We start from the raw sequence: 56748 nt of genomic DNA, 5'->3' as shown, positions 1-56748 counted from the left end.
AAGGCGTGCTGGTGCATACTTTCGACCTGGACCAACTCGAACACATCCGCAGCGCCTGGGGCAGCTTCCGTGATCGTCGGCCGAACCTGTACGGTCCGATCAAAACCCTCGACGGTGCGCTCGAATCCTGACACCTACCTGTAGGAGCGGCTTTAGCCGCGATGCTTTTCTCCACCAACAGCATCGCGGCTAAAGCCGCTCCTACAAGTACCCAACAAGGTATTTGCAATGACCACACTGACCTCCACCCCCCGCGCCGACGGCTTCTTCATGCCAGCCGAGTGGGCGCCCCACAGCCAAACCTGGATGGTGTGGCCGCAGCGCCCCGACAACTGGCGCCTGGGCGGCAAGCCGGCACAAGCGGCGTTTACTGCCGTGGCCAAAGCCATTGCCCGCTTTGAACCGGTGACCGTCTGCGTGAACGCCGACCAATACGAAAACGCCCGCGCGCGCCTGGATGCCGACAATATCCGCGTGGTGGAAATCAGCACCGACGACGCCTGGGTGCGCGACACCGGGCCGACCTTTGTGCGCAACGCCAGCGGCGAAATTCGCGGCGTGGACTGGACCTTCAACGCCTGGGGCGGCTTCGACGGCGGGCTGTATTCGCCCTGGACTCGCGACGATCAGGTGGCCAGCAAAATCCTCGAAATCGAACGCCGCGACCGCTACCGCACCGAAGGGTTTGTGCTGGAAGGCGGCTCGATTCACGTCGACGGCGAAGGCACGGTGATCACCACCGAAGAATGCCTGCTCAACCGCAACCGCAACCCGCACCTAAGCCGCGAAGACATCGAAGCGGTGTTGCGCGATCACCTGGCCATCGACACCGTGATCTGGCTGCCCGACGGCCTGTTCAACGACGAAACCGACGGCCACGTCGACAACTTCTGCTGCTACGTGCGCCCCGGCGAAGTGCTCCTGGCCTGGACCGACGACACGCAAAACCCCAACTACGAGCGCTGCCAGGCCGCCATGCGCGTGCTGGAAAGCGTGAAAGACGCTAAAGGTCGCCAGTTGATCGTGCACAAAATGCCGATTCCCGGCCCGCTGTACGCCACCGATGAAGAATGCGCAGGCGTGGATTTGGTGGCGGGTACGCAAGAGCGCGACCCGTCGATTCGCCTGGCCGGTTCGTACGTGAACTTCCTCATCGTCAACGGCGGCATCATCGCCCCCAGCTTCGACGACCCGAAAGACGCCGAAGCCAAAGCGATCTTGCAGCGGCTGTTTCCAGAGCATGAAGTGGTGATGGTGCCGGGGCGGGAAATTTTGCTGGGTGGTGGGAATATTCACTGCATTACGCAGCAGCAGCCGGCTTAACAAAAAAGCATCGCGGCTGAAGCCGCTCCTACAGATTGCACATTCCTGTAGGAGCGGCTTTAGCCGCGATGCTCTTGTTTACTAAGCCCGAATAATCCGGTTTTTCCCCTGCCGCTTGGCGTTGTACATCGCCGCGTCGGCGCGGGCGAACAGGGTGTCGAGGGTGACGTCGGCATCGGTCAGGCTGGTCAGCCCCTGGCTCACCGTCACACCAAAGGTGACGCCGTTGCAGCTGAACACCAGCCGCTGAATTTCCCGCTGCAAGCGCTCGGCAATTTGCAGAGCCAGCTCCTCGGTGCAGCAGGGAAATAGCGCGGCAAACTCTTCCCCACCGATACGCCCGAACAAGTCGCCACGACGCAACGCCGCGCTGCCGCACTGGGCGATCCGTTGCAGCACCACGTCGCCCATCTGATGGCCGTAGGTGTCGTTGATCTGTTTGAAGTTATCCACGTCCAGTAACAGGAACGCCAACGGCGCGTCTTCCTGGGTGGCTTGCTGGAATTCGGTGTGGGCGCATTCGAAGAAGTAGCGGCGGTTGCTGCTTTGCGTCAGCACGTCGGTCGTGGCCAGACGGTGCAGCTCGCCTTCCAGGTGTTTCTTCTCGGTGATGTCTTCGGCAATGCCGACCACAATCAGCGGCTTGCCGGCTTCGGCCTGGCGGCTGATAAAGCATTTGTCGCTCAGCCACCGCAATTGGCCGTCGGCCCGGAGAATGCGGTATTCGCGGTCTTCAACGGCGCCTTTGACCAGCACCTCGGCGAAGGTAGCGGCGGCGTGCTCAACGTCGTCGGGGTAGATGCTGTTCAGCCATTCCCCGTAATCGGCCATCAACAAGCCTGCGTTACGGCCGAACACGCGCTCGTAGGCGGGGCTGACGTAGAGAATGCGCTGGGCATCCCAGTCGAACGCCCATAGCACGATGTTTACGCTGTCCAGCAGCGAGCTGAACATCTGCTCACGCTCGCGCAAACGCTCCACTTCGCCGCGGCTATGCAGCAGCGCCAGAGTCAGTTCTTCCAACTCGGGGGAAAGTGGCAGTGTTAATGGGGGATGTTCGTCCATTAGATGTCCTTTTCTATCAACGAAACTACGACCATCGACGCGGCATAAGGTGCCAATCCCTGACACAGAAAAAAGCCCGCCAATCGGCGGGCTTTGACGCTTTATGGCGCAGTTATAGCCTGTTTACAGCGCGTTTGCCGGACGCAACGAGTAGGTTTTGAGGTGTTCCGCAAAATCACGCAACGACTGAATGCCGCTGGCTTCCGCTTCGCTCACCCAAAGCTTCATCGCCTCGAGCATGTCGTGGCCATTGCTGCTGGTTTTCACCCAGATATGCTGCAGGGCCAGACGCTTTTCATAGATCACTTTCAGCGCCTGGCTTTGCTCCAGCATGGCTTGAATGCGCTGGTGATGACGCTCTTCCAGCAGGCTGGTTTCTCGCGACAGCAAGCGCTTGGCGCGGTGGAATTTAGCCCGAACCGAGGCGTCGGCTTTGGCCAGTTCCAGTTTCACCAGCGGCGCGATAACGGCGCGGCGGTACTGGGCCATGATCTGGAAGCGGTTGTTGAGAATGGCCATGGCGGTGTCCATGTCCAAGTAGCCTTTGCCCGTCACCCGATGAGCAATCGGCGCCACACGCTGCACCTTGGCCAGGCGCAAAAAGCTGAACAGTTGAATCCAGGCCCAGCCCATGTCGAATTCCCACTTGCGAACCGACAACTTCGCCGAGTTCGGGTAGGTGTGGTGGTTGTTATGCAGCTCTTCGCCGCCGATCAAAATGCCCCACGGCACCAGGTTGGTGGCGGCATCACGGCATTCGAAGTTGCGGTAGCCGACGGCATGGCCCAAGCCGTTGATAACACCGGCAGCCCACACGGGAATCCACATCATCTGCACGGCCCACACGGTGATACCCAGCGCGCCGAACAGGGCCAGGTCGATCACCGCCATGATCGCGATACCGCCCAACGGGAAGCGCGAGTACACCTTGCGCTCGATCCAGTCTTCGGGGCAGTTCTTGCCATAAATCCGCAGGGTTTCGGGGTTTTCCGCTTCAGCGCGGTACAGTTCCGCGCCTTTGCGCAGCACGGTCGACAAACCTTTAATAACCGGGCTGTGCGGGTCGTCAGCGGTTTCACATTTGGCGTGGTGTTTACGGTGAATGGCAGTCCATTCACGGGTGTTCTGGCCGGTGGTCATCCACAGCCAGAAACGGAAAAAGTGCTTGAGCGCAGGGTGCAGTTCCAACGAGCGGTGCGCGGAGTAGCGATGCAAATAAACCGTCACCGACACAATGGTCACGTGGGTCATCAGCAAGGTAACCGCCAGAACCTGCCAGGCCGACAGGTCGAGAAAACCGTTGTACCACATAGATGGAGCTACCTCGGAAAAGTGAACGCCGGCTGGATCAACCTGGCGTGGGCATTATCTCTAAGCAGTGTGAGAAAACCACCCTGCACTTAGATCAAAATATGTTCAATTTCTGGGTGCTCTGTTCGGCTGGCGATCAATTTCGAGGAAGACGCTTGGCGGTTGCGGCCAAAATGCGCATCGCTAGCGCTCGCCGGCATGACCGATTGCGCACCTGAGGAATAATCGGCTGTTGAGCGGGAATGCTTAGGCCCGCTCGTCATGACGGCGCGGTGTAGCACGATGGAGCAAGCCAAACGGTGGCGCTCTTCGGCGCGCCTTAAAAGCATCGAGGCTAAAGCCTCTCCCACAACAAGCGCGAACGCGGTCGCTGTGGGAGAGGCTTCAGCCTCGATTTCCTGGAAACATCGGTGCCGGCAACTTACAGCTTGGCAATCGACACTTCAGTGGATTTCACGAACGCAATCACTTCGCTGCCCACGCCCAATTCCAGCTCTTTGACCGAGCGGGTGGTGATGACGGAGGTGACGATGCCGGAAGCGGTTTGTACGTCGATTTCCGACAACACGTCGCCTAGCACGATTTCCTTGATAGTGCCTTTGAATTGGTTACGGACGTTGATCGCTTTAATGGTCATGGTGTTTCTCCTGGTACGTGGGTAGTTGGTTCGAGTCAGTGAGTTACAAGGCCCAGCGCAGTTGCGTGGGCAGGGGTGAAACCGGTTCTGGTGGTGGTGGGCCCGGTGGAATTTCGAGAACACGGTTGAGCACTTCGGCTTCCAGCGCGGCCAAGCGCGCCGAGCCCCGTTGCCGTGGACGAGCCAGGTTTACCGGCAGGTCGAGGCCGATGTGGCCGTCTTCAATCAGAATCACGCGGTCGGCAATCGCCACCGCTTCGCTGACGTCGTGGGTCACCAGCAGCACGGTGAAGCCGTGTTTCTGCCAGAGGCTTTCGATCAGTTGCTGCATTTCAATGCGAGTTAACGCGTCGAGGGCGCCCAAGGGTTCGTCGAGCAGCAGCAAACGCGGTTGGTGAATCAGCGCGCGCGCCAGTGCAACGCGCTGCTTCTGTCCGCCCGACAATGCCGCGGGCCATTCGTGAGCACGTTCTGCCAGCCCAACGGCCTGCAACGCTTCCAGCGCACGGGGGCGCCAGTCGCCGCTAAGGCCCAGGCCGACGTTGTCGATGACTCGCTTCCACGGCAGCAGCCGCGAGTCTTGGAACATCAGGCGCGTGTCTTCGCGGGCTTCGCTGAGCGGCGCCGAACCGGCGAGCAAGGCGCCGCGGGTGGGCGTGTCCAGGCCGGCCAACAGGCGCAGCAAGGTGCTTTTGCCACAGCCGCTACGGCCAACCACGGCAACGAACTGCCCGGCCGGAATCAGCAGCTCAATGTTGTGCAACACCTCGCGCTCGCCGAAGGCTTTATGCAGGCCGCGCACCGCCAGCGGAATGCCGCCCTTTAGGTGCTGCGGCGCCACATGATTTGCGTTGAATGCGTTCATGCGGCACCGCCTTTCTTAACTTGGTAAGCCGGGTGCCAGCGCAGCCACACGCGCTCCAGGCCACGCGCCGTGGTGTCGGCCAGTTTGCCCAGCAAGGCGTAGAGCAGAATCGCCACCACCACGACATCGGTCTGCAGGAATTCACGGGCGTTCATGGCCAGGTAGCCGATGCCGGAGCTGGCCGAAATGGTCTCGGCCACGATCAGAGTCAGCCACATAAAGCCCAGGGCAAAACGCACGCCGACCAGAATCGAGGGCAAGGCGCCCGGCAGAATCACCTGACGGAACAGGCCGAAGCCCGACAACCCGTAGCTGCGCGCCATCTCCACCAGCGCCGGGTCGACGTTGCGAATGCCGTGGTAGGTGTTGAGGTAAATGGGGAACACGGTGCCGAGGGCGACGAGAAAAATCTTCGCTGACTCGTCGATGCCGAACCACAGGATCACCAGCGGAATCAGCGCCAGGTGCGGCACGTTACGAATCATCTGCACCGTGCTGTCGAGGAAGCGTTCGCCCCATTTCGACAGCCCGGTGATAAAGCCCAGCGTCAGGCCAATGCTGCCGCCAATTAGAAAGCCGATGCCGGCGCGCCAGCCGCTAATGGCCAGGTGGTGCCAGATATCGCCGCTGCTGACCAGCGCCACTGCCGCGTCGAAGACCGCACTCGGCGCCGGCAGAATGCGCGTCGACAGCCAACCGGCGACCACCGCCAATTGCCAGATCGCCAACAGCGCCACCGGCAGCACGAACGGTGCAAGGCGGTTAAGGATGTTATGCCCGGCTTTCATTTCAAGCCCCCGTAGGAGCGAGCTTGCTCGCCAAGCTCTTGGCGTCGCTGGCCGATTTCGGCAGCACGTCGTTGGCAATCATCTCGCCGAATGGGCTGACGTAACTGGCGCCTTCCGGGCGTTGCGGGCGCGCCACGTCCAGGTGCGGGAACAGCAGCTCGGCGACGCGGTACGACTCCTCCAGGTGTGGATAACCAGAGAAAATAAAGGTGTCGATGCCCAGGTCGGCATATTCCTTCACCCGTGCCGCCACGGTCTGGCCATCGCCCACCAGCGCCGTGCCGGCACCGCCGCGCACCAGGCCAACGCCGGCCCACAGGTTGGGGCTGACTTCGAGGTTGTCTTTGCTGCCTTTGTGCAACGCGGCCATGCGCTGCTGGCCAACGGAGTCGAAGCGCGCGAGCGAGGCCTGAGCGCGCTTGATGGTGTCGTCGTCCAGGTGGGAGATCAGGCGATCTGCGGCGGCCCATGCCTCTTCGTTGGTTTCACGCACAATCACATGCAGGCGAATACCAAAGCGCACGGTGCGGCCATGCTTGGCGGCTTTCTCGCGCACCTGGGCAATTTTCTCGGCGACGGCGGCTGGCGGCTCGCCCCAGGTCAGAACCATTTCCACCTGCTCGGCGGCGAGGTCTTGGGCGGCGCCTGACGAGCCACCGAAGTACAGCGGCGGACGCGGTTGTTGCAGCGGCGGATAGAGCAACTTGGCGCCCTTCACGCTGATGTGTTTGCCGTCGTAGTCCACGGTTTCGCCTTCCAGCACGCGGCGCCAGATGCGGGTGAATTCAACCGAGGCTTCGTAGCGTTCTTCGTGGCTCAGAAACAGACCGTCGCCGGCCAGTTCGTCGGGGTCGCCGCCGGTCACCAGATTGAACAAGGCGCGGCCGTTGGAAAGACGATCCAAGGTCGCCGCCTGACGCGCCGCCACGGTGGGCGAAATAATGCCGGGGCGCAGCGCAACGAGAAATTTGAGTTGGGTGGTGACGGGAATCAACGAAGCGGCCACCAGCCAGGAGTCTTCGCAGGACCGCCCCGTCGGAATCAACACGCCACCAAAACCGAGGCGGTCTGCCGCCTGGGCAATCTGTTGCAGGTAGCCGTGATCGACCGCGCGAGCGCCCTCAGCGGTGCCAAGGTAATGACCGTCGCCGTGGGTGGGAAGAAACCAGAAAATGTTCAAGCTCATGGGAGTTGTCTCCTTAGTGCCCTCCCCAACCGGGGAGGGATGCTGCAAATGGGGTTTGGTAAGCGCTGTAATTACTGGGCGGTGGCCACGCTGGCGGGCGGCGTCCAGATCACGTCCTTGATGCTCAAGGGCTTGGGAATCAGCTTGAGTTGGTAAAAGGTGTCGGCGATTTTCTGCTGCGCGGTGACCACTTCCGGGGTGATGAAATGCGCGCCGTAGCCTTGGCGTTTCACTGCGGTGAGGGTGATTTCCTTCGACAGGCCCAGCAGCGGCGCGACCTGATCGGTGACGGCCTGCGGGTCGGCTTTGGAGTCTTCGCCCACGGCACGCACTTCATCGATGAGGGCGGCGATTACTTTCGGGTTTTTCTGCGCGTAGGGTTTGGTGGCCAGGTAGAACTGGTGGTTATCCACCAGGCCCTGACCGTCACGCAGGGTGCGAGCGCCCAGCTGATTTTCGGCGGCGGCCTGGAAGGGATCCCAGATAACCCAGGCGTCGACACTGCCGCGCTCGAAAGCGGCACGGGCGTCGGCGGGCGCCAGGAAGGCAACGTCGATATCGCTGTATTTCAGGCCGGCATCTTCCAGCGCACGCACCAACAGGTAATGCACGTTGGAGCCCTTGTTGAGCACCACTTTCTTGCCCTTGAGTTCTTTCACCGATTTGATCGGCGAATCTTTGGATACCAGAATCGCTTCGCTCAGCGGTGCGGGCGGCTCGTAGGCGACATAGGTCAGATCGGCGCCGGCGGCTTGGGCAAACACCGGCGGGGTTTCACCGGTTACGCCGAAGTCGACCGAGCCGACGTTCAGGCCTTCAAGCAGTTGCGGGCCGCCGGGGAACTCGGTCCATTTAACGTCGACGCCTTGCACGGCGAGACGTTTCTCCAAGGTGCCCTTGGCTTTGAGCAGCACCAGGGTGCCGTACTTCTGATAACCGATTCGCAGGGTTTCGGCTTGTGCTTGGCTGATGGCGCCGAAAGCGGTGGCCGCGACAAACAGGGCGACCAGACTCCGACGCAAAGTAACTGGGCGCATGGCGCTCTCCTTTGCTGTTCAAGTGGTGGCGCCTGCTTGCCCGTTGGCGGGTGAGTAAGGCTGATCATTTTTGGTTTAAAGCCCCCTCTCCCTGAGGGAGAGGGCTGGGGTGAGGGGGAAATTTCAAAGGCCCCTCACCCCCCGCCCCTCTCGCCTACCCGGCCGGCCTAGCGGGAGAGGGGAGTCAAAGCGTCAAATACTCCAATTCGCCGCCAGCAACCGCTGGTTCAGCACGTTCGGGTCCAGGGGTTTTGGCCGGCGGGCCAAGGCACTGTGGAATTGTTCCAGCGCTTCGTCCAACCGTTGCTCCAGGCTGGCCGCCAGCTGCGCGGGCGCGCCGTTTTCGCCATAGGCGATCTGGCTGTCGTCGGCGAACACACCGTGCTGCACCTCCTGCGCTTTCAGTGCGGTGAGCACCGGACGCAGGGCGTAATCCACCGCGAGCATGTGCGCTTTGCTGCCGCCAGTTGAAAACGGCAGCAGCACTTTGTGTTCAAGGGCGCGTTCGGGCAGTAGGTCCAGCAGCACCTTCAACGCACCGGAAAACGAGGCCTTGTACACCGGCGTCGCAATCAACAAACCGTCCGCCGCCGCCACGTGGGCTTGCAGGGTTTGAATCTGCGGGCTGTCGAACCGGGCGTGCAGTAATTCTTCGGCGTTGAAGTCCTGAATGCGATAGCTCACCACTTCCACGCCATGCTGTTGCAGCCAACGCTGCGAGCGCTCCAACAAGATTCCACTACGGGATCTCTGGCTAGGACTGCCGCTCAACGAAACCACTAACATTGCTTACTCCTTGCCTTGCCGACTTGTTGCTGGAGGCCGCTGCCTCGAGGCTCAGGCGCGCTCAGGTAGTAACTGCTGCTCGGTATCAGCGATTGGGTTGAGGGGTCAGGCGCAGGTACGGTTTCACCGCGCGGTAGCCTTTGGGGAAGCGCTGCTTGATTTCGTCTTCGTCACGCAGCGACGGCACGATCACCACTTCATCACCGTCCTGCCAGTTGGCCGGGGTGGCGACTTTGTAGTTGTCGGTGAGTTGCAGCGAGTCGATCACGCGCAGAATTTCGTTGAAATTGCGGCCGGTGCTGGCGGGGTAGGTAATGGTCAGGCGCACCTTTTTGTTCGGGTCGATCACGAACAGCGAACGCACGGTGAGGGTGTCGTTGGCGTTGGGGTGAATCAGGTCGTACAGGCCCGACACCTTACGATCGGCGTCGGCAATGATCGGGAAGCCGACGAGCGTGCTCTGGGTTTCGTTGATGTCGTCGATCCACTTCAGGTGCGAATCAACCGGGTCTACCGACAGGGCGATTACTTTCACGCCGCGCTCGGCGAACTGGTCTTTGAGCTTGGCGGTAAAGCCCAACTCAGTGGTGCAAACCGGGGTGAAGTCAGCGGGGTGAGAAAACAAAACGCCCCAACTATTGCCCAGCCACTCGTGAAAACGAATGCGGCCTTGGCTAGAGTCTTGTTCGAAGTCGGGGGCGATGTCGCCGAGTCTTAGGCTCATGGTGCAGCTCCTGGTGCATGTCGATGCGTGGGGCTCACTATGCTCAGGCGCTGATCAAATTAAAAAGAATAAATAACAATTTATTTATATGTTTATGGAATATGAGACCCGACCGACTCGTCTGACGTATGGCATAAGCAAGGAAGCAATTATTCTTTATCAGAATAAACCGATGCTTTTATCATCCGCCGGTTGGCTCATTTGCCCATGGACTCAGGACTTAGGAATTACTCGATGAAGCGATTGCTCACCACCTCCCTGCTCGCCGCCGGCCTGGCCCTGGCGTCCAGCGTGCAGGCCGCCACGCTGCTGAACGTTTCGTATGACGTGATGCGCGACTTCTACAAGGACTACAACGCAGCGTTCCAGAAGCACTGGCAAGCCGAAGGCAACCCGGCGCTGACGTTGCAGATGTCCCACGGTGGTTCGAGCAAACAGGCGCGCGCCGTCATTGATGGCCTGCAGGCCGACGTGATCACCATGAACATGGCCACCGACATCAACGCATTGCACGACAACGGCAACCTGATTCCGGAAAACTGGGCCACGCGCCTGCCGGACAACAGCGCGCCCTTCACCTCCGCCACCGTATTCATCGTGCGCAAAGGCAACCCGAAAGCCCTGAAAGACTGGCCAGACCTGCTCAAAGACGGCGTAGAAGTGGTAGTGCCGAACCCGAAAACCTCGGGCAACGGCCGCTACACCTACCTGTCCGCGTGGGGTTATGTGCTCAAGCAAGGCGGCGATGAAAAAGCCGCGCGCGAATTCGTCGGCAAGCTGTTCAAACAAGCCCCGGTACTCGACACCGGCGGCCGTGCCGCAACCACCACGTTCATGCAAAACAACATTGGCGACGTGCTGGTGACCTTCGAAAACGAAGCGGAAATGATCGCCCGTGAGTTCGGCCGTGGCAGCTTCGAAGTGGTGTACCCAAGCGTATCGGCTGAAGCCGAGCCGCCGGTGGCCGTGGTCGACAAAGTGGTCGACAAGAAAGGCACCCGCAAAGAGGCCGAGGCGTACCTGAACTACTTGTGGTCCGAGGAAGGCCAGCGCATCGCCGCCAACAACTACCTGCGCCCACGCAACGCCAAGGTTCTTGCAGAGTTCTCCGACCGGTTCCCGAAGGTGGATTTCTTGCCGGTGGTGAAAACGTTTGGCGAGTGGCCAGTGATTCAGAAGACTCACTTTAATGATGGTGGGGTGTTTGATCAGGTTTACAGCGGGCAGTAAGTGCGGTTCGCGTAATGAAAAAGCCCGGCATTGCGCCGGGCTTTTTTGTGGTGCGGAAGTTTTCGAAATTCGAAACGCATCACGAGGAGCGAAGCGGTCGCCACGGACCGGGAGGAACTAAAACGCCGCCTTCCCTAAGGGAGGCGGCGTTGTTCTAGCAGGTCAAGCGTGATGGTTATTGGCTATTAGCGGTATAACACATTGGTATAACCCGTAGCATCCTGGCCAGAGGCCTTCGGAGTTGTCGATAGGAGTTGGGACCAACCCGCAACGGTCGGACTCGTAAAGACCACCGTGGCCACGCCGTTTGCGTCAGTGGTTGACGTAACAGTGGACAGAGTACCGGGTGCGCCTGAAAAGCTACTCACAGACCATGTCACGATATGGCCAGCGCCCACAGCGTTTCTGGCAGCGTCCGTGACTTGAACGCTGACAGTTGAAGTACTTACCCCGTCGTGCAATATGGTTTCCGGCGAGGCAGTGCCGGTCAAGATTGAAGGCTCCCCGGCAGTAAACTCCACGGTCAGCGATTCGGTGGCTGCGCCGCTCTGCGCCGTTACCGTCGCAGTGCCGACTAACAAACCACTCCTTAATGTCACTGTCGCAACACTATTTTGGTCGGTGGTAGAAGTCGCTACAGTCGAAGTGAGTCCATTCAGAGTTCCGAAGCTGGTCGCCCAAGATACAGTCACCCCTGGGCCTACTAAATTGCCGCCAGCGTCGGTAACCGTGGCGCTAACAGTCGTTGAGCTCCGGTTCGCCACAATTGAGTCTGGCGAGGCAATCACATCGATTACGGCTGGCGCACCGGGAGTGAAATCAACCTCAGCGGTATCAGTCACCGAACCAATTGCGGCTGTCACAGTGGCTGTGCCAAGCGTAGTGGAACTGGTCAGTTCAATTGTCGCTATACCGCTTGCATTAGTAGTGGACGAATTGCCCGCCAACGTACCTGCGCTGGTGCTCCAACTTACGGTCTCGCCTGCGACCAGGTTGCCGTTAGCGTCTTTAACCGTGGCGCTAAGGGTCGACGTGCTGATGCCGTTCGCTTCAATCGAAGCAGGCGAAGCGGTTACATCCATTGCAGTGGCTGCACCGGCAGTGAAATCAACCTCAGCGGTATCACTCACCGAACCAATTGCGGCTGTCACAGTAGCTTGGCCGGAAGTGGTTGCGCTGGTGAGGGTATTCGTCGCTACACCGCTTGCATTGGTGGTAGACGATGTGCCCGACAACACGCCAGCGCTGCTAGCCCAGGTAACGCTCACACCAGCACCGACAGCGTTGCCGTTGGCATCTACCACAGCGGCGCTGATAAACGATGTGCTTGCGCCGTCGGCGACAATCGCAGTCGGCAAAGCAGTGACGGTCATTGTTGCGGCTGCACCGGCGGTGAAATCAACCTCGGCGGTGTTGCTCGCCGAACCGCTTGTGGCAGTCACAGTGGCTTGACCGGAAGTGGTTGCGCTGGTGAGGGTAATCGTCGCTACACCGCTTGCATTGGTGGTAGACGATGTACCCGACAACACGCCAGCGCTGGTGCCCCAAGTAACGCTCACACCGGCACCGACAGCGTTGCCGTTGGCATCTACCACAGTCGCGCTGACAGACGATGTGCTTGCGCCGTCCGCGACAATCGCAGTAGGCAAAGCAGTGACGGTCATTGTTGCGGCTGCACCGGCGGTGAAATCAACCTCAGCGGTATCGGTCACCAAACCAATTGCGCCGGTCACGGTGGCTTGGCCAGCAGTTGTGGAGCTGGTCAGTTCAACCGTTGCCACACCGTTTGCGTCAGTAGTGGATGAAGTGCTCGCCAACGTACCGGCGCTGGTGCTCCAGCTTACGGTTTGGCCGGCTACCAAGTTGCCGTTAGCGTCTTTAACTGTGGCGCTAAGGGTCGACTTGCTGGTGCCGTTCGCTTCAATCGAAGCAGGCGAAGCGGTTACATCCATTGCAGTGGCTGCACCGGCAGTGAAATCAACCTCAGCGGTATCAGTCACCGAACCAATTGCGGCTGTCACAGTAGCTTGGCCGGAAGTGGTTGCGCTGGTGAGGGTAATCGTCGCTACACCGCTCGCATTGGTGGCAGACGATGTGCCCGACAACGTGCCAGCGCTGGTGCCCCAGGTAACGCTCACACCGGCGCCTACGGCGTTGCCGTTGGCATCTACTACAGCGGCGCTGATAGACGATGTGCTCGCGCCGTCGGCGACAATCGCAGTAGGCAAAGCAGTGACGGTCATTGTTGCGGCTGCACCGGCGGTGAAATCAACCTCGGCGGTGTTACTCGCCGAACCGCTTGTGGCAGTCACAGTAGCTGGGCCGGAAGTGGTAGTGCTGGTGAGGGTAATCGTCGCTACACCGCTTGCATTGGTGGTAGACGATGTGCCCGACAACGTGCCAGCGCTGGTGCCCCAAGTAACGCTCACACCGGCGCCTACGGCGTTGCCGTTGGCATCGGTCACAGCGGCGCTGATAGACGATGTGCTTGTGCCGTCGGCGACAATCGCAGTAGGCAAAGCAGTGACAGTCATTGTTGCGGCTGCACCGGCGGTGAAATCAACCTCGGCGGTATCAGTCACCGAACCAATTGCGCCGGTCACCGTGGCTTGGCCAACAGTTGTGGAACTGGTCAGCTCAACCGTCGCTACACCGTTTGCGTCAGTAGTGGATGAAGTGCTCGCCAATGTACCGGCGCTGGTGCTCCAGCTTACGGTTTTGCCCGCTGCCAGGTTGCCGTTAGCGTCTTTAACTGTGGCGCTAAGGGTCGACTTGCTGGTGCCGTTCGCTTCAATCGAAGCAGGCGAAGCGGTTACATCCATTGCAGTTGCTGCACCGGCGGTGAAATCAACCTCGGCGGTGTTGCTCGCCGAACCGCTTGTGGCAGTCACAGTGGCTTGACCGGACGTGGTTGCGCTGGTGAGGGTAATCGTCGCTACACCGCTTGCATTGGTGGTAGACGATGTGCCCGACAACACGCCAGCGCTGGTACCCCAGGTAACGCTCACACCAGCACCGACGGCGTTGCCGTTGGCATCTACCACAGCGGCGCTGATAGACGATGTGCTTGTGCCGTCGGCGACAATCGCAGTAGGCAAAGCAGTGACGGTCATTGTTGCGGCTGCACCGGCGGTGAAATCAACCTCAGCGGTATCAGTCATCGAACCAATTGCGCCGGTCACGGTGGCTTGGCCAGCAGTTGTGGAACTGGTCAGTTCAACCGTCGCTACACCGTTTGCGTCAGTAGTGGAGGAAGTGCTCGCCAATGTACCGGCGCTGGTGCTCCAGCTTACGGTTTGGCCTGCTGCCAGGTTGCCGTTAGCGTCTTTAACTGTGGCGCTAAGGGTCGACTTGCTGGTGCCGTTCGCTTCAATCGAAGCAGGCGAAGCGGTGACATCCATTGCAGTTGCTGCACCGGCGGTGAAATCAACCTCGGCGGTGTTGCTCGCCGAACCGCTTGTGGCAGTCACAGTGGCTTGACCGGACGTGGTTGCGCTGGTGAGGGTAATCGTCGCTACACCGCTTGCATTGGTGGTAGACGATGTGCCCGACAACACGCCAGCGCTGGTACCCCAGGTAACGCTCACACCAGCACCTACGGCGTTGCCGTTGGCATCCACCACAGTCGCGCTGATAGACGATGTGCTTGTGCCGTCGGCGACAATCGCAGTAGGCAAAGCAGTGACGGTCATTGTTGCGGCTGCACCGGCGGTGAAATCAACTTCGGCAGTGTTACTCGCCGAACCGCTTGTGGCAGTCACAGTAGCTTGGCCGGAAGTGGTTGCGCTGGTGAGGGTAATCGTCGCTACACCGCTTGCATTGGTGGTAGACGATGTGCCCGACAACGTGCCAGCGCTGGTGCCCCAGGTAACGCTCACGCCAGCACCTACGGCGTTGCCGTTGGCATCCACCACAGCGGCGCTGATAGACGATGTGCTTGTGCCGTCCGCGACAATCGCAGTAGGCAAAGCAGTGACGGTCATTGTTGCGGCTGCACCGGCAGTGAAATCAACCTCAGCGGTATCCGTCATCGAACCCATTGCGGCTGTCACGGTGGCTTGGCCAGCAGTTGTGGAACTGGTCAGTTCAACCGTCGCCACACCGTTTGCGTCAGTAGTGGACGAAGTGCTTGCCAACGTACCGGCGCTGGTGCTCCAACTTACGGTTTGGCCGGCTACCAGATTGCCGTTAGCGTCTTTAACTGTGGCGCTAAGGGTCGACTTGCTGGTGCCGTTCGCTTCAATCGAAGCAGGCGAAGCGGTGACATCCATTGCAGTGGCTGCACCGGCGATGAAATCAACCTCGGCGGTATCAGTCATCGAACCAATTGCGGCTGTCACGGTGGTTTGGCCGGCAGTTGTGGAACTGGTCAGTTCAACCGTCGCCACACCGTTTGCGTCAGTAGTGGACGAAGTGCTCGCCAATGTACCGGCGCTAGTACTCCAGTTTACGGTTTTGCCCGCTGCCAGGTTGCCGTTAGCGTCTTTAACTGTGGCGCTAAGGGTCGACTTGCTGGTGCCGTTCGCTTCAATCGAAGCAGGCGAAGCGGTCACATCCATTGCAGTGGCTGCACCGGCAGTGAAATCAACCTCAGCGCTATCAGTCATCGAACCAATTGCGGCTGTCACGGTGGCTTGGCCAGCAGTAGTGGAACTGGTCAGTTCAACCGTCGCTACACCGTTTGCGTCAGTAGTGGACGAAGTGCTTGCCAACGTACCGGCGCTGGTGCTCCAGCTTACGGTTTTGCCCGCTGCCAGGTTGCCGTTAGCGTCTTTAACTGTGGCGCTAAGGGTCGACTTGCTGGTGCCGTTCGCTTCAATCGAAGCAGGCGAAGCGGTTACATCCATTGCAGTGGCTGCACCGGCAGTGAAATCAACCTCAGCGGTATCAGTCATCGAACCAATTGCGCCGGTCACCGTGGCTTGGCCAGCAGTTGTGGAACTGGTCAGTTCAACCGTCGCCACACCGTTTGCGTCAGTAGTGGACGAAGTGCTCGCCAATGTACCGGCGCTGGTGCTCCAGCTCACGGTTTTGCCCGCTGCCAGGTTGCCGTTAGCGTCTTTAACTGTGGCGCTAAGGGTCGACTTGCTGGTGCCGTTCGCTTCAATCGAAGCAGGCGAAGCGGTCACATCCATCGCAGTGGCTGCACCGGCGGTGAAATCAACCGCGGCGGTGTTACTCGCCGAACCGCTTGTGGCAGTCACAGTGGCTTGACCGGAAGTGGTTGCGCTAGTGAGGGTAATAGTCGCTACACCGCTTGCATTGGTGGTCGACGATGTGCCCGACAACGTGCCAGCGCTGGTGCCCCAGATAACGCTCACACCGGTGCCTACGGCGTTGCCGTTGGCATCTTTCACAGCGGCGGTGATAGACGATGTGCTCGCGCCATCGGCAACAATCGCAGTTGGCGATGCTGTGACGGTCACGCCCGCGGCAGCACCAGCGGTGAAATCAACCTCGGCCGTATTAGTCGCAGAAGCGCTTGTGGCAGTCACCGTGGCTTTACCGGAAGTGACAGAGCTGGTCAGTTCAACCGTCGCCACACCGCTTGCATTGGTGGTGGACGAGGCGTTTGCCAACGTGCCAGCGCTGGTGCCCCAGGTAACGCTCACACCGGCACCTACGGCGTTGCCGTTGGCATCGGTCACAGCTGCGCTGATAGAGGATTTGCTTGTCCCATCGGCGACGATCGCGGTAGGCGAAGCAGTGACGGTCATAGTTGCGGCAGCGCCAGCGGTGAAATCAACGCTTGCGTCGTTGGTGGCCGAACCGCTGCTGGCCGTCACAGTGCCGCTACCGATAACGGTGGCGCTCGTTAAGGTAACTGTCGCTACACCACTCGCATCGGTGGTGGACGACTGAGCTCCCAACGTACCGGCGCTCGTGCTCCAGTTCACGCTCACACCGGTGCCTACGGCGTTGCCGTTAGCATCTGTCACAGTTGCGCTGACGGTGGAAGTGCTGGTGCCGTTGGCGACAATCGAGGCGGGCGAAGCAACGACGGTCATCGTGGCCGCAGCGCCGGCAGTGAAGTCAACGTTAACGGTGCGTTTCGTGGCGCCGTATGTTGCTTCGACTGTTGCTACGCCTGCGACCTTGCTGCTCATTAGCGTCACGGACGCCTCGCCGTTTGCATCGGTAGTGGAAGTGTTGCTCGACAGCGTACCTGCGGAAGTCGCCCAGTTAACCGTCACACCCGCTGCACGTGGCTGATTGCTGGCACCGAGAATTTTGACTTTTATCGTGCTGGAATCTGCCCCCGTTGAAGGGATAGCGACCGGTTGAGCGGTCAGCAGAAATCCTAAAGATTGGACATTCACTTGCATCGGATTGGAGACAACCGCGCGCCCCGACTTATCGGTTCCAATAGCTTGCAAGCTGTAGATGTTCACGCCGGAGTTGTCATACGCGGGAAGTTGAACGGTGCCTTGACCGCTTCCATCGTAGGGCAAAGCAAAGCTAGCCGCAGTACCTGTCCAGCTAATGGACTTTAAGGTCGCAGCGCCTTTGATTGCGAAAGGAACAACTTTGAATTCAGTGTCGGAGATGACCTCGGGCAAGCTTATTTGACCGCCGCCTTTTTTATGGTCAATTACAATTTCGTTATTACGGGATACCAGGTCGTAACGCATGTTTTCGAGCATGCGGCTGGCCATCACGTTGCTGCTGGAGAGCTGTTTCGACAGCGGTTCTCCGATTCGATAGTTCAGCGCAAGATTCGCCGACGTATCGGCAATTCCGTGTTGCCCTACGCGGTGATCGACACTCAAGCCAATCAACGGGATCGGGTTATAGATAACCCCAACACTCAAAGCGCGCGGATCTTTCTGGCGGTTGTCTACACCGAACAAACTGACGTCATCGCCATAGAATTGTTCGTAGGTAACCTTGGCGCCAAGCTGAGGATAAGAGGCTAAGTACCCTTCCGCTCGAAGATCCCACCCTTTGGCAGGTCTTTCCAGGTAAGCGGCTTGGTCAGGGGATGCCTTCCAGTTTGAGAGCGGCTGATAGCCGTTAGCGCTTAACTTGAGAAAGTCTGTCCACGCTTCAACACCAACACCGAGACGGGCGTTTTTACCCGTTACATCCCAGTCATAAAAGCTGTTACCACCCAGCAGCCAGCCTTCGACATTACGGCGATAACCGAGACCCAAGTTGACGGTGTTGCGGTAGTCCTCGGTGTAAGTATCAGCACGACGAACGCCGGACTGTACGAAGAGCAGGTTTTTGCCTTCGTTATAGAAAGGCATCAATAAATCAAGGCTACCGCCGCGCACCCCACCTTCCCCTGCTTTTAAGGCGAGCTCGGAAGTAATGTGGTGGCTATCGAACCAGTTTCGGCTGGCTTCACTTGCAGCGCCCGATATAAGCCCTACGCCTCGGCTTACCGCTTCCTCAAGTCCTTGGCTTCGGCCTCGCAACGCAGCTGGGCCGAGATCAGGCGGGGCCTCAGCCGCGTAGAACCAGTCGGACGAAGGATTTGTTAACGGAACGTTCGAGGGAATGGTTGCGGTAACACTGCCCAGTTCCGGCAGGTTTTGCTGCTGCGCAGACACAGGTGCGGAGACCTGAGCAACCGCCGGAATAAGCGGCGACAGCGCAACACTACACGCTAGGTATAGCGATAAGAGCTTTGTGGAAAAGGAATGCATGCTTTCGACTTCCATAACACGAAGAAATGAGAAGCCGAAGTGTGTGAGCGGGACGGAGCGAAAGCGGTCGCCCGAGTCCTACAGGGGCGTAGGGAGATGCCTTGGCGACTTTTAAACACGGATATTTCAACGCCAAAATCTCGAACGGTCGAACGGAATATTGCCGATTCGCTTAGTTACAGCGACCGCGCCAAAACACGGTTTCGTTGGCTACGAACACAAAAAAACCGGGCGTATTGCCCGGCTTATTACGTGTTTTTTCAACTTCGGTTCGACCTGCACGAACATCTGGAGAGAGAGCGCAAACAGCCCCGATAATCACCGTGGAACTAACTAAATTTGCAGCCAGCAAGGCAACGGCGCATGCGTTGCTTCTCCATTTATACCGCTGCAAATCCCTAACCGAACAAATGGCCCAATGGGAAGCGGCGCCGGTATTCCTTCCCGAACCGTCCCGCCGCCTGCAGGTACGCCCGCAGACTCCGCCTACCGGCGGCCATGCCGCCATCGACTCATTTTGGCTCAACCCGAATCGTGGAGCCGTAACCTACTCCATCTGCGCCGCCGACCGATGCCTCCACCTTGCACCAACCATACAAAAGCGCCCCGCTGGGAATGCGTACAAGAGTTACAGAAGTAGCAGTGATGCCCCGACTATCCGTGACTCCGATGATCGGCGACATAAATTGAGTACCCCACGCGCAATCGTCCCGCCAATACACGGTCACGCCTGTAAGAGGCTTGCCATCCGCACCGGATACGCTGGCGGTAACATCGCCGCGGCCAGAAAGCGTAAGTGGGTCCGACCCCGAATAACGCACGGAGATGGTTACCGCAAAATCGACAGTCGTAGTGCCTTGCATCGCGCCCACAGAAGCCGTGACAGTGCTTTGTCCCTCATAAAGGCCACTGGTGAGCACCGTAGTGGCAATGCCGCTGGCATTTGCGACGGATGTCATGAGGGAAAGCGTGCCCGTTGACCCAGCTCTGTCCCCCACCGCCGCCCAACTCACCGATGTACCGCCAGCAGCCGCTGCTGTTCGACCCTGGGCGTCACGCAACTCAGCGCTGATCGTCGACGTGCTTCTGCCATCTGCCGAAATGGTTTCGGCAGATCGGGTCAGCACAATTTGCGCAACCGGGCCCGCAACCAAGCTTACGACGGCAGAACTTGTAGCCGTGCCGCTGCGTGCTTCAACCGTAGCCTGACCAATAGCAGTTGGGCTTGTCAGAACAATCGTGGCAGTTCCGGAAGCGTTGGTCACAGAACGTACGTCACCCAAAACACCGGCGCTCGTCGTCCATTCCACCGTTGTGCCCGCCTCAACCACATTGTTATTGGCATCGGTGACGGTCGCGCTCAGCGTCGACGTCGAGCTGCCGTCAGCAACGATGGACGGGGCCGACGCCGTCACGGTCAGGGCTGCCGGCTCGCCGGCCACAAACGCAACGGCTGCCGCGTCGCTTCCCGTACCACTCGTTGCCTCGACCGAGGCCGTTTCAACGACGGTCGAGCTAGTGAGAACCGCTGTCGCCACCCCATTCGCATCGGTCAGAGAGGAATCATGATTCAACGTCCCGGCGCTTGTGCTCCAGCCCACCGCCTGACCGGCGCCAACGCTATTGCCGTGCGAATCTTGTACGACCGCGCTCAAGCGGGTGGTGCTTGTGCCATCGGCGGTGAGCCGAATTGTGCTAGCCGTTAGCGCTACGTCGCTCGCTGCGCCAGCGGTGAAAGTGACCGACGCGCGTTGTGTGCTCGAGCCGTAGTGCGCCTCCACAATGGCAGTGTTCGTGGTCGTTGAGCTGGTCAGGGTAACCGACGCTTCGCCGTCCGCATCAGTCGTCGAAACGTCGTCGGACAAGGTGCCCGCTGTGGTGGTCCAGTTCACCGTGACACCGGCCATTCGTGGCTGAGTGCTAGCACTCGCCACCTTTATCTTGATAACGCTGGTGTGCACGCCAGTCGCAGCGATAGACGCTGGGGTTGCGCTCATCACGGCCGATAATGGCTGAACCACTACCGTCATTGCGTTGGAGACGACGGCGCGCCCCGCCCTGTCGGTACCGATGGCCTGTAACGAGTAGGCATTAGCCGCGCCAGCGACATAGGCGGGCAACTCAAGAGCGCCCCGCCCGCTTGCGTTTAAAGGCAACGCAAAACCTGCCGCTGAGCCGGTCCAGCTGAAGGCATTTACGCGCTCTGCGCCGTGCACAGCAAACTCAACGGTCTTTAGCTCGCTGTCTGAAATAACGTCCGGCAGCATCATCTGAACCGCCTTCAGTCGATGTTCGAGGACGATTTCATTGTTACGCGACACCAAGTCGTAGCGCGCACTTGCGAGCATACGACTGGCCGCCACGTTGGCGCTCGACAGCTGCTTGGCCAGTGGTTCCCCGAGCCGATAGTTGAATGCCAGACGGGCAGAGGTGTCGGCCTGGCCATGCTGTCCAATGCGGTGGTCCAGGCTCAGACCTACCAGCGGAACCGGGTTGTAAACAATCCCCACGCTGACGGCATGGGGGTTCTTTTGCCGATCACCTGGCGCGAACAGGCTCACCTCGTCCCCATAAAACCGCTCGTACGCCAGTGTGGCGCCTAGTTGCGAATAAGCCGGTAAATAGCCTTCAGCGCGCACGTCCCAACCCTTGGCAGGACGCTCCAGGTAATCGGCTTGATCCGGTGTTGGGTTCCAGTTCGAAAGAGGCTGGTAGCCGTTGACACTCAGCTTGAAAAAATCCGCCCACGCTTCCAAACCCACACCCAAGCGGGCGTTTTCGCCGGTCAGGTCCCGGTCATAAAAGCCATTGCCACCCACAAGCCAGCCGCCCACCGAGTGGCGATAGCCAAGGCCCATATTGACGGTGGTGCGATAGTCGTCGCTGTACGTATTGGCGCGACGCAGGCCGGATTGGACGAACCACAGACGCGCACCTTCGTTGTAGAACGGCAGCAACACGTCCAGGCTTGCGCCCTCAATTCCGCCACGCGTGCCCTCTAGTTGCAGCGCCGAGGTGATGTGATGGCTGTCGAACCAACTGCGGCTGGCTTGACTGGCTGCGCCAGACAACATGCCCAATCCCTGAGCGACCGCGTCTTCAACGCCTTGGCTGCGGCTGTGTGCTGGCTTCGACGTCAGGTCATCCGGTACCGCTGCCCACAAGCCAGATCGGTCTTGTACTGCGGGCGCTTCACCGGCGGGCTTGGCCGCCGGCGAACCCAACTCTGGTAGACGTTCATGCTCGCTGGACGCTGCGGCGTGCACGTTAGAAGCCATAGGGGCGAGCGGTGAAAACAGGACACTCCACGCCAAGTACAGCATTAACGAAGTGCGAAAAAATCGGCGCATGAAGGTCGACGTCCGTCAGAAAATGAGGCGTCGAATTCTCACGACATGGCGGCGAAATTAAGGCCGCCCCAATCTCTCAAGCGTGTGGCTTTCTTCCCGCTAAGGTTTATAAGCGCGACGAATCGCGGACGAAAAAAAGCCGGGCATCAGCCCGGCTTTTCTTCTAACGCGCTGTATTACAACAGCGGCAGGGTGTAGCTCACGATCAAGCGATTTTCGTCTTGGTCGTTTGCAGTGGTGTTGCCACGAAGCGTGGCATTACGCCAGGTTAGACCGAGACCTTTAAGCGCGCCGTCCTGCAGAACGTAGTCGATTCGGAAATCGCGTTCCCACTCTTTGGCATCGCTGCCGGCGGCATTGATGTTGTCGCCTTTGAGATAGGTGATCACCGTCTTAAGACCCGGTACGCCAACGCTAGTGAAGTCGTAGCCGTATTCAGCCAACCAGGTTTGCTCGCCAGCGCTTAGGAATTTGCCAATCTGACGGTCAGTGATCAGGTAGGCGGTGGAGCCGTCGCCTTGGTTCAGGAAGGGGAAGGCGCTGTCGCCCGACACTTCTTGGTAACCCGCGCTCAGTGCATGTGCACCCAAGGTGTAGGTGAACAAAGCGCTCCAGGTCTGGTTGTCTACTTCATACCGGTGCGGGTCGGCTGCGCCAGATGCCCAGTAGCCGTTGCTGCGGTAGCCCTCTGTACGACCCGAAGCGGTGCTGTTCTTGCCGTCGGAGTCGCTAAGGAAGTAGCGCAGATCCGATTTCAACACGCCGGGACCAATGCCCCAGTTATGCACCAGACCCAGGAAATGCTGGGTGTAGAAATCTTCTAGATTGCCGTAGTAGTACTGCGCGGTCAGGTCCTTGGTGATCTTGTAATCACCACCTGCGTAGTAGAACTTGTTGCTGTCAGAAATTGCTGTGCCGACCGGCGTGCCAGTCGGGCGAGCCGCGCCCCCGATACGCAGGCCGACGTCATCAGTGGAGCTGCGGGTTTTGGTGTGCTCCAACTGACCTGCTACTACGGTCAACCCCTCAATCTCAGCCGAGGTTACTTGGCCGCCTTCAAAAAGTTGCGGCAACAAACGACCGTCGTTAAACGTCACAACGGGCAGTTTCGGCTGCAAAGTGCCGAGGCGGGCCTCGGTCTTCGAAACGCGCAATTTTGCAGTGGCGCCCGCTTTGCCATATGCGTCTTTGGCTTCGCCGTCGCTGTCGAGCGGGAAAAGCTGGCCTGGCGTGCGGCTCTGGTCAGCCGACGCTTTGTTGGCGCTGCCGCCAGCGTCCAGTTTTATACCTGCAAGGCCAATTACATCCAGACCGAAACCTACGGTGCCCTGGGTAAAACCAGACGTGTAATTGAACATGAAACCTTGGCCCCATTCCTGACCGGAAGCGGCGTCAACGTTTTTGTTGTTTACGTCGTAATAGAAATTACGCAAACCCAACGAAGCCTTGCTGTCTTCAATAAAACCGGCAGCGCCGGCTTGCTGTGCGATGACGCCGAGAACGACGGCCAACGCCAGAGGGGATTTGGTCATGGTGCTTACTCCAGGTGCAGATCTTTTTTAGTTTTCCGACACTGCAAGGAGTCACTACTTTCAGCTTGCTTGGTGCGGGTCGTGCTGGGGGGCCCGGCGACGACGGCGCAACAGTAATAAAAAAGCCATAAATCTAAAAAGACTTATTAGTTTGTTTTTAATGCTTTTTAAGAATATTCGACACATTTCGCAAAACTTGGTCGGCAGCGGGGTCATTCAGGAAACCAAACCGCGAAAAACCCGCCGTTTAGTGACCTTTAGTCCCGCCGCCGACTCAGTTTGAACGCCCGTGCCAGAGCCTTTAAGCGCCTAAAAACTCCTGCGTCGAAACCACCGGTGCGTAGCCAAACGCCAATGCAGCCATAAAGGCGGCATGAACCTGGGCAGCCGGCACGGTGACGCCGTTGAATTCCAGGTCGTGGGTGGCGCAGGCGTCGTGGATAACGGTGGTGTCGTAACCGAAATCCACGGCGGCGCGGGTAATGCCGTGGGTGCACATGTGGCTCATGCTGCCGACGATGACCAATTTATCGATGCCATGCTTATCCAATACGGCGCGCAATTCGGTGTCGCGGAAGGAGTTGATGTGCTGTTTGACGATTACCGGTTCGTCGGCGCGGTTGAGCACCGTCGGGTGCACCTCGGCGCCCTGGGAACCGGCAACAAAAAACGGAGCGTCGGCCTCCGACGATTCGTGACGGATGTACACCACCAAATCACCGGCATCGCGAAACGCTTTGATGACTAGCGCGGCCTTTTCAGCGGCCGCGTCGGCGCCTACCAACGGCCATTTACCGCCTGGGAAATAGTCGTTCTGGATATCAACTACGATCAGCGCTTGCTTGGACATGGTGTTTTCCTCGGTTCAGGTGGGTAGTGTTGCGTGGCTGAAGTATTCGCCTGTGCAAGCGGGGCGAGAATTAGCCGGAACGACAATAGCGGTGGGAAAAATGACAAAGCAGGAAAATCAGGCGGTGCTTGAAATCGGTTTGTTGGTGTACCCCGGCGCACAAACCGCCGCCGTGCACGGCCTGACCGATCTGTTCGCCGTCGCCAACCGCATCGCCGCCGAGCAACAGGCCACGCAACTGCCCACGCTGCGCATTAGCCATTGGAGCGGCAGCGCCACGGACCCCACGCCGCAACGCATTTACGACAGCTTGCCCGGCAGCACCAGCCGCCTTGGCGCGGTGGTGATTCCGCCTTCACTAGCCGACATGCCATCGGCCGAAGACGCGCAACCGCTGGCTGACTGGATCAAGCGTAGCCACGCGCAAGGCGCCATTGTTGGCTCCATCTGCCTGGGCGCGTTTTTGCTGGCGATTACCGGCTTGCTCGACGGCCGCCACGCTACCACCCACTGGACCCACGGCGAAGAACTGGCCAGCCAGTTTCCGGCGCTCAAGGTGGATGTGGATAAGCCAATCATTGATGACGGCGACATCATCACCACCGGCGGCATGATGGCCTGGGCGGAAATCGGTTTGCGCCTGGTCGACCGGCTACTGGGCCCCAGCATCGCCACCCGCACTGCACGTTTTCTGATGGTGGAACACAGCGACAGCGCCCGCGAATGCGGCAGCAACTTCGCGCCGATTCTGGCCCACGGTGACGCAGCGGTTTTGAAGGTGCAGCACTGGCTGCAGGCCAACGGTGCGGTAGACGTCAGCCTCGCCGCCATGGCCGATTGCGCCGGGCTGGAAGCGCGTACGTTCTTACGCCGCTTCCGCGCGGCGACGGGCCTGAAGCCGACGGAATATTGCCAGCACGTAAAGGTGGGCAAAGCCCGTGAAATGCTCGAATTCACCAACGGCACCGTCGACCACATTGCCTGGACCGTCGGCTACCAAGACCCGGGCGCGTTTCGCAGCGCATTCAAGAAAATCACCAGTCTTTCGCCGAGCGAGTACCGCAGCAAGTTTGGGGTGAAGCCCAACGCCGCAGTTGCCAGAGAAGCCGGTTAAATCAAAAAAATCGAGGCTAAAGCCTCTCCCACAGTTTTCAGTTTCCTGTGGGAGAGGCTTTAGCCTGATGCCTGCAAACGAATCCCCCGTGTCGAGCCTTCATGTCCCTAACCCCTGAACAACTCGCAAAAATTACTGCCCTCACGCTCCAGCACTACAACCAAAGCGCCGAAAGCTTTCGCGAAGGCACGCGCGACCACGATGTGAGCCAGAACATCGCCGCCTTGCTGCGACACATCGAGGTGCCAGCGCCGTTGCAGATTCTTGATTTCGGCTGCGGCCCGGGCCGTGATTTGAAGGTATTCCGCGACATGGGCCACGTCGCCGTCGGCCTCGACGGCTCGGCCAATTTCGTGGAAATGGCCCGCGCCGACAGCGGCTGCGAGGTCTGGCAGCAGGACTTTCTGGCGCTCGATTTGCCCGCCGAACGCTTCGACGGCGTGTTTGCCAACGCGGTGCTGTTTCATGTGCCGAGTCAGGAATTGCCACGCGTGCTACGCCAGCTGCACGCCACGTTAAAGCCCGGCGGCGTGCTGTTCAGCTCCAACCCGCGTGGCGACAATCAGGAAGGCTGGAACGGCCCGCGCTACGGCAGTTATCACGACCTTGGCGCCTGGCAACAGCAGCTCACCACCGCCGGTTTTACCGAGCTGGAGCATTACTACCGCCCCGCCGGCTTGCCGCGCGATCAACAGCCTTGGCTTGCCAGCGTCTGGCGTAAAAACTAACCCGTCACACGCTGCACCAGCGCCTGCAACTGGATCGCGCCGTCATTGCCGGCGCGCGACAACCATTGGCGCAGTTGCTGCTCAATAGCCGACAACGGTGCGTGCACGCCGGCCAGTTCCAGGTGCTCGGGCAGAATCTCCTCACCGCTGCTAACCAGCAGGGCAAAGTGAATAACGTTCTCCAGCTCTCGGGTATTGCCCGGCCAGTGATGCCACTCCAGCACTTGCTGCGCGGCCGCGCTGATAAAGGGCATGGTCAGGCCAAGCCGTTGGCTGTAGATACCGAGGAAATATTCGGCCATCGGCAGGATGTCGCCAATCCGCTCGCGCAACGGCGGCAAGGCCAGGCGGCCCTCGTTCAGGTATTGGAACAGGCGCGGGTGGAACTTGCCGGCCTCTACCGCCTTACCCAGGTCGATGCTGGTGGCGGCGACCAACCGCACATCCACCGGGCTGGCGTGGTTTGCGCCAACACGCGTGACTTCGCGGTTCTCCAGCGCGGCGAGCAATTTGTCTTGCAGGGCCAGCGGCAGATCGCCGATTTCGTCCAGGTACAAGGTGCCGCCGTTGGCCGAGCCAAACCACCCTGCCCGGCTGCTGGCCGCGCCTGTGCTCGCCGGGTAGCCGCCCGCCGCGTAGCCAAACAGCTCGGCCTCGGCGTGGTTCTGGCTCAGGCTGCTGCAACTCAAGGCCACGAACAAACCGGCGCGGTCGCTCTCGCGGTGAATGTGGCGCGCCAGCAATTCCTTACCGGTGCCCATCTCACCCTGAATCAGAACCGGCAACACGCTGGGTGCCAGCTGCGCCACTTCTTCGCGCAGCTGCCGCGAGCGGGCGTCGATAAACACCAGCGCCTTAGCGCGAATGCTCAGCGGGCTTTTGTCGGCGTCGGGAAAGGTCAGCAACGGCTGGCCCGGTTGTGCGGTGCGGGACATAACGGCAACTCCAAACCAAGCCGGCTGGCGTTCAGCGGCTTGGGCAGTAAAAAGACAGAGGTGGCGAGCGATCAGGCGCTGCGGCGAGCGTGTTGTTCGATACGGTTTTGCAGGCGGTACAGGTAAGAAAAACCGCGCTCCCAACGCTGATGGCCCGACTTCACATTGATATGCCCCACACCACTCAAAATCGCCGTTTCGGCGCCCCAATCGCGGGCCAGCTCAATGGCGCGGGCGGCGCTGGCGGCCTGGTCGTTGTCCGAGCCCACCAGTTGCGTGGGGAACGGCAGCAACTTGCGCGGAATCGGCGCGAAGCCTTTGAGCGGTTCCGGGCAGGCCGGGCGTTCGACATCAGCAGGCGCCACCAGCAAGGCGCCGCTGACCCGGCGCAGCAATTCCACCGGCGCGCTGGCTGCCCAGTGCGCCACGGTGATGCAGCCCAGGCTATGGGCGATGAGGATGACCGGTGTGGCGTGCGCAGCGATCGCGCGCTCCAGTTGCGCCACCCAGGCCTCGCGGTCTGGGCTCAGCCAATCGGCCTGCTCCACGCGCTGACTGTTGGGCAGGCTGCGTTGCCAATGGCTCTGCCAATGCTCGTCGCCCGAGCCTTGCCAGCCCGGAACAATCAAATAGCGGATCGGTTCGCTGCGCATGGAAAACGCCTCCTGCGAATGACGGTGTGGCGGCCAGTATAGGGAGCGGTTTTATATGCGTTAAGGAATAAGAAATTATTTGCTTATGCAATAAATGAAAATTCTATGCTGGCAGCATACTGGCCTGAACGCGGACTCAGATCGCCTGTAAGCCTCTATTTCCTAGTGTTTAAGCGATTTCGTCTGGTGCCTTGCGCGCGAGCGCGTCGCGCTACAGAGATGGGCAGGACGAATAATTCAAAATGGTTATATAAAAATTCTTAAATAGTATTTTTAAGAATATCTGGCGTTCTCTACTATCCGCTCCACGCCCACTAGCCACGTTCAACCCAGGGCATTTTTTCCAGGAGCAGATTGATGAGCGCACCCCTTCGTAGCGTAGAGGGCCAGGACGAAGCCGGCATCCTCCGCGAAATTTCCGCCGCCCTGCAGGGCCTGCGTTTTGGTTCGGTCGAAATCACCGTGCACAACGGCCAAGTCGTCCAGATCGAGCGCAAGGAAAAATTCCGCCTTCAGCCGCCTGCTGCTGCTGGCAAGCAAGCCTGATTGATCCACCCCACTGGACGACCGGAGGGCACGTTGATGAACACCCAGCCACACCCCCTGATTCGCTTTTTTGAAACACGCCGGCAGCGCCCACGCTGCCAGCCGCGAATGCGGCAGTTCTCATAAGAAACTCAGCCACAACACTTGAACAAAATTTGAAATCTTAGGAGTTACACCATGTCCATTCGCCGTTTCGCTTTGGCTGCTTTGACCAGCGCCCTGTTCGCCGGTACCGCCGTTGCCAAGGATTACGAACTGCTGAACGTTTCGTACGACCCCACCCGTGAGCTGTATCAGGAATACAACGCTGAGTTCATCAAGTTCTGGCAGCAGTCGCACGCCGACGACAAAGTCACCATCCAACAATCTCACGGCGGCTCGGGCAAACAAGCACGCGCGGTGATCGATGGTCTGCGTGCTGACGTGGTCACCCTGGCCCTGGCCGGCGACATCGACGAAGTCGCGAAACTGGGCAAAGGCCTGCCGGAAAACTGGCAAACCCGCCTGCCGCAATCGAGCACGCCTTACACCTCGACCATCGTGTTCCTGGTGCGCAAGGGCAACCCTAAAGGCATCAAGGATTGGGGCGACCTGATCAAAAAAGACGTGTCGGTTATCACCCCCAACCCGAAAACCTCCGGCGGCGCGCGCTGGAACTTCCTCGCCGCCTGGGCCTATGGCCTGAAAACCGGTGGCAGCGAAGCCAAGGCCAAAGATTACGTCGAGCAGCTGTTCAAGCACGTGCCGATTCTGGACACCGGTGCGCGCGGCTCAACCATCACCTTCGTCAACAACGGTCAGGGCGACGTATTGCTGGCCTGGGAAAACGAAGCCTTCCTGGCGCTTAAAGAAGATGGCGGTGCCGACAAGTTCGACATCGTGGTGCCGTCGCTGTCGATTCTTGCCGAGCCGCCAGTGGCTGTGGTCGACAAGAACGCCGAGAAAAAAGGCACCACTGAAATCGCCACCGCGTACCTCAACCACCTGTACAGCCCGGCTGGCCAGGAAATCGCGGCGAAGAACTTCTACCGTCCACGGGATGAAAAAGTGGCCGCCAAGTACGCCAATCAATTCCCCAAGCTGGACCTGGTCACTATCGACAAGGACTTCGGCGGCTGGAAAACTGCGCAACCGAAATTCTTTAACGATGGCGGCGTGTTCGACCAGATCTACCAAGCCCAGTAATCGTTAGCGGCTCTTTAATCCGAACGCTTGCGGGCAACACCTCGAGAAGACGCAAGCGTAGCGAGCGAAGGTAAAACAAGGCGGCCGGATGGGGGAAAGGCGGAGTTGGCAGTAGCCAATGAGCCGTTCACCCAACCGGCCAACGCCGTATTACCGAGCGCAGTAGCTTCCACAAAGGACATTTATGTCGCGCAAGATATCCCCCGTCATACCCGGCTTCGGGCTGACCCTGGGTTACACGCTGGTGTACCTCAGTCTGATTGTGCTGATTCCCCTGGCGGCCATGTTTGTCCACGCCGCGCAACTGACCTGGGACCAGTTCTGGGCCATCATCACCGCCCCCCGCGTTATCGCCGCGCTCAAGCTGAGCTTTGGCACCGCGCTGTACGCCGCTTTGATCAACGGCGTGATCGGCACGCTGCTGGCCTGGGTGTTGGTGCGTTACACCTTTCCGGGGCGCAAGGTCATCGATGCCATGATCGACCTGCCTTTCGCCCTCCCCACCGCCGTTGCCGGTATCGCGCTCACGGCGCTGTACACGCCAACCGGTCTGGTCGGCCAGTTCGCCGCCGACCTGGGTTTTAAAATCGCCTATTCGCCGCTGGGCATCACCCTGGCGCTGACGTTCGTGACGCTGCCGTTCGTGGTGCGCACGGTGCAGCCGGTGCTGGCTGATATTCCCCGGGAAATCGAAGAAGCCGCCGCCTGCCTCGGCGCCAAGCCGTTTCAGGTGTTCCGCTACATTCTCGCGCCGGCCCTGCTGCCCGCCTGGCTAACCGGCTTTGCGCTGGCCTTTGCCCGTGGCGTGGGCGAGTACGGTTCGGTGATTTTCATTGCCGGCAACATGCCGATGAAGACCGAGATTCTGCCGTTGCTGATCATGGTCAAGCTCGACCAATACGACTACCGCGGCGCCACCTCCATTGGCGTGTTGATGCTGGTGGTGTCTTTCATTTTGCTGCTGCTGATTAACCTGCTGCAGCGCCGCATCGAAAAACCATAAGGAGCGCGCCATGTCTTCATCAACGCTAAGCGCGGCCGCTTCCGCCAACGCCGCACGCCGGGGCAGCGTCAATGCCCGCCGCGTATTGATCGGCCTTTGCTGGCTGGTGTTCGTGCTGTTTCTGGTGCTGCCACTGTTCATCGTGGTGTCCCAGGGTTTGAAGAACGGCGTGGGCGCCTTCTTCACCGCCATCTTTGAACCCGACGCCTTGTCGGCGCTGAAACTCACGCTGTTTGCCGTGCTGATTTCGGTGCCGCTCAACGTGGTTTTCGGCGTCAGTGCCGCCTGGTGCGTGAGCAAGTATTCGTTCAAAGGCAAAAGCATTCTGGTCACGCTGATCGACCTGCCGTTCTCGGTGTCGCCGGTGATTGCCGGTCTGGTCTACGTGCTGATGTTTGGCGCCCAGGGCCTGCTCGGGCCATGGCTGCAAGCGCACGACATTCAGATTGTGTTCGCCCTGCCGGGCATCGTGTTGGCGACCATTTTCGTCACCGTGCCGTTCGTGGCCCGCGAGCTGATTCCACTGATGCAGGAACAAGGCACGCAGGAAGAAGAAGCCGCCCGCCTGCTCGGCGCCAACGGCTGGCAGATGTTCTGGCACGTGACCGTGCCGAACATCAAATGGGGCCTGATTTATGGCGTGGTGCTGTGTACCGCGCGGGCCATGGGCGAGTTTGGCGCGGTGTCGGTGGTGTCCGGGCATATCCGCGGCGTGACCAACACCTTGCCGCTGCACGTTGAAATTCTCTACAACGAATACAACCACGTCGCTGCCTTTGCTGTGGCCAGCCTGTTGCTGATCCTGGCGCTGTTCATCCTTCTGCTCAAGCAGTGGAGCGAGTCCCGTATCAACCGCCTTAAAGCCAAAGCGGACGAGGAATAAGTCATGAGTATCGAAGTCCGTAACGTCAGTAAGAACTTCAACGCCTTCAAGGCGCTCGACGCAATCAATCTGGACATCCAGAGCGGCGAGCTGGTGGCCCTGCTCGGCCCGTCCGGCTGCGGCAAAACCACCCTGCTGCGCATTATTGCCGGCCTGGAAACACCGGATAACGGCAGCATCGTGTTCCACGGTGAAGACGTGTCCGGCCACGACGTGCGTGATCGCAACGTCGGGTTCGTGTTCCAGCACTACGCGCTGTTCCGCCACATGACCGTGTTCGACAACGTGGCCTTCGGCCTGCGCATGAAGCCCAAGGGCGAGCGCCCGACCGAAACCCGCATCGCTGAAAAAGTGCATGAGCTGCTGAACATGGTGCAGCTCGACTGGCTGGCCGACCGCTACCCGGAGCAACTCTCTGGTGGCCAGCGCCAGCGTATCGCCCTGGCCCGCGCCCTGGCGGTGGAACCCAAAGTGCTGCTGCTCGACGAACCCTTCGGCGCCCTCGACGCCAAGGTGCGTAAAGAGCTGCGCCGCTGGCTGGCGCGCCTGCACGAAGACATCAACCTGACCTCGGTATTCGTGACCCACGACCAGGAAGAAGCCATGGAAGTGGCCGACCGCATTGTGGTGATGAACAAGGGCGTGATCGAACAGATCGGCTCACCGGGCGAGGTGTACGAAAACCCGGCCAGCGACTTCGTCTACCACTTCCTCGGCGACTCCAACCGCCTGCGCGTAGACGGTGACAACCACGTGCTGTTCCGCCCGCACGAAATCTCGCTGTCGCGCCAGGAAATCGAAGACCACCACGCCGCCGAAGTCCGCGACATCCGCCCACTGGGCGCGACCACGCGGGTGACCTTGAAAGTGTCTGGGCAGGACGAATTGATCGAAGCCGAAGTGGTGAAAGACCATGACAGCCTGACCGGGTTGGCCAAGGGCGAGACGTTGTTCTTCAAGCCGAAGGTGTGGCAGAAGCAGCTGTAAAAGCACGATCAAAAGCTCGAGGCTGAAGCCTCTCCTACAAACGCTCCGCGATTCTGTGGGAGAGGCTTCAGCCTCGATGCTTTTGCCCTACCGCTCATGACTCTCATGCCTAAATGCCGCAAACCGATTAAAAAACCGGTGCAGCGCGAACACGGCGAGCAGCGTGACGAACACCGCCATACACACCGAACTCAAGCGATACGCCAGGCTGAACATCATGTCCTGGTGCGGTGTGAGGTATTGGCCGAACACAATCGCGATGGTGGTCAGCGCGCCAAAGCCCACGCCTTGGGCCCCTTCACGCACATGAATGCGTGCGCAGAAGAACGTGGCGATCCAGTACAGCAACGTCACCAGCGGCAGCACGTTGTAGTGGTCGTACAGCACCAGCTGCAAAGTCATGCCGACTGCGCAACCGAGCAGCGTGCCCAACGCGCGGATGCGGCCAGCGAAGCGGATGCCGTGCCAGTGCATGGGGAACAGCACCAGAATCGAGGCGATTTGCGCCGACAGCGAATCGCGCAAATCGGCGCTTTGAAACAGCATGAACGACAGCGTGGCGATGCTCGCGCCAAGCAGCGCTTCGTGGCGCTGGCTGGGCAGGTCTTTGCTCACCGGCGGCCTGGCCGGACGCGGTTCCACGTCGGGGAACAAAAAGAACATCAGCCAGGCGATCAGCACCGTTTGCACCGCCGCCACCAGATTGCTGGCTAGCAGGTCGTACAGGTGCGTGTCCGGGTAGCTGGCGAAGTGCAGCAGCATCGATAAAAACACGCAGCCCAACGCGCCGAACATAAATAACGGACCCTGTGCCATCAGCCGGAAACGCCAGAAGAACGAGGCGAATACCAGCGGCACAATCAGCAGTGGACGGTCGCCGAACAGGCCGTAAATCAGCAGCACTTCCAGGCACGCCACCACCGCCTGGGCCAGGAACTGGCGGATCACATGGGCGTTGATGACCGGCGTCAGTCCCAACAGCAACATCGGGTACACGGCGAAAAACGAGCCGTTGTCCCAGTCCATCAATTTGCTGATCAGCAGCCCCAGCGTGCCGCCAGTGGCCAGGCGCAGGCATTGGCGCAGGCCGTTGTCGGTAAGGGCGGGCAGGTTCATGGCCGCCTCAGTAGATGTAGTGCAATAGGCTGATCAGGCGGATCTGCGCCCGGCCGAAAAAAGCCGCCAGCGGCGCGTCATGCGGATACAACTGCACCGTGGCCTTGGCGCCGCTGGGCAAGGCTTGCGGTAAAGGTTGCGCCAAGGCCACATGCAGGCGCTGACGCTGAGCATCGCGCACCCAACGATCGGAAATGGCCGGCGCGGCGAGGTCGCCATTGGCTTCCAGTTGGCCTTCCTTCACCCCGGCATCGACGGCGCTGACAGTGCCGGCAAATACCTGGCCCGGCAGGCCGTCGAACACCACCGACGCCGCGTCTTGCAGGTGCACATAGCGCAACGATTTCTCGCGGAAGTCGGCGCTGATGTCCGCCTGGTCTGCCACCAGCGCGGCCACCGCACTGCCCGCTGCCACATACGCGCCCGGCGACAACTGCAAGTTGCTCAGCGTGCCACTGCGCTCGGCGCGCACTTCGCTGTAGGCCAGTTGCAACTTCGCCTGTTCCAGCGCGTTGTGCGCCAGGCGCAGCGCCAGGTTGCCGCTGCCGGCTTCGCCGCGCTCCACCGTCAGCTCGCGAATACGTGCCGCCGCCGCGCTGACCTTCGCTTGCGCGGCCGACGTCTGCGAAGTGGTTTGTTCGTACAGTTGCCGCGACACATGCTGCGTGGCCAGCAACTTGCCCAGCCGCGCGCCTTCACGCTGCAACTCGCTGGCCGTGGCTTGCGCTGCCTGATGGTCGGCCCGCGCGGCGGCGAGTGCGGCGTCTAGTTGCGCGTTGTTTTGCTCAGCCTGCTCCTGCGCCAGCTCGGCCGCGTGCACCGCCAGGCGGAACGGCTCGGGGTCGAGGCGAAACAACAACTGCCCGGCTTGCACATGGGCGTTGTTGCCTACGGCGATATCCAAGACTTGCCCGCTCACCCGCGGAGCAATGCGTAAAACCGGGCGCGTCAGTTGCGCCTGCGGCGTTATCGGCATCCATAAATCGGCGGCCAGAAAATAGCCAAACAGCACGACGAAGGCCGCAATCGCGACCCGCACGCGACGAGCAAAACGTTGCTCAGCAGTCATGCACACCCCTGGAAAAATAGACGAGACGGGAAGACCGCTCTCGGCGAAGCCGAAGCGATGACAGCTCACGCGTCCAAGTATATTTTGCCGTCCACGGCAGATAATCAGCGTGTTTGGTAGAGCAGCCTTACCCACCGCGCAATAATGGCCGCGTCACCCGCTTACCGGAGAACCGTCGATGGACACCTTTCAAAGCATGCGTGTGTTCGCCCGTGTCATCGACACCGGCAGCTTTACCGCCGCCGCGCAGGCGCTGGGGCTTTCCACGGCGCAGGTGTCGCGGCTGGTGTCGGAGCTGGAGCAACAACTGCACGCGCGGTTGCTGCACCGCACCACGCGGCGCCTGGCCCTGACCGAAACCGGCGAGCGCTACCTGCAACGCTGCCGGCAAATTCTCAGCGAAGTGGACGAGGCCGCCGCCGAAGCGCGCGGCGCGCACCTGATTCCCAGCGGTCGGCTGCGGGTGCACACCATGACCGGCCTGGGCTTGCAGCACCTCACTCAGTTGGTGGCGATTTATGCCGAGCGCTACCCGCAAGTGGTGGTCGATCTGACGCTGTCGCAGCGCAACCCCGACCCCATCGAAGACGGCCACGACGTCATCATCGCCTTCGCCCGTGAGCTGCCCGACTCACAACTGGTGGCGCAAAACCTCGGCGCGATGTACAGCGTGCTCTGCGCCGCGCCGGCCTACCTGGCCAAACACGGCACCCCGCGCAGCCCGGCCGAACTGCGCGAGCACCGCTACTTGCGACTGCTCGATCCGCTGTACGTCGATAACTGGGTTCTCGATGGGGGCGAAGACGGCGACGGCAGCTACGAAGTACTGCCCACCGAGGCCTTCCAAGTGAACATCGCCGAGTCGCTGGCTAAAGCCGCGCAGGCCGGCATGGGCTTTTGCCTGCTGCCCTCCTTTGTCGCCTGCCCTTCGCTGCGCGACGGCAGCCTGGTTCGCCTGCTGCCGCAATATCGGCTGCGCGAGCGCAACATCTATGCGCTGTACCCGTCGCGGCGTTTCCTCGATGCCAAGATCAAAACCTGGGTGGAATTTCTGAAGGAACAATTGCCGCCGCTGTTCGCTCAAGACGAGGCGATTCTGGATGATCCAGCCCACTGGGCGCCCTAAAACTGTTGCGCTTTAGGTAACAACGCATCACCAAATTCGGCATTTTTCCCGCCCAAGCGCCTCGCTAGACTGGCCACGTTTTCTCCGATGAGCCCGTTTTGAGGATCACACCATGACACGTACCTTATTGCTTACTGCCATTTTCGCCACCAACTCGCTGTTTTTCTCGCAACTCACTTTGGCTGAAGAGTCGCCGGCCTTTGTTGCGCGTAATGCGGCAATCCAAGAAAAGGCGCAAGGCGCCACTGACCAAGCCGTCGCTGCCCAAAAAGCCGCCGATAAGGCCGCACAAGACAGCTGAAAGTCCGGGCGCCATACCTCGCGCCCCACCCGTTCTCCTGACGTTGATGGCGGTAGCTCCTCAGTCAATGTCACTTCCCCGCCGCTTGACCTCTGGTTGAGCGGTTTTTTTTCGCCTGCGCAACCCCGCTCGCCTTGCTCCAAGGCCGGTCAGCCGTGGGCTGCGCTGGCGCAGTAGCACTTAAGTGCGGCGAACGTGCGAATGGATGACCGATACCGGCGCAAATCACTCTTTGGGGCTAATTTCCTTAGCGTTGCAGTGCAGTACGCTACGCGCGGGGAAACTAAGTCCGCACTGCTCAAAAAAATAATAAGGAGCACCTCGGTATGCGCAGTACGTCCATGCTTCACGTCTGGCTCGCCTGCCTGTTGGCCGCACTGGCCAGCCTCCCGGCAGCGGCCGCTACACCACAGCAACACATGCAGGTTCAGGCCTGCCGCGCGGTAGGCAGCCTGTTGCTGTACCGCGGCGAAGGCTATCAGGCCAGCTACAGCGAACGGGTCGACAGCGACCTCGCCGCCCTCGCCGCCGCCGTTCAAAGCAGCCCGCAGGCCAGCGCCGAGCTGCGCAGCGCTCAACAGAACCTTGTTACCCAAATCAAACGCGGTGTTTCTTTCGGCCCCAACGAGGAAGACGTGCCATGGGGCTATCAGAAAGAACTAAGCAAAGCCCTGCGCGATTTCCTCATCAGCGCCCACGGTCTGACGCCAGCCACGCCCGAAGAGGATCTGCCGGTAAAGCTCGAGTACCTGTCGGTGCAGTACCTGTTCCGCTCGTACGTCGGCAGCTTTGAGCTGGCGCGCGAACACGCCGACCAGTACATCGGTCAGGACGAGCGCCTGCTAGTGCCGGAAATTGATCAGCAGATGAACGCGCTGGCCGAGCAGGACGCAGCGGTGAAGAAGAAGCTCGACACGCGCTGGAGCTACCTGCGCGTGGCGTTGGCGGACATGAACAGCGGCGTTACGGCGATGACCAGCCTTTCCGGCCGGCCCTTCGCGCCCACCATCGTCGACCGCCATGCACGGGCCATGAGCGATCAGTTGATGGCCGCGAAGTAGCCTAGGCCAGACGCCTTATACCAAGGCGTCTTTGCCGCGAATGTGCGTCGGGCCGGCACGCTCTTCAATGGCCTGGCGCAGGTCGTCGCGAATGCCGACCAGAAACAGCAGCTCGGCGACCACAAACAGCGGGCCGATGATCAGGCCGGACAGATCATCGACAAACGCCGGCTTGCGGCCCTCGTAGTAGTGGCCAACGAACTGAATGATCCAACCCACCACAAACAGGCCCACGCCGGCGCTCAGCCACACGAGCGTACTTTCCGCCGCCAGGTTGGCACCGCCCCACAGGCTCAGCCCAAGCAAGGCGCTCATCAGCAACCCCAGACGCATTTCCAGGCGCAGGTAGAACACAGCGGACGCCAGCGCGCACAGCGTGGCGGGCGACAGCCACAGGCCAAAGGCGCTGAAACCGGGGCGCGAGAGCAAGGCGGTGACGGCAAAGGCGATCATCGGCACGCCAATGAAGTGGGTGAAGATATTGCGCCGGTCGCGGTGGTAGGCGGCGTATTGGGCGAGATGGTCTGTCAGGGTTTTCATTTTATGTCCTCGGAGGCTGCCTCTATTCGGGCTGGATGAATCATGCAGGTTGAGTAAGCTGCAACTCTGTCAGGTACCTGACAAACCTTAGCCCGCACCCGGACCAGCCATGAATGACGTTTCGCCTTACCTGCCCCTGTTGCGCACCGGCCAGTGGTTCAGCCACCTGCCGCAATCGCTACAAGACGAACTGCTAAACCAGGCTCAAGTGCGCCGCCTGCAAAGTGGCGAACGGTTGTTTCACCGTGGTGATCAGCCATGCGGCTTGTATGCGGTTGTGGAAGGCGCCATGCGTGTGGGGGCGGTGAGCGTTAACGGCAAGGAGGCGCTGTTGACGCTGGTTGAGCCGCCCTACTGGTTCGGCGAAATCTCCCTGTTCGACGGCCAGCCCCGCACCCACGACGCCTTTGCCGAGGGGCCCACCGTGTTGCTGCACGTGGCGCAAGGTGCACTGAACGCGATGCTGCAACGCCAGCCCGCCTATTGGCGCGATTTCGCCCTGTTGATGAGCCAGAAACTGCGTTTGGCGTTTATCGCCCTGGAGCAGATCAGCCTGCTACCCGCCGCGCCACGCCTGGCCCAGCGGCTGTTGATGATTGCCGACAACTACGGCGAGGGCGACACGCGGCGGGTGCTGCATTTGGCCCAGGAACAGCTAGCGCTGATGCTGGCGATTTCTCGGCAGACGACTAACCAGATACTCAAGGAACTGCAGGCGCAGGGGATAGTGCGGCTGACGTATGGGGAGATTGAGATTGTGGATTTGGAGCGGTTGCGGGGGGTGGCGGAGGGGGAGGTGTGATGGGGTTTTGGCGTGAGGGGTTGTTGGGCTGCGATTTGGGTTTCATCCGAGATTCTGGATTCCCGCCTGCGCGGGAATGACGGTATTTTTTCTCCAAACCTCCGTCATCCCAGGTAGGCGGTGGTCCGACGGTTCGCCAGCCTCGGGTTTTGTGGGGTGGCGTAAGGGGTCGATGGGCGGCGATTTGCGTTTCATCCGAGATACTGGATCCGACGAAGAATCGTGACCAACCCGCGCCCCCATCACCCCTGCGGCCGATACCCCAGCCGCAACCCGCCCCAATGCCGTCCCTGCACCGTAATCGGCACCGACAAATCGTGCATCAACTCCCCCGTATCGCGGCTGTACGTCTGCAGCAGCAGCGCCTGCTCATGGCTGCCGCAGCGAATACCAGTGGGGTCGCTGAACAGCCGTTTGCTGCGACTTTTCAGGGTGTCCACAGCGCGGTCGCCGGTGGGGGCGTGGTTGAAGGCGCGGTTGTGGGTGGGCACGTAGCCGTCCGGGGTGCTGGCGATGGCGAAGACCAGGCCTTCGTGGCGCGAGAGCAGCGGCTCCTGAATAGCGGGCAGCACCTGATCGGCATAGGCGTCGAAGCGTGTGCGGTATTTGGCCGGAAAGCTGTTGGCGATGGGCTGATAGCTGCGGTCGAACAAGTCGCCGAGGCTGACACGCCCCGCCTGGATGTCGGCTTCAAATTGTGCCGCGATGGCGGCAGCGCCTTCGCGGGCCAGGTCGTAGATGCGTTGGTGGTAGTCATCCAAGCCCACCTCGGCCAGTTGCTCGCTCACCGTTTCCGCCTGGCCGACCAAGCGCTGCGCGGCCAGGGCCAGCTCGCGGGTTTGCGTTTCGCTGCCGTGAACGTCGCCGCGCAACTGTTCCAGCGCACTGAATAACGCCGACAGCTGCTGGTGGTTGCTCTCGGTGCCGCTGTTGATGGCATCGACTTGGCTTTGCACCTCGCTGGCCAATTCGGTAATGCCCAGCAAGTGCTCGCCGCTGGCTTCAACTTGCGCGGCGGCGCCGTCGAGTTCGCTGGCTTGCTGCTGAATGTGGCTGACCACGGCGCTGCTTTGCTGGCGGATGTCGGTGACGATTTGCGCGACTTCTTCGGTGGCCTCGGCCGTGCGCCCGGCCAGCTTGCGCACCTCGTCCGCGACCACGGCAAAGCCACGGCCCTGGTCGCCTGCGCGGGCGGCCTCGATGGCGGCGTTGAGGGCCAGCAGGTTGGTCTGGCTGGCGATGGATTGAATCACTTGGGTCACTTGCTGAATCTGCTCGGTGCGGCTGCTCAAGCCGTCCATCAACGTGCGGCTGTCGCCGGCTTGCACGCTCAGTTGCTGCATGCGCGCGATGGCCTGCTGCAAGGCTTGCTGGCCGTCAGCACTGCGCTGGCGAACCGCTTGCGCGGCGCTGAGGGTGTGTTCGGCGCGCTGAGCGCTGGCCTGTTCGGTGTCGGTCATGGCCTGAGCGCCGACGCTCATCTGCTCGACGGCGTGCAGTTGCGACTGAAGCTTGTCGGCCATCTGTTGCACGCCAAACGCCACCTGGGCCGCCGACAGCGCGTTATTGCAGGTGCTGCGCGAGAGTTTCTGGCTGAGTTCGCTGAATGCCTGCGGCGCTTGTGCCGGGCCGCTGTCGTCGAGCGCCGGGGTTTCCCATGGGCCAAGCCATGGCCACAGCGCCAGCAGCAAATACGCGGGAATGCTCAGGTACAGCGGCAGCTGGGTTTGTTGGTAAACCACCATCAGCACGGCCAGCCCGGCAGCATGCAGCAGGCAGACCCACGGGCGGCGAGAGTAAGCGGGGCGCATCGGCAAACCTCTTGTTCTTATGGTGCTGGCAACGCAACGGTCGAGTATTCGAGCATGTCATCGGCCGAGCTGCCAGTAGGCTTTAGCACGGGGTGCGTCACGGCTTGGCTAATAGCCCGTCGCGGTATTGGCTCGGCGCCTGGCCGGTCCAGCGTTTGAACGCGCGGCTGAAGCTGCTGCTGTCGGCAAAGCCCAGCAGGTAGGCGATTTCGCTGATGGAGCAATGCGGGTCGCGCATGTGTTGCAGCGCCAGGTTCTGCCGGGTTTCGCTGAGCAACTGCTCATAGCTGCAACCTTCGTCGGCCAGGTGGCGCTGCAAGCTGCGCAGGCTCAGGTGCAAGCTGCTGGCGATGCGTTCGGCCGAGGGCTCGCCGTTGGGCAACTGGCTTTCCAGGCAGGCACAAACACGGCGCCGCCAGGTCACGGGCTGAAGCTGTTCGAGGGTGCGCTTGAGCACGGTTTCGTTGTGCTCGGCCAGCTCTTCGTTGCCGTCTTCGAGGGTGTTGTCGAACGGCTGCCGGGGAAATTGCAGAAAGTCCTGGGCAGCGCCGAAGTGGATCGGCGCACGCAACGCTTCCTGCCACGGCGTCGGGTCTGCGGGCGTTGCCCGGCGAAGGTGCACGGCCAGCGGCGCGAAGTCGCGACCCAGGCGGTTGCGGCAGGTGCGCACGTAAATGGCGATAAACGCATCAATCGCCTCGGGCGCTGGCGCCGGGCCGCCGAGGGGCACTTTCAGGTAGAACTCGTAGCGATCGGGCAGGGTTTTCAATTCCAGGCTGAGGGCATCGCTGACCACTTGGTGATAGCGCACGATGCGTTCGAACACCTCGCGCAAACTGCCGCTGGCAATCAACGCATAACCCAGCGCGTGAAAGCTGGTGGGGCTGACGTATTGCGAGGTTTTCAAGCCCAGCGCCGGGTCGCCACTGGCCTCGACAGCCAGGCGCCACAGCCGTGTGGTGGCCGACAGCGGATAGCGCGCGTTGGGGTGTTCCATCAAGGCGGGATCAAGGCCGGCGTCCAGGCACAGCTGCGCGCTATCCAGGCCCAGGGCGTCGAGCTGCTTGCGCAGTGCCCGGGTCCAGCTGGCGAGGGTGGTGGGTTCAGCAGTCATGCAGATTGGCGCATCCGGTCAACAGGTTGGCGTTCGAGGTCAGGCCGGCGGGCGCCCGGCCCGGCACAGTAGCCTCACGTTAATTAGAGGATGTAAGCATGTCCCACTCTCCTGCAAGCCCCGTGAACCAGAATGCGCAACAACGCGCTGCGCATATTCGCGAAGTGGTAATGGCCCACGGCGTCGAGCTGCGCCAGCGCTTCCCGATTCTTAAGCACCAGGACGCCCTCGGCGCCGGCATTCTCGCCTTCGCCCTGGCCGGCATGATCGGCAGCGCCGCGCTGTATATCGAAGGCTACATGGCCTGGTGGGCGTGCTTGCTGCTCAACGCGTTCTTCGCCTCGCTGACCCACGAGCTGGAACATGACCTGATCCACTCCATGTACTTTCGCAAACAACGCGTGCCGCACAACCTGATGATGGCTCTGGTGTGGCTGGCTCGCCCAAGCACCATCAACCCGTGGGTGCGCCGCCATCTGCACCTCAATCACCACAAAGTGTCTGGCACTGAAACCGACATGGAAGAACGCGCCATCACCAACGGCGAGCCGTGGGGCATCGCACGGTTGCTGATGGTGGGCGACAACATGATGTCCTCGTTCATTCGCTTCCTGCGCGCCAAAACCTGGAGCCACAAGTGGATGATCGTCAGCCGCACCCTGAAGGTGTACGCACCGTTGGGGCTGCTGAACTGGGGCACCTGGTACGTGTTTCTGGGCTTTCACCTCAGCACCTTCGTCGCCACCCTGCTGGGCTCGCCGATTGAGTGGTCGGCCACCACGCTGGACGTGATGAACATCGTCAATATCGCGGTCGTCGTGCTGGTTGGCCCCAACGTGCTGCGCACCTTTTGCCTGCACTTTGTCAGCTCGAACATGCACTACTACGGCGACATCGAGCCGGGCAATGTGATCCAGCAATGCCAGGTGCTGAACCCGTGGTGGATGTGGCCGCTGCAAGCGTTCTGCTTCAACTTCGGCAGCAGCCACGCGATTCACCACTTTGTTGTGAAAGAGCCCTTCTATATCCGTCAGCTCACCGTGCCGTTTGCGCACAAAGTGATGCGCGAAGCGGGTGTGCGCTTCAATGACTTCGGCACGTTTGCCCGGGCCAATCGCTGGACCCGCACCACCGAAAGCAAACCGGCAACGCAGCAAACGCAAACCGCCTGATCGGTTTCGCCACCGTCATGCAGCGGCGCTTCGGCGCCGCTTTTTTCGTCTATCGCAACAGGCCCGACCACGACCATGAATGTACTTATCGTCCACGCCCATCCCGAGCCGCAATCGTTCTGCACCGCCATGAAAGACCTGGCCGTCAGCACCTTGGAAGCCGCCGGCCACACGGTTCAGGTGTCCGACCTGTACGCAATGAACTGGAACCCGGTGGCCAGCGCTGCCGACTTCCAGGCGCGCAGCAATCCGGACTACTTGGTGTACGCCCTGGAGCAGCGCCACGCCCACGGTCAGAACGCACTCGCCGAAGACATCGCCGCCGAGCTTGAAAAGCTGCTGGCCGCCGACTTGGTGATTTTCAATTTCCCGATTTTCTGGTGCTCGGTGCCGGCCATTCTCAAAGGCTGGATCGACCGCGTACTGGTGTCGGGCGTGTGCTACGGCGGCCTGCGTTTCTATGACAAAGGCGGCCTGAGCGGCAAGAAAGCCCTGCTCAGTTTCACCATCGGCGCGCAGCCGCACATGTTTGCCGATGAGCAGGCCATTCACGGCGAACTGAACCTGATGCTGCGCCACCTGCAACGCGGCACGCTGGCGTATGCCGGCTTTAGCGTGCTGCCGCCGTTCGCGGCGTATCACGTGCCGTATATCGACGCCGACGCCCGCACGGCGATGCTGGCGGACTACCGCGAGCGCCTGCTCGGGCTTGAAAACGCGCAGCCGCTGGTGTTCCCAAAAATGGCCGAGTTTGATCGGCAGCTAAAGCCGCTGGCTTAACCGCAGGCAAAAAAAAGACCCGCCGAAGCGGGTCTCAACACTGCCGAGCTGGTGAGCCCTAGGCGAGTTCGTCGAAGCACTCGGCAACAATGGCCAGGCCTTTGTCGAGCTGTGCATCAGGAATGGTGACCGGCATCAGGAAACGGATGACGTTGTAGTAGGTGCCGCACGACAGCAGGATCAGGCCTTTTTCACGGGCGCGCGCCACGATCTTGCCAACCAGCTCAGCCGCCGGCTTGTGGGTGTCGCCGCCTTCGAACAGCTCGATGGCGATCATCGAACCCAAACCACGAACGTCGCCAATAACCGAATGCTTGGCCTGGATGTCGCGCAGGCCGGCTTTCAGGCGTTCGCCCAGGGCTTGCGAACGTTCCAGCAACTTCTCTTCATCAAACACTTTCAGCACGGCCAGCGCGGCCGCACAGGCGATCGGGCTACCGGCATAGGTGCCGCCCAGGCCACCCGGTGCGATGGCGTCCATGATTTCGGCTTTACCGCTGACGCCGGAAATCGGGAAACCGCCGCCGACGGATTTAGCGAAGGTGGTCAGGTCTGGAATGACGCCCAGCTGTTCGGTGGCGAAGAAAGTGCCGGTACGGCCAGCGCCGGTTTGCACTTCGTCGGCGATCAGCAGAATGCCGTGCTGGTCGCACAGGGCGCGCAGGCGCTGCATAAAGGCTTTGGAGTTGGTGTAGAAACCCCCTTCACCCTGCACCGGCTCAATGATGATGGCGGCGATGTCGGACGGCTGCGCGTCGTTCTTGAAGATGCGCTCGATGCTGGCGATGGACTCGTCTTCGCTCACACCGTGCAGCTCGCAAGGCGACTGGGCACGGTAAACGCCGGCAGGCATCAGGCCCATGCCAGCGGAATACGGCACCACTTTGCCGGTGAGGCTCAGGGTCATCATGGTGCGGCCGTGGTAAGCGCCGGTGAAGGCGATTACGCCAGCGCGGCCAGTGGCAGCACGGGCGATTTTCACGGCGTTTTCGACGGCTTCGGAACCGGACGTCACCAGCAGGGTTTTCTTGGCAAAATCGCCTGGAACGCGCTTGGCGATTTCTTCACACAGCTCTACGTAAGGCTCGTAAGCCAGTACCTGGAAGCAGGTGTGCGACAGCTTGGTCAGCTGCTCTTGCACCGCTGCAACCACTTTGGGGTGCAGGTGGCCGGTGTTGAGCACGGCGATGCCGCCGGCGAAGTCGATGAACTCACGGCCTTCAACGTCCCACACGGTGGCGTTTTCGGCGCGCTCAGCGAAAATCGGGTGAATTTGGCCCACACCGCGCGGTACGGCGGCCATGCGGCGTTGCATCAGGGATTCGTTAGTCTTGCTCATGTTTCGGTCCTCATTCGCCGCTTCATCGGGCGGCGCAGTGGGATAAACGCAATCGGGGAAAGGCGCGGCAGCATACGATGATCGACTGCCACGCCCTGCCGGTTGCTCAGGTTCTTTAGTGCGGTGCTGCTGCCCGGGCGGGCCGGCTCGTTGGTTCCGCCCTGGGGTACTTCAATAACGTCTTAATGCTTTTGCTCTTTGTGCTCTTCGGCTTAACGCCGCTCGAGAGCTTCGGGGCTAAGGCCAGACAAGGCGAAATGCTGGCGAAGAGCGCAGCGTACATTCGTACGTGAGCATCTGAGGCAGCACTTCAACGCCGTATGGCCGACGACCCGGAGGTCGATTAGTTACACACCGAGGCAGAGATACTTGATCTCCAAATAGTCTTCGATGCCGTATTTCGAACCTTCACGGCCAAGACCCGAGGCCTTGATGCCGCCGAATGGCGCCACTTCGTTGGAGATCAGACCGGTGTTGATGCCGACCATGCCGTATTCCAGCGCTTCAGCCACGCGGAACACACGGCCCAGGTCGCGAGCGTAGAAGTACGAGGCCAGCCCGAATTCGGTGTCGTTCGCCTGTGCGATCACATCGGCTTCGTCTTTAAAGCGGAACAGCGGCGCCAGCGGGCCAAAGGTTTCTTCCTTGGCGACGGCAGCGGTTTTCGGCACGTCTACCAGAATAGTCGGCTCGAAGAAGCTGCCGCCCAGGCTGTGAGCCTTGCCGCCGGAAACCACTTTGGCGCCTTTGCTGATGGCGTCAGCGATGTGCTCTTGCACTTTGGCGACCGCTTTGTCGTCGATCAGCGGGCCGGTGGTGGTGCCGTCTTCCAGACCATTGCCGATTTTCAGCTTGGCCACGGCAACTTTGAGTTTTTCCACGAACGCGTCGTACACGCTGTCTTGAATGTACAGACGGTTGGCGCAGACGCAGGTCTGGCCGTTGTTGCGGTATTTGGAAATGATCGCGCCGTCGACGGCGGCATCCAGATCAGCGTCGTCGAAAACAATGAACGGCGCGTTGCCGCCCAGCTCCAGCGAGACTTTCTTGATGTCGTGGGCGCATTCAGCCATCAGCTGACGACCAATTTCAGTCGAGCCGGTGAACGACAGTTTGCGCACGATTGGGTTGCTGGTCAGCTCGCTGCCGATGTCGCCGGCGCTGCCGGTAACCACGCTGAACACGCCTTTCGGAATGCCGGCACGCTGCGCCAATTCGGCCAACGCCAGAGCGGAGTACGGCGTTTGGCTGGCGGGCTTGAGCACCATGGTGCAGCCAGCGGCCAGGGCCGGACCGGCTTTACGGGTGATCATCGCGGCGGGGAAGTTCCACGGCGTGATGGCCGCAGTAACGCCAATTGGCTGCTTGAGCACGATCAGGCGTTTGTCCGGCTGGTGGCCTGGAATGACGTCGCCATACACGCGTTTGGCTTCTTCAGCGAACCACTCAATAAAGGAAGCGGCGTAGGCGATTTCGCCTTTGGCTTCGGCCAATGGCTTGCCTTGCTCGAGGGTCATCAGGCGGCCGAGGTCGTCCTGGTTCTCGATCATCAGCTCAAACCAGCGACGCAGCTTGTTGGAGCGCTCTTTGGCGGTCAGTGCACGCCAGGCCGGCAGCGCTTTGTCGGCAGCCTCGATGGCGCGACGGGTTTCAGCCGCGCCCATCTTCGGCACGGTGCCGAGAATTTCATTGTTGGCCGGGTTGTTGACCTTGATGGTCTGGCCGCTGTCCGCGTCTACCCACGCGCCGTCGATAAAGGCTTGCTGGCGAAACAATTGAGCGTCTTTGAGTTGCATAGCCGTCTCCTTTAGCCCACCAGCAGAGCGGCGGGCAAAATTGTTGTAAGCCGCCGCAGCGAGTGTGCGCTGCGGCGAGAAATAGTGGATAACACGTGGAACGAATTGAGCGCTGATGACGGGCTTTTGGAACAGCTGCAGATCGCTTGGTTCGGTCTGCGGCCATGAGCGTCGAGGGCGTTTGAAATCTCAAACGAATCCTAGGGTCGTCACTGCCAAAGGGCAATAGGCTGTTCGAAAAAATATACGAAAACACGCAAAAGGTGGTCGTTTTCTGAGCAAGAAGGTGTAGGGATTAGTACTTTCGTTTGATATCGCGAACAAAACACCTCGGCATGGACGCCTGCGAGCGACATGCGTATCATGGCGCCCGCGCTGCACCAGTAGCTCAGCTGGATAGAGTACTGCCCTCCGAAGGCAGGGGTCGTGGGTTCGAATCCCGCCTGGTGCACCATATAAATGAAAAGCCCCACGTTCGCGCGTGGGGCTTTTTGCGTTTCTGGCGCCTGGAGACGAAAACCGAGCGCTCAGCTACAAATCAGCAGAAAACAAAAAGCCCCGCATGTGCGGGGCTTTTTGGGCAAGGGCCGGATCAATTACTTGATCTTGGCTTCCTTGTAGATCACGTGCTGGCGAACAACTGGATCGAATTTTTTGATTTCGATTTTGTCCGGGGTAGTACGTTTGTTCTTGTCGGTGGTGTAGAAGTGGCCAGTACCGGCGCTCGACACCAAACGGATCAATTCACGCATGATTTAGCTCCTTAAACCTTTTCGCCGCGGCTGCGGATTTCGGCCAGCACGACATCAATGCCACGCTTGTCGATGATACGCATGCCTTTGGCAGTGACGCGCAGACGCACGAAACGCTTCTCCGATTCAACCCAGAAGCGGTGATGCTGCAGGTTTGGCAGGAAACGGCGACGGGTTTTGTTGTTAGCGTGGGAAATGTTATTCCCGGTTACCGGACCCTTACCGGTAACTTGACAGACTCTCGACATACATCAGCCCTCTAAAACCACATGCCCAACCCGGCATGGGTTGGCCGCTTAAACTCAAAGTCATTTGGCGCTCTGCGCCGCGTTTCTTCAGGGTCTTACCGGCCACACCTACAAGCGAAGGAACCGGGCCCCTAGAAAAGAGCGCTGCTTTATACCAGAAAGCCCCCAGAGCAACAAGGACAACTACCGTTGCTGGCCAAATGGGGGCGAGCATTCTACCTGCAACCGCTTCAACAAGCGCCATCGGCGGCTCAACCACTCGTCAGGCGAGATCGATTGTTCTGCCGCGCCCCATGGTCTAGGGTAGACCGCTCGCGTTATTCCCGGCCCTGCGGATGGGCCGCCGACTCGCCGCTTACTGCTGGCGATGCATTCAAGGAGTCTGCCGATGCGCCGCGCCGCCCTGTCGCTGTTCGTAATTCCGCTGTTCAGTTCGGCCCTGCAAGCCGCCACGTTGAGTGTGTGCACCGAAGCCAGTCCTGAGGGTTTCGATGTGGTTCAGTACAACACCCTGACCACTACCAACGCCTCGGCGGACGTATTAATGAACCGTCTGGTCGAATTCGACGCCGCCACCGGCAAGCTGGTACCGAGCCTGGCAGAAAGCTGGACCGTGTCGGACGACGGCCTTACCTACGATTTCACCCTTCGCCAAGGCGTGAAGTTCCACCGCACCGACTACTTCACGCCGACCCGCGACTTTAATGCCGACGACGCCCTGTTCAGCTTCCAGCGCATGCTCGACCCCAACACCCCTTGGCACAAAGTGGCGCAAAGCGGTTTTCCCCACGCGCAGTCGATGCAACTGCCGGCTCTTATAAAGAAGGTTGAGGCGCCTTCACCCCAACACCTGCGCTTTACCCTCAACCACCCGGAAGCCACTTTCCTCGCCACGCTGAGCATGGGCTTCGCTTCTATCTATTCCGCCGAGTACACCGGGCAACTCCTAAAGGCCGGCACGCCGGAAAAACTTAACGCCCAGCCAATTGGCACCGGCCCGTTTGTCTTCAAGCGCTTTCAGAAAGATGCCGTCGTGCGTTACGCGGCCAATCCGGACTACTTCGCCGGCAAGCCAAAGGTTGATGCGCTGGTGTACGCCATCACCCCGGACGCCAATGTGCGGCTGCAAAAGCTGCGGCGCGGCGAGTGCCAAATAGCGTTGTCGCCCAAACCGCTGGATGTCAGCGCTGCCAGCAAAGATGCAGCGCTGAACGTGGTGTCGACGCCGGCCTTCATGACCGCCTTCGTCGCCTTTAATAGTCAGCACCCGCCGTTGGATAAACCGGAGGTGCGCCAGGCTATCAACCTGGCCTTCGACAAAGCCAACTACCTCAAGGCCGTTTTCGAAGACAGCGCCATCGCAGCCAACGGCCCGTTCCCACCAAACACCTGGAGCTACGCCAAAGCGTTACCCGGCTACGCCCATGATCCGCAGCAAGCCAAAACCTTGCTGGAAAAGGCCGGGCTGAAAGACGGATTCGAGACGACGATCTGGACCCGCCCAACCGGCAGTCTCCTCAACCCCAACCCCAGCCTCGGCGCGCAGCTATTGCAGGCAGACCTGGCGAAAGTTGGCATTCGCGCGCAAATCCGCGTAATCGAGTGGGGCGAGTTGGTGCGCCGCGCCAAAGCCGGCGAGCACGACCTTCTCTTTATGGGTTGGGCAGGCGACAACGGCGATCCGGACAATTTCCTGACGCCGCAGTTCTCCTGCGCCGCCGTGCAGTCGGGCACCAACTTCGCCCGCTATTGCGACAAAGCGTTGGACCAGGCGATCAGCGACGGCAAAGGCACCAGCGATACAGACAAGCGCATCGCGCTCTATCAGCAGGCGCAAACACAGATCCAGCAGCAAGCCTTGTGGTTGCCGCTGGCTCATCCCACGGCAACGGCTTTAACGCGAAAAGACGTACGGGGATATCAGGTCAGCCCATTCGGCCGCCAGGACTTCTCACGCATTTCCCTCGCGCCGTAATGCATGAAAAGGCGTAGCGGGCCATTCCCTACGCCTTGCCTTTCCCGCGCATCTGCCTACATAAGTCCCCATTCCGCCATCGATAACGGCGAGCCCTCGCCGATGATGAAATGGTCGAGCACTCGCACATCAATCAGCGCTAAAGCCGCTTTCAATTGCGATGTCAGCACCCGATCCGCCTGGCTGGCTTCGGCGACGCCGGAGGGATGGTTGTGACACAAAATCACCGCTGCGGCGTTATGAGCCAGCGCGCGTTTCACCACCTGGCGCGGGTAAATGGTGGCGCCATCAATGGTGCCCTGGAACAACGCCTCGAAGGCCAGCACGCGGTGTTTGGAATCCAGAAACAGGCAGCCAAACACTTCGTGCGCTTCGTGGCGAAGCTGCGCGATCAGGTATTCACGCACGGCGGCCGGGCTTTCCAACACCGATTCATGGGTCAGGTGCTCGGCCAGATGACGGCGTGACATCTCCAGCACCGCCTGCAATTGCGCGTACTTGGCGGGGCCCAATCCCAAGTGGGAACTGAAGCTGCTCTGGTCTGCTTCGAGCAAAGCGCGCAGGCCGCCAAACTCATCGAGGAGCAAACGCGCCAGGTCGACAGCGCTTCTTCCGGCGACCCCGGTTCGTAGGAAAATGGCCAGCAATTGCGCGTCGGTAAGACTGCTCGCGCCATGCTCCAATAACCGCTCACGCGGGCGTTCTTCTGCTGGCCAATTGCGAATACTCATACAACCCTCCTTGTCGAATGTAGCCCGCTGTTCCACTGCGGGCGCTGTGCTATCTTAGCCCCACTTTTTTGCGCGGCGGGCGGCCTGGGGAGGCCGCCCGTGGCGAAGTCCACTTCATATAAGGCAGGCCTATGCAGCGGCTGTACCGGAAACGCATCGTCCTTGGCGTGGGTGGCGGCATTGCCGCTTATAAAAGTGCCGAACTGGTTCGCCGCCTGCGCGACCAAGGTGCGGAAGTCCGTGTGGTGATGACCCAGGGCGGTCGCGAATTCATCACGCCGCTCACCCTGCAAGCCCTTTCCGGTCACCCCGTTCATATGGATTTGCTCGACCCCGCCGCCGAAGCCGCGATGGGTCACATTGAGCTGGCCAAATGGGCCGACCTTATTCTGATCGCACCCGCCACCGCCGACCTCATGGCGCGCCTGGCCCAAGGCATCGCCAACGACCTGCTCACCACCTTGGTGTTGGCCACCGACGCCCCCGTGGCCTTGGCGCCAGCAATGAACCAGGCCATGTGGCGTGATGACGCCACCCAAGCCAACAGCCAAGTGCTCATCGAGCGCGGCCTGCATATGTTTGGCCCGGCTTCCGGCAGCCAGGCCTGTGGCGACGTGGGCCTGGGCCGCATGCTCGAGCCCGACGACCTGGCCCAACTTGCCGCCGACTGCTTCAAGCGCGAAGCCCTGACCGGCCGCCATGTATTGATCACCGCCGGCCCGACTCAGGAAAACATCGACCCGGTGCGCTACATCACCAACCACAGCTCCGGAAAAATGGGCTTTGCCCTGGCCGAAGCAGCGGTGGAAGCCGGCGCCAAGGTCACGCTTGTCACCGGCCCGGTGCATTTGCCCACGCCTGATCGCGTCAACCGCATCGACGTGGTCAGCGCCCGCGACATGCTAGCCGCCTGCGAAGCCGCCATGCCCTGCGACCTGCTAATCGCCGCCGCTGCGGTCGCCGATTACCGCCCCGAGGTGGTCGCCCAGCACAAGCTGAAAAAAGACCCGTCGACCGGCGAAGGCATGCTCCTGCAAATGGTGCGTAACCCGGATATTCTCGCCACCCTCGCGCAGCGCGACGATCGGCCGTTCAGCGTCGGCTTCGCTGCTGAAACTGAAAAGTTGCTCGACTATGCTGCTCGCAAACTGAAAGACAAAAACCTCGACCTGATCGTTGCCAACGATGTGGCCAACCCCAGCATCGGCTTCAACAGTGAAGAGAACGCGATCACCATCATTGACCGCGACTTGCAGCAAAGCAGTTTGGCGCAAACCAGCAAGGGCAAGATCGCCCGGCAACTGATCGCTTTTATCGCCGACCGCCTGAACCGGGCCTGACGCTTGTCTACCACCTGTTAAGAGCATCCCATGCACGCACTGCAAGCCAAGATTCTCGACCCGCGGATTGGCCGTGATTTCCCCCTGCCCGACTATGCCACGCCCGGGTCGGCCGGCCTTGATCTGCGCGCCATGCTGCAGGAAGACCACGTGTTGGAGCCTGGGCAAACCGTGCTGATTCCGACCGGCCTGTCGATTTACATCGGCGACCCATCCCTCGCCGCCCTGATTTTGCCGCGCTCGGGCCTGGGGCATAAGCACGGCATCGTGCTGGGCAATTTGGTCGGTTTGATCGACTCGGATTACCAGGGCGAGCTGATGGTGTCGTGCTGGAACCGTGGCCAGACGCCGTTCACCATCACCATCGGCGAGCGTATCGCGCAGCTGGTGCTGGTGCCCGTTGTGCAAGCGCGCTTTGAATTGGTTGAGCACTTCGTTGAGAGTCAGCGCGGCGCCGGTGGCTTCGGCCATTCAGGTAGCCAATAACCGATACACCCGGCTCCCCTAATAAAAAAGCCAGGACGCACCGCCGAGGAGATACCGATTGAAACTCTTCAAGCGCACCGCCAAGGACGCTGAAACCCTACCGCAAGTGACCGACCCCACCGCCAGAAAGGCGGACGAAGAGCCGTTGCTGAAAAAACTCTTGCCCGGGCTTGGCTTCGCCTTTGTCGGCTTGCTCGCGGCGGCCGCCGTGTTGTGGTTCGCCTTGCTGACCAGCGCGCAAACCAAAACCCAGGACGAACTCGCCCACGCCTGGGGCGGCAGCCAAGCCTCAGCGCTACAGCAGGCATTGCGCCAGTTGAGCGCTGACACCAAAGCCGCCGCACGCAATCCGCAGTTGCTATTGGCGTTGCAAAGCCAGAGCCCCGAGATGGTTACCGCTGCTGAACGTGACCTCGGTTATTGGGACGGCGTGGTGGATGCCTACATCAACCTGCCGGGCCAGGCGGCGCAAAACAACACGCGCGCCGCGCCGATGAACTTCGCCGCCATGGACCTGCTGCGCCGTGTCGAGGCTGGGCAAACGCCGGCGCCCGAAGCTTATAAAGTCGGGCAGCGCTGGTTGGTTTACAGCGCAGCGCCTCTACGCCTGAACGATGATCAACCCTCGCAAGGCACGCTGCTGCTGATCATCGATCTGCAACGGCTGCTGTCGGCTCTGCCACCGCTGCCTGATGGCATTGGTCAGTTGCGCCTGTCCCAGCAATTCGGTCAGAGCCCGGCGCAAGTGCTCGCCACCCGCGGGCAAGACGCACAAAGCGCGCCGCTGGCTTTTACCAGCGGCAACTCGAACTGGAAGCTCGAATTCTTGCCGGGCCCGGATTTGTCGATGCCGCCGGTGTCGCCCATGCCGCTGCTGCTGGCCGTGCTTTTAGCCCTTTCCGGCTCGTTGTTGGGGCTGATGTGGCTCAACAATCGCCAGCAAAGTGCACTGCGTAAAGACGCCGAACAGCTCACCCAATTAGTACAAGAACTCTCTGCAGGCAAAAGCGTCAAAGCCTTCAGCCTGCGCTCGCCAGTACTCAATGCGCTGGCTCAGAAACTCGCGCGAATGCCTCGCCGGCAAAGCGCACCACTACCCATTGAAGAGACCAAGGCGACTGGCAGCAGTACGAGTGGCACGAAAGTGGCAGCACCTGCCGCCGTAGAGCCTGCCGAGCTGGTGAACCCTCTCTTTCAAGAAACCGATATTCTCGATATCGACATCCTCGACGAAGACCAGGATCTCCTGGGATTGGAGCAAGCCCCCGCTATGAGCAATGTGCCGCAAACCGCACCCAACTTGCCCGCCAGCATTTTCCGCGCCTATGACATTCGTGGCGTAGTTGGCGACACCCTGACATCTGAAACCGCGTATTGGGTCGGCCGCGCAGTGGGCGCCGAAAGCCTCGCTGCTGGCGAGCCCAATGTATCGGTAGGTCGCGACGGTCGTCTGTCCGGCCCTGAACTGGTGCAATCGCTCATTCAAGGCTTGGTAGATGCTGGCTGTGCTGTCAGCGACATCGGCCTGGTGCCAACGCCTGTGCTGTATTACGCAGCCAACGTATTGGCCGGCAAAACTGGCGTGATGCTCACCGGCAGCCACAACCCGCCTGACTACAACGGCTTCAAGATCGTGGTCGCGGGTGACACCCTGGCCAACGAGCAAATTCAGGCGCTGCGTGAACGCATCGAAACCAACAACCTCAGCAGCGGCCAAGGCAGCGTTGAGCAAGTTGAATTGTTGGATCGCTACTTCAAACAGATTCGCGACGACATCGCCCTGGCCAAGCCGCTGAAAGTGGTCGTGGACTGCGGTAACGGCGCGGCGGGTGTTATCGCCCCGCAACTGATCGAAGCCCTGGGCTGCACCGTGATTCCGCTGTTCTGCGACGTCGACGGCAACTTCCCGAACCACCACCCGGATCCGGGCAAGCCGGAAAACCTGGTAGACCTGATCGCCAAAGTGAAAGAAACCGGCGCCGACCTGGGCCTGGCCTTTGACGGCGACGGCGACCGTGTAGGCGTGGTGACCAACAAAGGCACCATCGTTTACCCAGATCGCTTGATGATGCTGTTCGCCAAAGACGTGGTGTCGCGCAACCCTGGCGCCGACGTGATCTTCGACGTGAAGTGCACCCGTCGCTTGGGCGCGCTGATCAGCGGCTACGGCGGTCGTCCGGTAATGTGGAAAACCGGTCACTCGTTGATCAAGAAGAAAATGAAGCAAACCGGCGCCCTGCTGGCTGGCGAAATGAGCGGCCATATTTTCTTCAAAGAGCGCTGGTTCGGCTTTGACGACGGCATCTACAGCGCCGCCCGCCTGCTGGAAATTCTCAGCCAGGACAAACGCGACGCCGAGCTGGTCTTCGCCGCGTTCCCAAGCGATGTGTCGACGCCGGAAATCAACATCACCGTTACCGACGAAAACAAGTTCGGCATCATCGACGCCTTGCAGCGTGATGGTCATTGGGGCGAAGGCAGCGTGACCACGCTGGACGGCGTTCGCGTTGATTATCCGAAGGGCTGGGGCCTGGTGCGCGCTTCCAACACCACACCGGTGCTGGTGCTGCGTTTCGAAGCCGACACCAATGAAGAGCTGGAACGCATCAAAGAGCTGTTCCGCGCTCAGCTGTACACCGCTGCACCCGACCTCAACCTGCCTTTCTGACCCGCCTGTATAGCCGGCCCTCGCGGCCGGCTTTGCCGTTTTGCTGGAGCCCCGCATGACCCTCGAACGCGATGCCGCCACCAATGTTGCCAAGGTTCTTTCTGAGGCCTTGCCGTACATTCGACGTTTTGTCGGCAAGACCCTGGTTATCAAGTACGGCGGCAACGCCATGGAAAGCGACGAGCTGAAAACCGGATTCGCGCGAGACATCGTGTTGATGAAAGCGGTGGGTATCAACCCGGTCGTGGTGCACGGTGGCGGTCCGCAAATTGGCGACCTGCTCAAGCGCTTGTCCATTGAGAGCCACTTTATCGACGGCATGCGGGTAACCGACGCAGCGACCATGGATGTGGTGGAGATGGTGCTTGGTGGTCAGGTGAACAAAGACATCGTCAACCTGATCAACCGCCATGGCGGCAGTGCTATCGGCCTGACCGGTAAAGATGCCGAGCTGATTCGTGCGAAAAAGCTCACCGTTACCCGGCAAACGCCGGAAATGACCCAGCCGGAAATCATCGATATCGGCCATGTGGGCGAAGTGGTCGGGGTTAACACCGATCTGCTGAACATGCTGGTAAAGGGCGACTTTATCCCCGTGATCGCGCCAATCGGCGTTGGCGCCAATGGCGAGTCGTACAACATCAACGCTGACTTGGTAGCCGGCAAGGTGGCTGAGGCGTTGAAGGCTGAAAAGCTGATGCTGCTCACCAACATCGCCGGCTTGATGGACAAGGAAGGCAATGTGCTGACCGGTTTGTCTACTGCTCAAGTGGATGCGCTGATCGCCGATGGCACCATCTATGGCGGCATGCTTCCGAAGATTCGTTGCGCGCTGGAGGCCGTTCAATGCGGCGTAATCAGCGCACATATTATCGACGGTCGTGTACCCAATGCCGTGCTGTTGGAGATTTTCACCGACAGCGGCGTCGGCACGCTGATCTGCAACCGCAAGCATCACTAAGCGGCAACAGGTACAAAAAAGCCCCGGCGAGGTGACTCGTCGGGGCTTATTTATTGCCTTGGGCTTTTACTGTTTCGGGCCTATCAGGGTTTGCAGCCTGGCGCGGTCGGAATCGAAGCTGGCCTCGGCCTGCTTGCGACCTTCGAGGTAGCGCTTGATGTCGCCTTCAAGCCCGGCTTGTTCTGCTTTGAGGTTTTCGATTTGCGCCACCAGATGATCCGGCACCTGCTTGCCAGCGCGCTCTTGGTCTGCGGCCTGACCTTGCAGGTTGGCTTGCTGGGTTTTCAGTGACGCGAGGTTGCCACGCGCCACGGAAATCACGCCGTCAAGCTCAGCCAGCTTGCGCGCTTTGGCGCGGTCAACGTCTTCGGTGGTGGAATACAAACGCAGCAATTGAGCGTCGGAACTGGCGCGGGCTTTATCGGCAATGGCGCGCTGGCGCTCTTCCAGGCTGGGCGCCGGGGCAACTACCTGAACGACACGGCCTTGGTCGTTGAGCACCTCATAGCCCTTGGAAATCAAGTCAGGCGGCACGCCCTGACGGTCCAGAACGGTAACACCCTTGGCATCAACGTAACGGTAAAAGCGCATTGCACTATCGGCTGCCGAAGCACCCGCGCACAGCAGCATGCTGAAGACTAGCGAACAGCGGATAACGTCCAGTTTGAGCATGCAAACAACACCCTGACATGGTTGAGACTTAAATTCCGTACTGCGCGCGGTATGCCTGGACTGCCGGCAGGTATTTCTTCAGTTCAGCATCTTCGGCCAAGTATTCCAGTACTTGTTCCAACGAAACGATGCTGACCACCGGAATACCAAAATCTCGCTCGACTTCCTGAATGGCCGACAACTCACCTTTGCCGCGCTCCTGGCGATTCAATGCAATCAACACGCCAGCTGCGGTTGCGCCTTGGGCCTGGATGATTTGCATGACTTCACGGATGGCCGTGCCGGCGGTGATGACGTCATCGATGATCAGCACATTACCCGCCAGCGGTGCGCCGACCAGTGTGCCGCCTTCGCCGTGATCCTTGGCTTCCTTGCGATTGAAACACCAGGGCAGATCGCGCTGATGGTGTTCGGCGAGGGCCACCGCGGTGGTCGCGGCCAACGGGATACCTTTGTAGGCGGGGCCGAACAGCACATCGAAATCGATGCCGCTGGCCACAACCGCTTCGGCGTAGAAG

Annotated in this window: 48 protein-coding genes and 1 tRNA gene (2 of these 49 cut by a window edge); 22 read left to right on the top strand and 27 right to left on the bottom strand. The window is 60.3% G+C overall.

All coding sequences use genetic code 11. The annotated features are described in order from the left end of the window. Window positions 1-131, top strand: partial view of an N-carbamoylputrescine amidase gene (gene aguB / locus ACZZZU_RS15685; RefSeq protein WP_122497687.1) — the final stretch only. The gene continues 748 nt to the left of window position 1, outside the view; only the last 131 of its 879 coding nucleotides appear in the window; the start codon falls outside the window, past its left edge; it ends in the stop codon at window positions 129-131. A 97-nt stretch (window positions 132-228) separates the two neighbouring features. Continuing rightward, a complete protein-coding gene (aguA, locus tag ACZZZU_RS15680; RefSeq protein WP_463551133.1) occupies window positions 229-1323 on the top strand; it encodes an agmatine deiminase in 1095 nt (364 codons plus the stop codon). An 81-nt stretch (window positions 1324-1404) separates the two neighbouring features. On the opposite strand, the gene ACZZZU_RS15675 is transcribed toward aguA, so the two are convergent. The 9 genes from ACZZZU_RS15675 to ACZZZU_RS15635 all read right to left on the bottom strand — a co-directional run bounded on the left by ACZZZU_RS15675 (window position 1405) and on the right by ACZZZU_RS15635 (window position 9722). Next, window positions 1405-2388, bottom strand: a complete 984-nt coding sequence (locus ACZZZU_RS15675) for a sensor domain-containing diguanylate cyclase (RefSeq protein WP_122497691.1) — start codon at window positions 2386-2388, stop codon at window positions 1405-1407. A gap of 123 nt (window positions 2389-2511) precedes the next feature. Then, the gene (desA, locus tag ACZZZU_RS15670; RefSeq protein ID WP_122497693.1) at window positions 2512-3699 is read right to left on the bottom strand and encodes a delta-9 fatty acid desaturase DesA; all 1188 of its coding nucleotides are present in this window, start codon (window positions 3697-3699) and stop codon (window positions 2512-2514) included. Window positions 3700-4120: 421 nt separating this feature from the next. Next, entirely contained in the window at window positions 4121-4336 is a 216-nt protein-coding gene (locus ACZZZU_RS15665; protein ID WP_056842174.1) for a TOBE domain-containing protein, read from the bottom strand. A gap of 43 nt (window positions 4337-4379) precedes the next feature. Continuing rightward, the gene (gene ssuB / locus ACZZZU_RS15660; protein WP_463551132.1) at window positions 4380-5201 is read right to left on the bottom strand and encodes an aliphatic sulfonates ABC transporter ATP-binding protein; all 822 of its coding nucleotides are present in this window, start codon (window positions 5199-5201) and stop codon (window positions 4380-4382) included. Next, window positions 5198-5989, bottom strand: a complete 792-nt coding sequence (gene ssuC / locus ACZZZU_RS15655) for an aliphatic sulfonate ABC transporter permease SsuC (RefSeq protein WP_122497696.1) — start codon at window positions 5987-5989, stop codon at window positions 5198-5200. Before ssuC ends, ssuB begins: the two co-directional genes overlap by 4 nt. Before the next feature lies 1 nt (window position 5990). Further along, window positions 5991-7175, bottom strand: a complete 1185-nt coding sequence (gene ssuD / locus ACZZZU_RS15650) for an FMNH2-dependent alkanesulfonate monooxygenase (RefSeq protein ID WP_463551131.1) — start codon at window positions 7173-7175, stop codon at window positions 5991-5993. 71 nt (window positions 7176-7246) lie between these two features. Further along, a complete protein-coding gene (locus ACZZZU_RS15645) occupies window positions 7247-8212 on the bottom strand; it encodes a sulfonate ABC transporter substrate-binding protein (protein WP_463551130.1) in 966 nt (321 codons plus the stop codon). A 192-nt stretch (window positions 8213-8404) separates the two neighbouring features. After that, entirely contained in the window at window positions 8405-8998 is a 594-nt protein-coding gene (gene ssuE / locus ACZZZU_RS15640; protein WP_122453054.1) for an NADPH-dependent FMN reductase, read from the bottom strand. A gap of 85 nt (window positions 8999-9083) precedes the next feature. Next, window positions 9084-9722, bottom strand: a complete 639-nt coding sequence (locus tag ACZZZU_RS15635; RefSeq protein WP_463384446.1) for a peroxiredoxin — start codon at window positions 9720-9722, stop codon at window positions 9084-9086. A 234-nt stretch (window positions 9723-9956) separates the two neighbouring features. Between ACZZZU_RS15635 and ACZZZU_RS15630 the strand changes: the two genes are divergently transcribed. Beyond that, a complete protein-coding gene (locus tag ACZZZU_RS15630) occupies window positions 9957-10952 on the top strand; it encodes a sulfate ABC transporter substrate-binding protein (RefSeq protein ID WP_122497704.1) in 996 nt (331 codons plus the stop codon). Between the two features lie 185 nt (window positions 10953-11137). On the opposite strand, the gene ACZZZU_RS15625 is transcribed toward ACZZZU_RS15630, so the two are convergent. The 4 genes from ACZZZU_RS15625 to ACZZZU_RS15610 all read right to left on the bottom strand — a co-directional run bounded on the left by ACZZZU_RS15625 (window position 11138) and on the right by ACZZZU_RS15610 (window position 24336). Next, entirely contained in the window at window positions 11138-18619 is a 7482-nt protein-coding gene (locus ACZZZU_RS15625; RefSeq protein WP_463551129.1) for an Ig-like domain-containing protein, read from the bottom strand. Between the two features lie 497 nt (window positions 18620-19116). Continuing rightward, complete coding sequence (locus ACZZZU_RS15620; RefSeq protein WP_463551128.1) at window positions 19117-21882, bottom strand: inverse autotransporter beta domain-containing protein; 2766 nt, start codon at window positions 21880-21882, stop codon at window positions 19117-19119. A 248-nt stretch (window positions 21883-22130) separates the two neighbouring features. Beyond that, a complete protein-coding gene (locus tag ACZZZU_RS15615; RefSeq protein ID WP_463384443.1) occupies window positions 22131-23486 on the bottom strand; it encodes an OprD family porin in 1356 nt (451 codons plus the stop codon). A 301-nt stretch (window positions 23487-23787) separates the two neighbouring features. Beyond that, the gene (locus ACZZZU_RS15610; protein ID WP_463551127.1) at window positions 23788-24336 is read right to left on the bottom strand and encodes a cysteine hydrolase family protein; all 549 of its coding nucleotides are present in this window, start codon (window positions 24334-24336) and stop codon (window positions 23788-23790) included. 100 nt (window positions 24337-24436) lie between these two features. On the opposite strand from ACZZZU_RS15610, the gene ACZZZU_RS15605 reads away from it, so the two are divergent. Together ACZZZU_RS15605 and ACZZZU_RS15600 are read left to right on the top strand one after the other, a co-directional pair. Further along, window positions 24437-25450, top strand: coding sequence for a GlxA family transcriptional regulator (locus ACZZZU_RS15605; RefSeq protein ID WP_463551126.1), 1014 nt, complete (start codon window positions 24437-24439; stop codon window positions 25448-25450). Window positions 25451-25551: 101 nt separating this feature from the next. Beyond that, entirely contained in the window at window positions 25552-26178 is a 627-nt protein-coding gene (locus tag ACZZZU_RS15600) for a class I SAM-dependent methyltransferase (RefSeq protein WP_463551125.1), read from the top strand. On the opposite strand, the gene ACZZZU_RS15595 is transcribed toward ACZZZU_RS15600, so the two are convergent. After that, a complete protein-coding gene (locus ACZZZU_RS15595) occupies window positions 26175-27113 on the bottom strand; it encodes a sigma 54-interacting transcriptional regulator (protein WP_463551124.1) in 939 nt (312 codons plus the stop codon). The genes ACZZZU_RS15600 and ACZZZU_RS15595 overlap by 4 nt on opposite strands. A 71-nt stretch (window positions 27114-27184) precedes the next feature. Further along, a complete protein-coding gene (locus tag ACZZZU_RS15590; RefSeq protein WP_463551123.1) occupies window positions 27185-27766 on the bottom strand; it encodes an alpha/beta hydrolase in 582 nt (193 codons plus the stop codon). A 357-nt stretch (window positions 27767-28123) separates the two neighbouring features. On the opposite strand from ACZZZU_RS15590, the gene oscA reads away from it, so the two are divergent. The 5 genes from oscA to ACZZZU_RS15565 all read left to right on the top strand — a co-directional run bounded on the left by oscA (window position 28124) and on the right by ACZZZU_RS15565 (window position 32370). Beyond that, entirely contained in the window at window positions 28124-28312 is a 189-nt protein-coding gene (gene oscA / locus ACZZZU_RS15585) for a sulfur starvation response protein OscA (RefSeq protein ID WP_463551122.1), read from the top strand. A gap of 177 nt (window positions 28313-28489) precedes the next feature. Continuing rightward, window positions 28490-29497: a sulfate ABC transporter substrate-binding protein gene (locus ACZZZU_RS15580; RefSeq protein ID WP_122492429.1), complete on the top strand. Its 1008-nt coding sequence runs from the start codon at window positions 28490-28492 to the stop codon at window positions 29495-29497. A 184-nt stretch (window positions 29498-29681) separates the two neighbouring features. Then, window positions 29682-30500 carry a sulfate ABC transporter permease subunit CysT gene (gene cysT / locus ACZZZU_RS15575; protein ID WP_122492428.1) on the top strand — a complete coding sequence of 273 codons (819 nt, stop codon included), beginning with the start codon at window positions 29682-29684 and terminating at the stop codon, window positions 30498-30500. Between the two features lie 10 nt (window positions 30501-30510). Beyond that, window positions 30511-31383 (top strand): sulfate ABC transporter permease subunit CysW, encoded by an 873-nt coding sequence (gene cysW, locus ACZZZU_RS15570; protein ID WP_463384437.1) that lies wholly within the window; start codon window positions 30511-30513, stop codon window positions 31381-31383. A gap of 3 nt (window positions 31384-31386) precedes the next feature. Then, the gene (locus ACZZZU_RS15565; RefSeq protein WP_463551121.1) at window positions 31387-32370 is read left to right on the top strand and encodes a sulfate/molybdate ABC transporter ATP-binding protein; all 984 of its coding nucleotides are present in this window, start codon (window positions 31387-31389) and stop codon (window positions 32368-32370) included. 87 nt (window positions 32371-32457) lie between these two features. Here ACZZZU_RS15565 and ACZZZU_RS15560 read toward each other — a convergent pair whose 3' ends face one another. Together ACZZZU_RS15560 and ACZZZU_RS15555 are read right to left on the bottom strand one after the other, a co-directional pair. Continuing rightward, window positions 32458-33486: a DUF2955 domain-containing protein gene (locus ACZZZU_RS15560; RefSeq protein ID WP_463551120.1), complete on the bottom strand. Its 1029-nt coding sequence runs from the start codon at window positions 33484-33486 to the stop codon at window positions 32458-32460. A gap of 7 nt (window positions 33487-33493) precedes the next feature. Then, window positions 33494-34555 (bottom strand): HlyD family secretion protein, encoded by a 1062-nt coding sequence (locus tag ACZZZU_RS15555; RefSeq protein WP_463551119.1) that lies wholly within the window; start codon window positions 34553-34555, stop codon window positions 33494-33496. A 178-nt stretch (window positions 34556-34733) separates the two neighbouring features. Here ACZZZU_RS15555 and ACZZZU_RS15550 point away from each other — a divergent pair, with 178 nt between their 5' ends. From ACZZZU_RS15550 to ACZZZU_RS15540, 3 genes are all read left to right on the top strand, one after another. Continuing rightward, window positions 34734-35681 (top strand): LysR family transcriptional regulator, encoded by a 948-nt coding sequence (locus ACZZZU_RS15550; protein ID WP_122492423.1) that lies wholly within the window; start codon window positions 34734-34736, stop codon window positions 35679-35681. A 112-nt stretch (window positions 35682-35793) separates the two neighbouring features. Then, window positions 35794-35982: a hypothetical protein gene (locus ACZZZU_RS15545; RefSeq protein WP_122492422.1), complete on the top strand. Its 189-nt coding sequence runs from the start codon at window positions 35794-35796 to the stop codon at window positions 35980-35982. Window positions 35983-36308: 326 nt separating this feature from the next. Beyond that, on the top strand, window positions 36309-37043 hold the full coding sequence (locus ACZZZU_RS15540; RefSeq protein WP_122492421.1) for a hypothetical protein: 735 nt from the start codon (window positions 36309-36311) through the stop codon (window positions 37041-37043). A gap of 15 nt (window positions 37044-37058) precedes the next feature. Here ACZZZU_RS15540 and ACZZZU_RS15535 read toward each other — a convergent pair whose 3' ends face one another. Continuing rightward, a complete protein-coding gene (locus tag ACZZZU_RS15535; protein ID WP_463551118.1) occupies window positions 37059-37583 on the bottom strand; it encodes an Mpo1 family 2-hydroxy fatty acid dioxygenase in 525 nt (174 codons plus the stop codon). Window positions 37584-37692: 109 nt separating this feature from the next. Between ACZZZU_RS15535 and ACZZZU_RS15530 the strand changes: the two genes are divergently transcribed. Further along, complete coding sequence (locus tag ACZZZU_RS15530) at window positions 37693-38385, top strand: Crp/Fnr family transcriptional regulator (protein WP_463551117.1); 693 nt, start codon at window positions 37693-37695, stop codon at window positions 38383-38385. Between the two features lie 242 nt (window positions 38386-38627). Here the strand turns inward: ACZZZU_RS15530 and ACZZZU_RS15525 are convergent, their stop codons facing one another. Both ACZZZU_RS15525 and ACZZZU_RS15520 read right to left on the bottom strand, forming a co-directional pair. Beyond that, window positions 38628-39845: a methyl-accepting chemotaxis protein gene (locus ACZZZU_RS15525; RefSeq protein WP_463552142.1), complete on the bottom strand. Its 1218-nt coding sequence runs from the start codon at window positions 39843-39845 to the stop codon at window positions 38628-38630. 448 nt (window positions 39846-40293) lie between these two features. After that, window positions 40294-41310, bottom strand: coding sequence for an AraC family transcriptional regulator (locus tag ACZZZU_RS15520; protein WP_122492417.1), 1017 nt, complete (start codon window positions 41308-41310; stop codon window positions 40294-40296). A gap of 98 nt (window positions 41311-41408) precedes the next feature. On the opposite strand from ACZZZU_RS15520, the gene ACZZZU_RS15515 reads away from it, so the two are divergent. Continuing rightward, window positions 41409-42482, top strand: a complete 1074-nt coding sequence (locus ACZZZU_RS15515; protein ID WP_463551116.1) for a fatty acid desaturase — start codon at window positions 41409-41411, stop codon at window positions 42480-42482. A gap of 75 nt (window positions 42483-42557) precedes the next feature. Further along, window positions 42558-43262 (top strand): NAD(P)H-dependent oxidoreductase, encoded by a 705-nt coding sequence (locus tag ACZZZU_RS15510; RefSeq protein ID WP_122492415.1) that lies wholly within the window; start codon window positions 42558-42560, stop codon window positions 43260-43262. A 58-nt stretch (window positions 43263-43320) separates the two neighbouring features. Here ACZZZU_RS15510 and gabT read toward each other — a convergent pair whose 3' ends face one another. Next, entirely contained in the window at window positions 43321-44601 is a 1281-nt protein-coding gene (gene gabT, locus ACZZZU_RS15505; RefSeq protein WP_122492414.1) for a 4-aminobutyrate--2-oxoglutarate transaminase, read from the bottom strand. 347 nt (window positions 44602-44948) lie between these two features. After that, window positions 44949-46397, bottom strand: coding sequence for an NADP-dependent succinate-semialdehyde dehydrogenase (gene gabD / locus ACZZZU_RS15500; RefSeq protein ID WP_122492412.1), 1449 nt, complete (start codon window positions 46395-46397; stop codon window positions 44949-44951). Window positions 46398-46774: 377 nt separating this feature from the next. Between gabD and ACZZZU_RS15495 the strand changes: the two genes are divergently transcribed. Next, a tRNA-Arg gene (locus ACZZZU_RS15495) sits at window positions 46775-46851 on the top strand. A 142-nt stretch (window positions 46852-46993) separates the two neighbouring features. Here the strand turns inward: ACZZZU_RS15495 and rpmG are convergent. Further along, window positions 46994-47149, bottom strand: coding sequence for a 50S ribosomal protein L33 (rpmG, locus tag ACZZZU_RS15490; protein WP_108095062.1), 156 nt, complete (start codon window positions 47147-47149; stop codon window positions 46994-46996). 11 nt (window positions 47150-47160) lie between these two features. Then, window positions 47161-47397 (bottom strand): 50S ribosomal protein L28, encoded by a 237-nt coding sequence (gene rpmB, locus ACZZZU_RS15485; RefSeq protein WP_084303647.1) that lies wholly within the window; start codon window positions 47395-47397, stop codon window positions 47161-47163. Between the two features lie 388 nt (window positions 47398-47785). Here rpmB and ACZZZU_RS15480 point away from each other — a divergent pair, with 388 nt between their 5' ends. Beyond that, window positions 47786-49372 carry an ABC transporter substrate-binding protein gene (locus ACZZZU_RS15480; RefSeq protein ID WP_463551115.1) on the top strand — a complete coding sequence of 529 codons (1587 nt, stop codon included), beginning with the start codon at window positions 47786-47788 and terminating at the stop codon, window positions 49370-49372. 56 nt (window positions 49373-49428) lie between these two features. Here ACZZZU_RS15480 and radC read toward each other — a convergent pair whose 3' ends face one another. Beyond that, entirely contained in the window at window positions 49429-50103 is a 675-nt protein-coding gene (gene radC / locus ACZZZU_RS15475; protein WP_122492410.1) for a RadC family protein, read from the bottom strand. 131 nt (window positions 50104-50234) lie between these two features. Here radC and coaBC point away from each other — a divergent pair, with 131 nt between their 5' ends. The 4 genes from coaBC (at window position 50235) to argB (ending at window position 55558) form a co-directional block, all read left to right on the top strand. Next, the gene (gene coaBC, locus ACZZZU_RS15470; RefSeq protein ID WP_463384428.1) at window positions 50235-51443 is read left to right on the top strand and encodes a bifunctional phosphopantothenoylcysteine decarboxylase/phosphopantothenate--cysteine ligase CoaBC; all 1209 of its coding nucleotides are present in this window, start codon (window positions 50235-50237) and stop codon (window positions 51441-51443) included. A gap of 30 nt (window positions 51444-51473) precedes the next feature. After that, window positions 51474-51929 carry a dUTP diphosphatase gene (gene dut, locus ACZZZU_RS15465; protein WP_463551114.1) on the top strand — a complete coding sequence of 152 codons (456 nt, stop codon included), beginning with the start codon at window positions 51474-51476 and terminating at the stop codon, window positions 51927-51929. A 1270-nt stretch (window positions 51930-53199) separates the two neighbouring features. Further along, entirely contained in the window at window positions 53200-54597 is a 1398-nt protein-coding gene (gene algC / locus ACZZZU_RS15460; protein WP_206000669.1) for a phosphomannomutase/phosphoglucomutase, read from the top strand. A gap of 55 nt (window positions 54598-54652) precedes the next feature. Continuing rightward, complete coding sequence (argB, locus tag ACZZZU_RS15455; protein ID WP_108095068.1) at window positions 54653-55558, top strand: acetylglutamate kinase; 906 nt, start codon at window positions 54653-54655, stop codon at window positions 55556-55558. A 66-nt stretch (window positions 55559-55624) separates the two neighbouring features. Here the strand turns inward: argB and ACZZZU_RS15450 are convergent, their stop codons facing one another. Both ACZZZU_RS15450 and pyrE read right to left on the bottom strand, forming a co-directional pair. Further along, window positions 55625-56230, bottom strand: coding sequence for a DUF4124 domain-containing protein (locus ACZZZU_RS15450; protein WP_122492406.1), 606 nt, complete (start codon window positions 56228-56230; stop codon window positions 55625-55627). A 28-nt stretch (window positions 56231-56258) separates the two neighbouring features. Next, window positions 56259-56748, bottom strand: partial view of an orotate phosphoribosyltransferase gene (gene pyrE, locus ACZZZU_RS15445; RefSeq protein WP_122492405.1) — the 3' portion only. It continues 152 nt past the right edge of the window; only the last 490 of its 642 coding nucleotides appear in the window; its start codon lies off the right edge, out of view; its stop codon occupies window positions 56259-56261.

The organism is Pseudomonas sp. AC136 (genome assembly GCF_979258585.1).
Note: the sequence above shows the minus strand (reverse complement) of the source record. Positions and strands in the feature narration are given on the sequence as shown.

Excerpts from the sequence above, each read along its gene's own strand:
- ACZZZU_RS15555 (WP_463551119.1), bottom strand. The coding sequence starts at position 34,555 with ATGACTGCTGAGCAACGTTTTGCTCGTCGCGTGCGGGTCGCGATTGCG.
- ACZZZU_RS15630 (WP_122497704.1), top strand. The coding sequence starts at position 9,957 with ATGAAGCGATTGCTCACCACCTCCCTGCTCGCCGCCGGCCTGGCCCTG.
- ACZZZU_RS15510 (WP_122492415.1), top strand. The coding sequence starts at position 42,558 with ATGAATGTACTTATCGTCCACGCCCATCCCGAGCCGCAATCGTTCTGC.
- gabD (WP_122492412.1), bottom strand. The coding sequence starts at position 46,397 with ATGCAACTCAAAGACGCTCAATTGTTTCGCCAGCAAGCCTTTATCGAC.
- ACZZZU_RS15610 (WP_463551127.1), bottom strand. The coding sequence starts at position 24,336 with ATGTCCAAGCAAGCGCTGATCGTAGTTGATATCCAGAACGACTATTTC.
- dut (WP_463551114.1), top strand. The coding sequence starts at position 51,474 with ATGCACGCACTGCAAGCCAAGATTCTCGACCCGCGGATTGGCCGTGAT.
- ACZZZU_RS15605 (WP_463551126.1), top strand. The coding sequence starts at position 24,437 with ATGACAAAGCAGGAAAATCAGGCGGTGCTTGAAATCGGTTTGTTGGTG.
- ACZZZU_RS15450 (WP_122492406.1), bottom strand. The coding sequence starts at position 56,230 with ATGCTCAAACTGGACGTTATCCGCTGTTCGCTAGTCTTCAGCATGCTG.
- ACZZZU_RS15550 (WP_122492423.1), top strand. The coding sequence starts at position 34,734 with ATGGACACCTTTCAAAGCATGCGTGTGTTCGCCCGTGTCATCGACACC.
- ACZZZU_RS15535 (WP_463551118.1), bottom strand. The coding sequence starts at position 37,583 with ATGAAAACCCTGACAGACCATCTCGCCCAATACGCCGCCTACCACCGC.
- ACZZZU_RS15525 (WP_463552142.1), bottom strand. The coding sequence starts at position 39,845 with ATGACCGACACCGAACAGGCCAGCGCTCAGCGCGCCGAACACACCCTC.
- ACZZZU_RS15615 (WP_463384443.1), bottom strand. The coding sequence starts at position 23,486 with ATGACCAAATCCCCTCTGGCGTTGGCCGTCGTTCTCGGCGTCATCGCA.
- ACZZZU_RS15645 (WP_463551130.1), bottom strand. The coding sequence starts at position 8,212 with ATGCGCCCAGTTACTTTGCGTCGGAGTCTGGTCGCCCTGTTTGTCGCG.
- gabT (WP_122492414.1), bottom strand. The coding sequence starts at position 44,601 with ATGAGCAAGACTAACGAATCCCTGATGCAACGCCGCATGGCCGCCGTA.
- ACZZZU_RS15580 (WP_122492429.1), top strand. The coding sequence starts at position 28,490 with ATGTCCATTCGCCGTTTCGCTTTGGCTGCTTTGACCAGCGCCCTGTTC.
- coaBC (WP_463384428.1), top strand. The coding sequence starts at position 50,235 with ATGCAGCGGCTGTACCGGAAACGCATCGTCCTTGGCGTGGGTGGCGGC.
- cysT (WP_122492428.1), top strand. The coding sequence starts at position 29,682 with ATGTCGCGCAAGATATCCCCCGTCATACCCGGCTTCGGGCTGACCCTG.
- ACZZZU_RS15560 (WP_463551120.1), bottom strand. The coding sequence starts at position 33,486 with ATGAACCTGCCCGCCCTTACCGACAACGGCCTGCGCCAATGCCTGCGC.
- ACZZZU_RS15665 (WP_056842174.1), bottom strand. The coding sequence starts at position 4,336 with ATGACCATTAAAGCGATCAACGTCCGTAACCAATTCAAAGGCACTATC.
- argB (WP_108095068.1), top strand. The coding sequence starts at position 54,653 with ATGACCCTCGAACGCGATGCCGCCACCAATGTTGCCAAGGTTCTTTCT.
- desA (WP_122497693.1), bottom strand. The coding sequence starts at position 3,699 with ATGTGGTACAACGGTTTTCTCGACCTGTCGGCCTGGCAGGTTCTGGCG.
- ACZZZU_RS15600 (WP_463551125.1), top strand. The coding sequence starts at position 25,552 with ATGTCCCTAACCCCTGAACAACTCGCAAAAATTACTGCCCTCACGCTC.
- ACZZZU_RS15675 (WP_122497691.1), bottom strand. The coding sequence starts at position 2,388 with ATGGACGAACATCCCCCATTAACACTGCCACTTTCCCCCGAGTTGGAA.
- ACZZZU_RS15540 (WP_122492421.1), top strand. The coding sequence starts at position 36,309 with ATGCGCAGTACGTCCATGCTTCACGTCTGGCTCGCCTGCCTGTTGGCC.
- ACZZZU_RS15515 (WP_463551116.1), top strand. The coding sequence starts at position 41,409 with ATGTCCCACTCTCCTGCAAGCCCCGTGAACCAGAATGCGCAACAACGC.
- ACZZZU_RS15565 (WP_463551121.1), top strand. The coding sequence starts at position 31,387 with ATGAGTATCGAAGTCCGTAACGTCAGTAAGAACTTCAACGCCTTCAAG.
- radC (WP_122492410.1), bottom strand. The coding sequence starts at position 50,103 with ATGAGTATTCGCAATTGGCCAGCAGAAGAACGCCCGCGTGAGCGGTTA.
- ssuB (WP_463551132.1), bottom strand. The coding sequence starts at position 5,201 with ATGAACGCATTCAACGCAAATCATGTGGCGCCGCAGCACCTAAAGGGC.
- ssuC (WP_122497696.1), bottom strand. The coding sequence starts at position 5,989 with ATGAAAGCCGGGCATAACATCCTTAACCGCCTTGCACCGTTCGTGCTG.
- ACZZZU_RS15635 (WP_463384446.1), bottom strand. The coding sequence starts at position 9,722 with ATGAGCCTAAGACTCGGCGACATCGCCCCCGACTTCGAACAAGACTCT.
- rpmB (WP_084303647.1), bottom strand. The coding sequence starts at position 47,397 with ATGTCGAGAGTCTGTCAAGTTACCGGTAAGGGTCCGGTAACCGGGAAT.
- ACZZZU_RS15545 (WP_122492422.1), top strand. The coding sequence starts at position 35,794 with ATGACACGTACCTTATTGCTTACTGCCATTTTCGCCACCAACTCGCTG.
- ACZZZU_RS15590 (WP_463551123.1), bottom strand. The coding sequence starts at position 27,766 with ATGCGCAGCGAACCGATCCGCTATTTGATTGTTCCGGGCTGGCAAGGC.
- ssuD (WP_463551131.1), bottom strand. The coding sequence starts at position 7,175 with ATGAGCTTGAACATTTTCTGGTTTCTTCCCACCCACGGCGACGGTCAT.
- cysW (WP_463384437.1), top strand. The coding sequence starts at position 30,511 with ATGTCTTCATCAACGCTAAGCGCGGCCGCTTCCGCCAACGCCGCACGC.
- ACZZZU_RS15520 (WP_122492417.1), bottom strand. The coding sequence starts at position 41,310 with ATGACTGCTGAACCCACCACCCTCGCCAGCTGGACCCGGGCACTGCGC.
- ACZZZU_RS15625 (WP_463551129.1), bottom strand. The coding sequence starts at position 18,619 with ATGGAAGTCGAAAGCATGCATTCCTTTTCCACAAAGCTCTTATCGCTA.
- ACZZZU_RS15620 (WP_463551128.1), bottom strand. The coding sequence starts at position 21,882 with ATGGCTTCTAACGTGCACGCCGCAGCGTCCAGCGAGCATGAACGTCTA.
- aguA (WP_463551133.1), top strand. The coding sequence starts at position 229 with ATGACCACACTGACCTCCACCCCCCGCGCCGACGGCTTCTTCATGCCA.
- algC (WP_206000669.1), top strand. The coding sequence starts at position 53,200 with ATGAGCAATGTGCCGCAAACCGCACCCAACTTGCCCGCCAGCATTTTC.
- rpmG (WP_108095062.1), bottom strand. The coding sequence starts at position 47,149 with ATGCGTGAATTGATCCGTTTGGTGTCGAGCGCCGGTACTGGCCACTTC.
- ACZZZU_RS15530 (WP_463551117.1), top strand. The coding sequence starts at position 37,693 with ATGAATGACGTTTCGCCTTACCTGCCCCTGTTGCGCACCGGCCAGTGG.
- ssuE (WP_122453054.1), bottom strand. The coding sequence starts at position 8,998 with ATGTTAGTGGTTTCGTTGAGCGGCAGTCCTAGCCAGAGATCCCGTAGT.
- ACZZZU_RS15595 (WP_463551124.1), bottom strand. The coding sequence starts at position 27,113 with ATGTCCCGCACCGCACAACCGGGCCAGCCGTTGCTGACCTTTCCCGAC.
- oscA (WP_463551122.1), top strand. The coding sequence starts at position 28,124 with ATGAGCGCACCCCTTCGTAGCGTAGAGGGCCAGGACGAAGCCGGCATC.
- ACZZZU_RS15480 (WP_463551115.1), top strand. The coding sequence starts at position 47,786 with ATGCGCCGCGCCGCCCTGTCGCTGTTCGTAATTCCGCTGTTCAGTTCG.